This is a genomic window from Ahrensia sp. 13_GOM-1096m (genome assembly GCF_000620605.1).
Taxonomy (GTDB): Bacteria; Pseudomonadota; Alphaproteobacteria; order Rhizobiales; family Rhizobiaceae; genus Ahrensia; species Ahrensia kielensis.
In genome coordinates, this window is the sequence record NZ_JIAX01000009.1 from 401,600 (window position 1) to 458,143 (window position 56,544).

Annotated in this window: 50 protein-coding genes (1 of these 50 running past the window's edge); 26 read left to right on the forward strand and 24 right to left on the reverse strand. The window is 48.9% G+C overall.

Features of this window, described 5'->3' with window-relative positions:
• Both cysS and N530_RS0105945 read right to left on the reverse strand, forming a co-directional pair.
• On the reverse strand, positions 1–266 hold the beginning of the coding sequence (gene cysS, locus N530_RS0105940) for a cysteine--tRNA ligase (protein ID WP_026479945.1). Its footprint begins 1,285 nt before the window's first position; only the first 266 of its 1,551 coding nucleotides appear in the window; its start codon is at positions 264–266; the stop codon falls past the left edge of the window.
• Between the two features lie 364 nt (positions 267–630).
• Positions 631–1,389, reverse strand: a complete 759-nt coding sequence (locus N530_RS0105945) for an SOS response-associated peptidase (RefSeq protein ID WP_026479946.1) — start codon at positions 1,387–1,389, stop codon at positions 631–633.
• A 93-nt stretch (positions 1,390–1,482) separates the two neighbouring features.
• Between N530_RS0105945 and N530_RS0105950 the strand changes: the two genes are divergently transcribed.
• From N530_RS0105950 to N530_RS17495, 9 genes are all read left to right on the forward strand, one after another.
• The gene (locus N530_RS0105950) at positions 1,483–1,704 is read left to right on the forward strand and encodes a hypothetical protein (RefSeq protein WP_026479947.1); all 222 of its coding nucleotides are present in this window, start codon (positions 1,483–1,485) and stop codon (positions 1,702–1,704) included.
• Between the two features lie 195 nt (positions 1,705–1,899).
• Positions 1,900–2,322: an NUDIX hydrolase gene (locus N530_RS0105955; protein ID WP_026479948.1), complete on the forward strand. Its 423-nt coding sequence runs from the start codon at positions 1,900–1,902 to the stop codon at positions 2,320–2,322.
• Positions 2,323–2,480: 158 nt separating this feature from the next.
• Entirely contained in the window at positions 2,481–2,849 is a 369-nt protein-coding gene (locus tag N530_RS0105960) for a TIGR02301 family protein (protein ID WP_026479949.1), read from the forward strand.
• Between the two features lie 111 nt (positions 2,850–2,960).
• Positions 2,961–3,224, forward strand: coding sequence for a hypothetical protein (locus tag N530_RS0105965; RefSeq protein ID WP_018687457.1), 264 nt, complete (start codon positions 2,961–2,963; stop codon positions 3,222–3,224).
• A 150-nt stretch (positions 3,225–3,374) separates the two neighbouring features.
• Entirely contained in the window at positions 3,375–4,091 is a 717-nt protein-coding gene (locus tag N530_RS0105970; RefSeq protein WP_211097845.1) for a hypothetical protein, read from the forward strand.
• Between the two features lie 100 nt (positions 4,092–4,191).
• Complete coding sequence (locus tag N530_RS0105975; protein ID WP_026479951.1) at positions 4,192–5,034, forward strand: folate-binding protein YgfZ; 843 nt, start codon at positions 4,192–4,194, stop codon at positions 5,032–5,034.
• Positions 5,021–5,653 (forward strand): YfbR-like 5'-deoxynucleotidase, encoded by a 633-nt coding sequence (locus N530_RS0105980; RefSeq protein ID WP_371179696.1) that lies wholly within the window; start codon positions 5,021–5,023, stop codon positions 5,651–5,653. The genes N530_RS0105975 and N530_RS0105980 overlap by 14 nt, the downstream gene beginning before the upstream one ends.
• On the forward strand, positions 5,653–6,189 hold the full coding sequence (locus N530_RS0105985; protein ID WP_026479953.1) for a tyrosine phosphatase family protein: 537 nt from the start codon (positions 5,653–5,655) through the stop codon (positions 6,187–6,189). Before N530_RS0105980 ends, N530_RS0105985 begins: the two co-directional genes overlap by 1 nt.
• A gap of 9 nt (positions 6,190–6,198) precedes the next feature.
• Positions 6,199–7,140, forward strand: coding sequence for a mechanosensitive ion channel family protein (locus N530_RS17495; RefSeq protein WP_202899023.1), 942 nt, complete (start codon positions 6,199–6,201; stop codon positions 7,138–7,140).
• 50 nt (positions 7,141–7,190) lie between these two features.
• Here N530_RS17495 and nadC read toward each other — a convergent pair whose 3' ends face one another.
• Genes nadC through nadA form a run of 3 tightly spaced genes read right to left on the reverse strand, consistent with a single transcriptional unit; the run spans position 7,191 to position 10,685 of the window.
• Entirely contained in the window at positions 7,191–8,063 is an 873-nt protein-coding gene (nadC, locus tag N530_RS0105995) for a carboxylating nicotinate-nucleotide diphosphorylase (RefSeq protein WP_026479954.1), read from the reverse strand.
• A 4-nt stretch (positions 8,064–8,067) separates the two neighbouring features.
• On the reverse strand, positions 8,068–9,618 hold the full coding sequence (locus N530_RS0106000; protein ID WP_026479955.1) for an L-aspartate oxidase: 1,551 nt from the start codon (positions 9,616–9,618) through the stop codon (positions 8,068–8,070).
• Positions 9,615–10,685 carry a quinolinate synthase NadA gene (gene nadA, locus N530_RS0106005; protein WP_026479956.1) on the reverse strand — a complete coding sequence of 357 codons (1,071 nt, stop codon included), beginning with the start codon at positions 10,683–10,685 and terminating at the stop codon, positions 9,615–9,617. Before nadA ends, N530_RS0106000 begins: the two co-directional genes overlap by 4 nt.
• Positions 10,686–10,901: 216 nt before the next feature.
• On the opposite strand from nadA, the gene N530_RS0106010 reads away from it, so the two are divergent.
• Together N530_RS0106010 and N530_RS0106015 are read left to right on the forward strand one after the other, a co-directional pair.
• Positions 10,902–12,887, forward strand: coding sequence for a PhoX family phosphatase (locus N530_RS0106010; protein ID WP_026479957.1), 1,986 nt, complete (start codon positions 10,902–10,904; stop codon positions 12,885–12,887).
• 136 nt (positions 12,888–13,023) lie between these two features.
• Positions 13,024–14,259, forward strand: coding sequence for an MFS transporter (locus tag N530_RS0106015; RefSeq protein ID WP_026479958.1), 1,236 nt, complete (start codon positions 13,024–13,026; stop codon positions 14,257–14,259).
• 169 nt (positions 14,260–14,428) lie between these two features.
• On the opposite strand, the gene recO is transcribed toward N530_RS0106015, so the two are convergent.
• The 11 genes from recO to dapA form a co-directional block, all read right to left on the reverse strand.
• Entirely contained in the window at positions 14,429–15,163 is a 735-nt protein-coding gene (gene recO, locus N530_RS0106020; RefSeq protein WP_026479959.1) for a DNA repair protein RecO, read from the reverse strand.
• A gap of 18 nt (positions 15,164–15,181) precedes the next feature.
• Positions 15,182–16,114: a GTPase Era gene (gene era / locus N530_RS0106025; RefSeq protein ID WP_026479960.1), complete on the reverse strand. Its 933-nt coding sequence runs from the start codon at positions 16,112–16,114 to the stop codon at positions 15,182–15,184.
• Positions 16,111–16,845: a ribonuclease III gene (gene rnc / locus N530_RS0106030; RefSeq protein WP_026479961.1), complete on the reverse strand. Its 735-nt coding sequence runs from the start codon at positions 16,843–16,845 to the stop codon at positions 16,111–16,113. Before rnc ends, era begins: the two co-directional genes overlap by 4 nt.
• Positions 16,842–17,585: a signal peptidase I gene (gene lepB / locus N530_RS0106035; protein WP_026479962.1), complete on the reverse strand. Its 744-nt coding sequence runs from the start codon at positions 17,583–17,585 to the stop codon at positions 16,842–16,844. Before lepB ends, rnc begins: the two co-directional genes overlap by 4 nt.
• 96 nt (positions 17,586–17,681) lie before the next feature.
• Complete coding sequence (acpS, locus tag N530_RS0106040; RefSeq protein WP_026479963.1) at positions 17,682–18,086, reverse strand: holo-ACP synthase; 405 nt, start codon at positions 18,084–18,086, stop codon at positions 17,682–17,684.
• Positions 18,083–18,715, reverse strand: coding sequence for a DUF2062 domain-containing protein (locus N530_RS0106045; protein ID WP_026479964.1), 633 nt, complete (start codon positions 18,713–18,715; stop codon positions 18,083–18,085). Before N530_RS0106045 ends, acpS begins: the two co-directional genes overlap by 4 nt.
• A 182-nt stretch (positions 18,716–18,897) precedes the next feature.
• Entirely contained in the window at positions 18,898–21,150 is a 2,253-nt protein-coding gene (locus N530_RS0106050; RefSeq protein ID WP_026479965.1) for a bifunctional (p)ppGpp synthetase/guanosine-3',5'-bis(diphosphate) 3'-pyrophosphohydrolase, read from the reverse strand.
• Between the two features lie 107 nt (positions 21,151–21,257).
• Positions 21,258–21,632 (reverse strand): DNA-directed RNA polymerase subunit omega, encoded by a 375-nt coding sequence (rpoZ, locus tag N530_RS0106055; RefSeq protein WP_018687439.1) that lies wholly within the window; start codon positions 21,630–21,632, stop codon positions 21,258–21,260.
• A 159-nt stretch (positions 21,633–21,791) separates the two neighbouring features.
• A complete protein-coding gene (locus N530_RS0106060) occupies positions 21,792–22,247 on the reverse strand; it encodes a GAF domain-containing protein (protein WP_026479966.1) in 456 nt (151 codons plus the stop codon).
• A complete protein-coding gene (gene smpB / locus N530_RS0106065) occupies positions 22,247–22,726 on the reverse strand; it encodes an SsrA-binding protein SmpB (RefSeq protein WP_018687437.1) in 480 nt (159 codons plus the stop codon). The genes N530_RS0106060 and smpB overlap by 1 nt, the downstream gene beginning before the upstream one ends.
• Before the next feature lie 25 nt (positions 22,727–22,751).
• On the reverse strand, positions 22,752–23,648 hold the full coding sequence (gene dapA, locus N530_RS0106070) for a 4-hydroxy-tetrahydrodipicolinate synthase (RefSeq protein WP_026479967.1): 897 nt from the start codon (positions 23,646–23,648) through the stop codon (positions 22,752–22,754).
• A 218-nt stretch (positions 23,649–23,866) separates the two neighbouring features.
• Here dapA and N530_RS17500 point away from each other — a divergent pair, with 218 nt between their 5' ends.
• Together N530_RS17500 and N530_RS0106080 are read left to right on the forward strand one after the other, a co-directional pair.
• Complete coding sequence (locus N530_RS17500; protein ID WP_162150938.1) at positions 23,867–25,942, forward strand: lytic transglycosylase domain-containing protein; 2,076 nt, start codon at positions 23,867–23,869, stop codon at positions 25,940–25,942.
• 87 nt (positions 25,943–26,029) lie between these two features.
• Positions 26,030–26,926: an alpha/beta fold hydrolase gene (locus tag N530_RS0106080; protein WP_051540786.1), complete on the forward strand. Its 897-nt coding sequence runs from the start codon at positions 26,030–26,032 to the stop codon at positions 26,924–26,926.
• A gap of 176 nt (positions 26,927–27,102) precedes the next feature.
• Here N530_RS0106080 and N530_RS0106085 read toward each other — a convergent pair whose 3' ends face one another.
• A complete protein-coding gene (locus N530_RS0106085) occupies positions 27,103–28,152 on the reverse strand; it encodes a porin (RefSeq protein WP_026479969.1) in 1,050 nt (349 codons plus the stop codon).
• A gap of 374 nt (positions 28,153–28,526) precedes the next feature.
• Positions 28,527–29,942, reverse strand: a complete 1,416-nt coding sequence (locus N530_RS0106090; protein ID WP_026479970.1) for a short-chain fatty acyl-CoA regulator family protein — start codon at positions 29,940–29,942, stop codon at positions 28,527–28,529.
• Between the two features lie 151 nt (positions 29,943–30,093).
• On the opposite strand from N530_RS0106090, the gene N530_RS0106095 reads away from it, so the two are divergent.
• The 4 genes from N530_RS0106095 to N530_RS0106110 are packed head-to-tail and all read left to right on the forward strand — an operon-like array spanning position 30,094 to position 37,735.
• A complete protein-coding gene (locus N530_RS0106095; protein ID WP_026479971.1) occupies positions 30,094–31,632 on the forward strand; it encodes an acyl-CoA carboxylase subunit beta in 1,539 nt (512 codons plus the stop codon).
• Between the two features lie 11 nt (positions 31,633–31,643).
• Complete coding sequence (locus N530_RS0106100; RefSeq protein ID WP_026479972.1) at positions 31,644–33,635, forward strand: acetyl/propionyl/methylcrotonyl-CoA carboxylase subunit alpha; 1,992 nt, start codon at positions 31,644–31,646, stop codon at positions 33,633–33,635.
• Positions 33,632–35,779 carry a methylmalonyl-CoA mutase gene (gene scpA / locus N530_RS0106105; RefSeq protein WP_026479973.1) on the forward strand — a complete coding sequence of 716 codons (2,148 nt, stop codon included), beginning with the start codon at positions 33,632–33,634 and terminating at the stop codon, positions 35,777–35,779. The genes N530_RS0106100 and scpA overlap by 4 nt, the downstream gene beginning before the upstream one ends.
• 36 nt (positions 35,780–35,815) lie before the next feature.
• Positions 35,816–37,735 (forward strand): propionyl-CoA synthetase, encoded by a 1,920-nt coding sequence (locus N530_RS0106110; RefSeq protein ID WP_026479974.1) that lies wholly within the window; start codon positions 35,816–35,818, stop codon positions 37,733–37,735.
• Between the two features lie 26 nt (positions 37,736–37,761).
• Here the strand turns inward: N530_RS0106110 and N530_RS19480 are convergent, their stop codons facing one another.
• Positions 37,762–37,872, reverse strand: coding sequence for a porin (locus N530_RS19480; protein ID WP_371179697.1), 111 nt, complete (start codon positions 37,870–37,872; stop codon positions 37,762–37,764).
• A 509-nt stretch (positions 37,873–38,381) separates the two neighbouring features.
• On the opposite strand from N530_RS19480, the gene N530_RS0106125 reads away from it, so the two are divergent.
• The 8 genes from N530_RS0106125 to fumC all read left to right on the forward strand — a co-directional run bounded on the left by N530_RS0106125 (position 38,382) and on the right by fumC (position 48,640).
• Positions 38,382–39,980 (forward strand): ABC transporter substrate-binding protein, encoded by a 1,599-nt coding sequence (locus tag N530_RS0106125; protein WP_026479976.1) that lies wholly within the window; start codon positions 38,382–38,384, stop codon positions 39,978–39,980.
• Between the two features lie 74 nt (positions 39,981–40,054).
• Positions 40,055–41,065, forward strand: coding sequence for an ABC transporter permease subunit (locus N530_RS0106130; protein ID WP_026479977.1), 1,011 nt, complete (start codon positions 40,055–40,057; stop codon positions 41,063–41,065).
• 2 nt (positions 41,066–41,067) lie between these two features.
• Positions 41,068–41,976: an ABC transporter permease subunit gene (locus tag N530_RS0106135; protein WP_026479978.1), complete on the forward strand. Its 909-nt coding sequence runs from the start codon at positions 41,068–41,070 to the stop codon at positions 41,974–41,976.
• A 2-nt stretch (positions 41,977–41,978) separates the two neighbouring features.
• Positions 41,979–42,968, forward strand: coding sequence for an ABC transporter ATP-binding protein (locus tag N530_RS0106140; RefSeq protein WP_026479979.1), 990 nt, complete (start codon positions 41,979–41,981; stop codon positions 42,966–42,968).
• Complete coding sequence (locus N530_RS0106145) at positions 42,968–43,933, forward strand: ABC transporter ATP-binding protein (protein ID WP_026479980.1); 966 nt, start codon at positions 42,968–42,970, stop codon at positions 43,931–43,933. Before N530_RS0106140 ends, N530_RS0106145 begins: the two co-directional genes overlap by 1 nt.
• Before the next feature lie 315 nt (positions 43,934–44,248).
• On the forward strand, positions 44,249–45,133 hold the full coding sequence (gene purU / locus N530_RS0106150; protein WP_026479981.1) for a formyltetrahydrofolate deformylase: 885 nt from the start codon (positions 44,249–44,251) through the stop codon (positions 45,131–45,133).
• Positions 45,134–45,259: 126 nt separating this feature from the next.
• Entirely contained in the window at positions 45,260–47,089 is a 1,830-nt protein-coding gene (ilvD, locus tag N530_RS0106155) for a dihydroxy-acid dehydratase (RefSeq protein WP_026479982.1), read from the forward strand.
• A 153-nt stretch (positions 47,090–47,242) separates the two neighbouring features.
• A complete protein-coding gene (fumC, locus tag N530_RS0106165; protein ID WP_026479983.1) occupies positions 47,243–48,640 on the forward strand; it encodes a class II fumarate hydratase in 1,398 nt (465 codons plus the stop codon).
• 30 nt (positions 48,641–48,670) lie between these two features.
• On the opposite strand, the gene N530_RS0106170 is transcribed toward fumC, so the two are convergent.
• Positions 48,671–49,564 carry a LysR family transcriptional regulator gene (locus N530_RS0106170; RefSeq protein WP_026479984.1) on the reverse strand — a complete coding sequence of 298 codons (894 nt, stop codon included), beginning with the start codon at positions 49,562–49,564 and terminating at the stop codon, positions 48,671–48,673.
• 98 nt (positions 49,565–49,662) lie between these two features.
• Here N530_RS0106170 and N530_RS0106175 point away from each other — a divergent pair, with 98 nt between their 5' ends.
• Positions 49,663–51,159, forward strand: a complete 1,497-nt coding sequence (locus tag N530_RS0106175) for a CoA-acylating methylmalonate-semialdehyde dehydrogenase (RefSeq protein ID WP_026479985.1) — start codon at positions 49,663–49,665, stop codon at positions 51,157–51,159.
• A 178-nt stretch (positions 51,160–51,337) separates the two neighbouring features.
• Here N530_RS0106175 and N530_RS0106180 read toward each other — a convergent pair whose 3' ends face one another.
• The 4 genes from N530_RS0106180 to N530_RS0106195 form a co-directional block, all read right to left on the reverse strand.
• Entirely contained in the window at positions 51,338–54,406 is a 3,069-nt protein-coding gene (locus N530_RS0106180) for an efflux RND transporter permease subunit (protein ID WP_026479986.1), read from the reverse strand.
• A gap of 11 nt (positions 54,407–54,417) precedes the next feature.
• Entirely contained in the window at positions 54,418–55,461 is a 1,044-nt protein-coding gene (locus N530_RS0106185; RefSeq protein WP_026479987.1) for an efflux RND transporter periplasmic adaptor subunit, read from the reverse strand.
• A complete protein-coding gene (locus N530_RS0106190) occupies positions 55,458–55,925 on the reverse strand; it encodes a MarR family winged helix-turn-helix transcriptional regulator (protein WP_026479988.1) in 468 nt (155 codons plus the stop codon). The genes N530_RS0106185 and N530_RS0106190 overlap by 4 nt, the downstream gene beginning before the upstream one ends.
• A 147-nt stretch (positions 55,926–56,072) precedes the next feature.
• Entirely contained in the window at positions 56,073–56,462 is a 390-nt protein-coding gene (locus N530_RS0106195; protein ID WP_155851932.1) for a hypothetical protein, read from the reverse strand.
• Positions 56,463–56,544 lie beyond the last annotated feature (82 nt).

The following is a 56,544-nucleotide window of genomic DNA, read 5'->3' on the forward strand; positions in this document are numbered from 1 at the left end:
GGCAAATCAGGAAAATCGCGCAGCGCACGCGCGTTAATCTTGTCGTCAACATCGGTGATATTGCGCACATATGTTACGTGCTTCTCGCCGTAAATATGACGCAGCAAACGGTATAGCACATCGAACACGATAACCGGACGCGCATTACCAATATGCGCATAATCATAGACCGTTGGACCACAGACATACATGCGCACATTCTTGGCATCGATTGGCTCAAATGTTTCTTTGCTGCGTGTGAGCGTATTATGTAGGCGCAAGTCCATAAATTGATTCCAGTGTTCTATTGTTCGCGGATGATGCATAGCGAATAAAATGTCAGGCTTTGAATAGCATTGATTGGAAATGCTTCAAGCATCACGCATCAATCAAGCCTATATTCTAGGATAAATATTGCAAAATATGCTTCTCAATTCCAGAATTATTAATTTTTTTATCCGTGTTTACCAATTAACAAAAAAAGTTAACCACCTCCCTAGGCAGTGCGTATTTTTAGGGTTACCAAAGGTCATCCCGCGTAAGCGGGAGCCAGGTATCCAGCGATGAGTTTGCGCCCCATTTTCATCGCTAAGTTATTTTCCCTCGGACCAGGGGAGGTATCAATCGGATACCTGGTCTTTATTCTCATCTTCAAAATAGTGAGCCTTGGGAATCGTCGATTGGCTTGGGCTTTTTCTTTTGTGTAAAATCTTTTGGCGTGACCTGTTTATGGTTTTCAGGGCTGATATTCGAAACTTTATTGACCAAATCTGAAACGGCAATTGCTTCAAAGAAATCTTCATCCGGCGCACGCAATAAATCTGCGATGTGCCGCGGTTCTTGCGTTCGGCAATCAAGCCAGCGCTTAAAGTCTGTCTCTGCTATCGCAATCGGCATACGGTGATGAATGGCTTGGAATTGTTTATTAGAAGGCGCGGTTAAAAACGCAGCCGTATCAATTTCCGCACCGTCTTTATTCATGTAAGTTTCGGCCAATCCGGCAAAGCCAATCAGTTCGCCATTTTTTGGCCGGACCCAATAGGCCTGACTTTGGCCCGTTTCCTTATCGCGTTGCCACTCATAAAATCCTGATGCCGGTATCAATATACGCCGATGCCGCATGGCATTGCGAAAGGATGCTTTTGTTGCAGCCGTTTCACTGCGTGCATTTATAAGCAGCGGAAAGTCGCTTGGATCTTTTACCCAGCTTGGCAAAAGCCCCCACCGCATTAATAGCGCATCTTGCTCTGGTAAATTTGAACCTGCCATGCGTGGCAAGCCTGCCGATATCGTCATGATGGGCTGTGTCGGTGCAATATTATAGCGCGGCGGAAAATCCTCGACGCCCGCCACGGAAAACAAATTTTCCAGCGCGTCAGAGCTATGGATGAGTGAAAAGCGTCCACACATAAGTTTTCAATCCGTAATCATTTGCTACCGCGCCAAGCGCAACCAAAACCAAGCCAAAGCATTTTCACAGTACAGCTACAAAGGAGACGAACCATGAAACGCTTATTACCAACTATGGCAGCTGCCGCTGCAATGCTAGCCGTTGCTGCTTGTTCCGAAGATGGCGTCACGCAAACAGGTGCAGACACAACCAACCCTACGATCGAGCAAGAAAGCACTGGCGCAATCGATAACAACACAGCTGATGACATTCAGATCAAGCCTGCGCCGGATACCGAAGTCGCGCCTGAAGAACCGTCAACGATGCTGCAGTAATCTCATAAACGCCCTAACAGCAAGATATGGCCTCCCCTAGCCATATCCTACTGCCCAAAGCCAATGGTGCTCCCATCACCATTGGCTTTTTATTTGCGCTCATATGCTTGTGACAGACACCCAACATTGGAAAAAAGATTAGCAGGGTATAGAATCTCATAGATTATCAATGTTTCAGATTGTCGGTTCAATTATATGAGTGAAAAAATCCCGCAGCTTGCCGTCTCAATTGCCGTTCGGCATGCCGACAATGGTTCGTTTTTATTGGTGCGCCGTGGACGTGCTCCTTCAAAAAACCAATGGGCATTTGCAGGCGGGCGTGTTGAATTTGGAGAAACCTTAGTGGCGGCAACGGCGCGCGAATTGCATGAAGAAACAGGTTTAACGGCTCAGAACATCGCTTTCTTTGAGCCTGTTGAAATTATCAGCCATGAAGACAGCACCGCATATCATTATGTCTTATGCGTGCACACAGGGTCAGCGCGCGGCACACCGATTGCGGGTGATGACGCTGCTGAAGTGCGCTGGGTACAACTTGAAGATTTTGCCGGACTTGATGTCACGGATTCCACATTAGATTTTGCAAAACGTATCGCGAAACAGCACGCAAGCGATTGAGTTTTAAAGCGTGTAAGCGCAAATATTTGATCTAAAAGTGCAACTATCTCAAAAATAATGCTTTTTTCTGCCTTTATTCCGTGGAACAAGACCCGCACTCAAATTTGGAGGTTTGATCAAAATTGCAACATTTAGTGCATCCAAGCTGGTTTAGGCATATGGCCGCATTTATGTTGGCAATCGCGCTCGGCGTTGCGTCGCCTGTTACGGCCTTGGCGCAAACTGGTGCTGCGCCCTATGACGAGCGTCTATCAAGGCTTTCTGAAGTGCTTGGCTCCATCCATTATTTGCGCAATCTATGCGGTGATGTTTCCAATGATTGGCGCGAACAGATGGAGGCGCTTTTAAAGGTTGAACGCCCTGCCCCGAACCGCCGTGCGCGCTTAATATCAAGCTTTAACAAAGGCTACCGGACTTTCGACAGTGTTTATACGGCCTGTACGCCGCAAGCACTTGAGGCAGTTGACGCTTATATGAGTGAGGGAAAAACACTGGCACTAGAGATTAACAACCGCTATGCGCAGTGACGTTTACCAAGAGTAAATCTAACCGTTCATCGACCGTTACATTAACGTTTTTTGTGTTATTGTGCATTTTAAAGATTAAAGAGTTTGGGCATTTGCCCGTGAGTTAGCGTTATGATTACCGACGAAAAATTAGCAGAACTTGACGAAGTTATCGCCAACGAGAAGCGGGTTGCGGCCCGTGAAGTGCATAATGAAGCTTGGGCGGACGGCATTGTCGAAGGTATTGACGCTGCTATTCTTGCCGAGACAGCGATTGCAACGGCACTCGAAGAAATGATCCGCACTGAAGGCGAAGAAGCGGCTCTGGAATTGGCTGACACGCTTAGAGACCGGATTTTGTCAGGTGAATTTTTGCCATATCGCACGATCCAGTAAATCGAGCGCTCTTTTCTTGCTGCCTGTGTTATCTATTTGCAATGATATAAAATTTTGAGCGACAACACTGAGTGATCACAGTGCGTTTTGAATGAAACTCGGCTACAATTACTTTTCGGCGATATCTACGATTCTCGAACTGGCAAGAATGTGCAAAACACTCTGAAAACCCAAACGATCATTATTCTTATCATCAGTGCGGCTTTATCATTGTCCGCCCTTGGAGCTTTTGCGCAAGAAGGCAGCGGCAAAGCGCCCCCTTCTTTAATGATCCCCCTGCCTGATCCTATTCCAAGAAGTTTCGACCCCAATAATCCTTTGAATTTTGAGCCTGCAGCGGATGAAAACCCTGTCCGCAATCCGGCGCAATCTCAAACAGGTTTTGGCGACGCCGATCAAAAGATTGAAATTCTGTACGACGTTGAAGAATTGCCATTCGCCGTTCGCCGCATGCGCGAATTAATTATGGATGCAGCGCGCTCGGGCGATCCCGAAAGACTTAGAACCTTGATTGGCAATGGCGCCAACATTACCCGCCTATCGCTCACCGATATTGAAGGCGACCCAATCACTTATCTTCAATCGGTTTCTGGCGATAAAGAAGGCCATGAAATTTTAGCCATATTGCTTGAAGTTATGGAAGCTGGTTTTACGCGGCTTGATGGCGACACGGATAATGAATTGTATGTCTGGCCTTATTTCTACGCTATTCCGCTGCAAGATTTAACACCGCCGCAGCGCGTTGAACTGTTCAAGCTGGTGACTGCCGGAGACTATGAAGACATGGTGTCCTTTGGGGCATATATCTTTTTTCGTGTCGGCATTACACCAGAAGGCCGCTGGCTCTTTTTTGTAGCGGGCGATTAAATCTAATTGCGAAACGCCGCGCTTAATCAGGCCTTTTACCTTGCCGATGTGCGGCGCGCGCCTTAACTAAAAGCCACCTGATTTGCTTAAGGATAATACTGTGCCGAATGTTGTTTTAGACGAACGAACACTCATCACTTTTGATGGCTCCGATGCCACTCATCTTTTGCACAATGTGCTGACCTGCAACATCGAGAGTTTAAATCCAGGCATTGCCCAGATTGGTGCGCTTTTGACACCGCAGGGCAAAATTATGTTTGATTTTCTCATCAGTAAGACTGGCGACAATGTCTATTTAGTTGACATTGAGACAGGCAGCGCCGCGGCATTTATCCAGCGTATGAAAATGTTTCGGCTTCGCTCTAAAGTGGAAATTACTGAATCAACTGAATCACTTGTGAGCATTTCATGGGATGATGATTCAAGCGCCTCAAGTGACGCTTTACGCGACACACGGTTTGCTGACATGGCTGTTTACCGCTCTTATAAATCGGGCATCACCGCAACTGATCGCACTGAGTGGGATGCGCTGCGCATAGAGCAAGGCGTGGCTGAAAGTGGGCTCGACTTTCAATTAGGCGATGCATTTCCGCATGATGTTTCACTGGATCAAAACGGCGGCGTGGATTTTAAAAAAGGCTGTTATATCGGCCAAGAAGTGATCAGCCGCATGCATCACAGAAAGACCGCACGCAGGCGCATACTCATTGCTAAAACAGACACGGATTATGGTGAGGCGACCGATTTGGTTGCGAACGATAAGCCAGTTGGTTCACTGGGTACAAAAATCGGCCAAAGCGCGCTTGCCTTGTGCCGTATTGACCGTGTTAAAGACGCAATCGACAACGGTCATATGATCAAAGCTGGCGATGCAAATGTTGAGCTTTCGATCCCGCCATCCGTCTCTTATTCATGGCCAAGCGAAAGCGATAAAGATGCCTGACCAACAAACGGCACCCAAGCGTGCGTGGCAACGTATGCTCTCAGGCCGCAGGCTTGATCTGCTTGATCCATCGCCAATGGATGTTGAGATTGCCGACATAGCACATGGTCTTGCACGTGTTGCGCGGTGGAATGGACAGACATATGGCAGCCATGCCTTTTCTGTTGCGCAACATTCGCTGCTGGTAGAGCAGATCGTTGAGCGAACAGCTAAGGATGCGACGCCTGCATTATTGCTAACGGCCTTACTGCACGATGCGCCAGAATATGTGATTGGCGACATGATTTCACCGTTCAAACAAGCAATTGGTGCTGGTGGATATCGGGCCGTTGAAAACCGCCTCCAAGCGGCAATAAATTTGCGCTTTGGGTTGGCTGGAAACACACCCGCCAAAACCAAGAAAATAATCAAGCGTGCTGATTATATAGCTGCCTTTTACGAGGCGACACGGCTTGCAGGTTTTGACACGGATGAAGCTGCGACCTATTTTGGCAGACCGGAAAATGTAACGCCAGACGGCCTTGTGCTTGACCCTATGCCAACGGACGAAGCGCAAGCTGCATTTTTGGCCCGCTTTGAAATTTTAGCTGCACAATTTACCCCTAAGAGAAAAAGCTAATGTCTTATTTTGCGGTATGCCCCCTATCCAAGGTCAAGCAAACGGTTGAGGCACATAAAGCAAGCCACGTCTTGACGGTATTGTCGGATGAGCAAGACGTGCCGAAACTGAAGAATATCGCATCTGGCAATCATAAAGCGCTCGGTTTTAATGACATTGCATCACCGCTTGCAGGCCACATCATGCCAGAGGAACAAGATGTGCGCGAAATTATGATGTTCATGCATGGGTGGGATCAAAAAGCGCCAATGTGTATCCATTGCTGGATGGGCGTTTCGCGCGCGACAGCGTCGGCATATATCGGCGTTTTAACGCTGAACCCTGATGTTGATGAAGTAGAGCTTGCCAATGCACTGCGCTGGGCTGCCCCTTTTGCAACGCCCAATCCTGCTATGATTAAGATTGCCGATGACATTATGGGGCGCTCAGGCCGTATGGTCGATGCAATTCGTACAATTGGACGGGGCGCAAATGCCTATGAAGGCACACCTTTTGTCTTTCCTCTTGAGCCAGCTGACCTATATCCAACTCCATAACGGGTATGCATGGCACAATGGAACTTATCCTTTTGTCACCCCGTTGCCGTATGGCAGATTACAAAAAAGAACATTGAGGGCCCAAACGACATGGACGAATTAACGAATAACTTTGCAGAACTCAGCACAGGCATGGAAGCTTTGGTTGCGACTGTCGGCGGTCTGGTCGTCAAATATACCTTTTCCGTTATTGGTGCCATTTTACTATTACTTGTTGGCTTCTTTATTGCTGGTCAGGTTCGAAAAGCTGTCTATTCCGGTATTAAGCGCACAAAAAATGCCGATGAGACACTTGCGCGTTTTATTTCAAAAGTTGCGCGCTATGCCATTCTAGCAATCGTCATCATTATGGTTCTGTCGCAATTTGGTGTGCAGACAGCCTCGATAATCGCTGCACTTGGTGCAGCTGGCCTTGCGATAGGTTTGGCCTTGCAGGGCACGTTGCAGAATGTTGCTGCAGGATTAGTTTTGCTATTTCTGCGCCCTTTCCGCGTGGGTGATTACATCGACTGCGGAAGCTTTGACGGTATTGTTGAAGAAATCGGATTGTTTGCCACTGAATTTAGAACACTGGACGGGCTCTACCGCTTAGCGCCAAATTCCGAGGTATGGGGATCACCGATCACCAATTTCTCACGCTTGCCAATTCGCCGTTTCGACCTTTCTATTGGTATCGGCTATGACGATGACATTGATTTAGCGATGAAAACAATGCGGGACATTATCGACAATAATGCGGACGTATTGACCGATCCTGAACCGTTCTTGTTTGTTGATTCACTTGGTGACAGCGCAGTTGGTGTAACCTGCCGCGTTTGGATAAAAACACCTGTTTGGTATCCAACAACACGTCAGCTCACCAAGGATGCAAAACAGGCATTCGACAAGGCTGGTCTATCAATTCCGTTCCCGCAGCGTGATGTCCATCTTTACAAAGAAGATGCAGCTTAACGGCGGCGACTTAGAACCTAAAAAGAAAGGCACCATATGGTGCCTTTTTATTAGCTTAAAATAATATCGAGCCCGATATCCATCGTCGGCGCAGCCATCGTAATTTTCGAAGTTGAAATGTAATCAACGCCAGTTTCTGCAATCGCTTTGATGGTGTTGATATTCACATTGCCCGATGCTTCGAGCTTTACTGTGCCATTATTATCTTTGCGGTTAATCGCAACTGCTTGCCGCAATTGATCATTCGACATATTGTCGAGCAGAATTACATCCGGCTTTGCTTTTAACGCATCCACCATTTGGTCCAAAGTATCGACTTCGATTTCGATTTTGACCATATGGCCGACATAGGCACGCGCATTTTCTACAGCTTTTGCTACACCGCCGGAGACAGCAATGTGATTGTCTTTAATCAAGATTGCATCGTCGAGGCCATAACGGTGGTTAATGCCGCCGCCGCAGCGAACCGCATATTTTTCAAAACTACGCATACCGGGGATCGTTTTGCGTGTGTCAGCGACCTTCGCGTTGGTGTGTGCAATCTGTGCTGCAAATTTTGATGTGTAAGTTGCAATGCCGCACATATGCATAAGAAAATTAAGCGCCACGCGCTCTGCCGATAGGATCGCACGCGCATTACCGCTGATTGTCGCCAGCGCATCGCCCGGTTTTACAGCATCGCCATCTTTGGCCACAACGTCAAATTTCAGCTCATCATCCATCATGCGAAACGCTGTTTTGGCAAACAGAATACCAGAGACAAACCCATGATCGCGGCTTGCCATGACAGCTGTTGCGCTCGCGCTTGATGCAATCGTCGCATTGGTCGTGATATCACCGGCACGCCCTAAATCTTCTAACAAAGCTGCGCGCACGGCTTCTTCTACCATCAATCTTGGCAGGTGCGGAGAAATGACATGCATCGTATCAGTCCTTATAAAATTCGGTGATGATGGCTTGGGCTTGTTCGAGTTTGAGCAATGTACGCCGTTTCCAGCTTTCGTTTTCGCTTGGAAAATCTGTGCGCGCATGGCCGCCGCGACTTTCTTCGCGGTTTAGCGCTGCTATGCACATGAGTTTTGCCGTTGTCACAACATTGCTAAAGCGCAGCGAATGGCTATCTGATTCAAGCTCCAAAAGCCGCACAAGTGCTTCTTTCATGCCTTCTTTATTGCGCAAAACGCCCATATTGGCGCTCATGGTTTCACGCAATGCGGCCATATTGGGATGTTCAGCTTCTGTCAGATGTTCATCAGTTTCAACTGAACCTTCTTGCCAGTTAGACGGTGCATCAAACCTCGCCTCTGCCTTTAACGCATCGGCAATACGTGCAGAAAAAACGACAGCTTCCAGCAGTGAATTTGATGCAAGACGGTTCGCACCATGCGCGCCAGTGGACGTACATTCACCGCAAGCCCAAAAGCCTGGCAGTGATGAGCGTCCATCCATATCTGTCCAAATGCCACCCATGAAATAATGGGCTGCGGGCACGACCGGTATCAACTCTTTGGATGGGTCAATGCCCGCGTCGCGGCAATAATTCCAAACTGTCGGAAACTCATTTTCAAAATCATGGATCGCTGTGCGGCAATCAAGATAAGCGCCGCGCCCAGCCTGCACTTCCGCAAAGATGCCGCGTGCCACCACATCACGTGGTGCAAGTTCTGCATCTTCGTGCAGAGGCAGCATGAAGCGTTCGCCATTGCCATTTAGCAGGTGAGCGCCGTGTCCGCGCAATGCTTCGGTTGCAAGCGGTGCTGGATCTTTGCCCACATCAATGGCCGTTGGGTGAAACTGGACAAACTCCATATCAGCCAATAACGCACCAGCGCGTGCTGCCATGCCGATGCCGCCGCCGCGCGCTTCCGTTGGGTTTGTTGTTACTTGATAAAGGTGCCCAACGCCGCCCGTTGCCATGACCACATTCGAGCCTTCAATGACAATGGGGTCGCCCGCACCTGCCGCATCACGTGCAACAACGCCCGTAACCACATCATCTTCGACGGTAAGGTCTTCGACGACATAGCCTTCAAGCACGCGAATAGATGGTGTTTTCTCCACAGTCTGAACCAAAGCTTGCATGATCGCACGTCCAGCACGGTCACCCGACACGCGCACGATACGGCTTTCGGAATGCGCAGCTTCACGGCTAACCTGTAACTTGCCTTCCAAATCACGGTCAAATGGCACACCGAATTCCAACAGATCGTGAATGCGGTCTGCCGCTTCGCTTGCCATCATCCGCGCGACTTTTTCGTCGACGATGCCATCGCCAGCGATCAAGGTGTCTTCGACATGTTTGTCTATGGTATCGCCCTGCCCGACGGCGGCGGCGATGCCCGCTTGCGCCCAAGCAGATGAAGCGCCCATACCAATTGGCGCAGCAGCAAGCACAGTTACAGCGCGTGGCGCTAATTTGAGTGCACAGAAAAGGCCAGCTAACCCGCCGCCAATGATAAGGATGGGTTTATCGGTCACTGATTTAAATTCACCATACGTTCAACGGCTTGGCGCGCACGGTCTGCCGTTAAAGGATCAACATGAATTTCTTCTTTCATCTCCAGCAGCGCATCCAAAATTTTCGGCAGCGTGATACGCTTCATATGCGGGCAAAGATTGCATGGCTTGATGAATTGCACATCCGGCGCGGAGCTTTCGATATTGGATGCCATGGAGCACTCTGTCACCAGCAGCACTTTTGGTGGGCGCTTATCACGCACATAATTAATCATGCCCGATGTTGAGCCTGCATAATCGGCAATGGCGACAACAGAAGGTGAGCATTCTGGGTGCGCAATAATCTGAATTTCAGGATCAGCTTCTTTATAGGCAAGCAATTCTTCAGCGGTAAAACGCTCATGCACTTCGCAGTGCCCTTTCCAAGTCAGAATTTTGACTTTGGTTTGCGCCGCCACATTGAGCGCAAGAAACTCATCTGGAATACACAGAACACGGTCAACGCCAAAGCTTTCGACAACGGCAACAGCGTTTGATGATGTGCAGCAAATATCGCTTTCCGCTTTCACATCGGCAGACGTGTTCACATAAGTGACAATCGGCACGCCGGGGTAGCGTTCGCGCAGCTGGCGCACATCAGCGCCTGTGATTGATTCTGCCAGCGAACAACCGGCCCTCATATCTGGGATAAGCACAGTTTTATCAGGATTCAGCAGCTTAGAGGTTTCGGCCATGAAGTGAACGCCGCACTGCACGATGATATCTGCATCGACCATCGTTGCTTCTTTTGCCAATTGCAGACTGTCGCCGACAATATCAGCAACACAGTGGAAAATATCCGGTGTCTGGTAATTATGGGCTAAAATGGCCGCATTACGCTCTTTTTTCAGCTTATTGATCGCATAGACGTAAGGCGCATAAACAGGCCACTCAATGGCCGGAATGTGCTCTTTTACCAATTCATAAAGATGCGCGGTTTCGCGCTCAACCTCTGCATTCCACTCCAAATTAGGCCGTGGTAGAACGCCGTAACGCTCAGCTGCTGTCTTACCGCCAGTGCTGGCATTCGATGTTGAAACAGAGGTCATCGCCTACTCCCTTAATCGCGCATTTTGCGCTCTGTATAGGACATATCCACTGATATGGGGCTCTGCAAGGTATGAGCGGTAATATTCAACCTTATGCGCGATAAGAATCGCTATCTTTTACCCACTATATTCATCACTTTTCGGCCTGTCATGAAACTGATGTATATCCCGTCTTAAGCTGCGGCCCTTCCTTTCACATAATTTATAGGTGCCGCTATGAATAAATATATCAAGCTTGATGACGAGATTAAAACGCCAACAGACATTCGCGAAGAAAGCGAAGATGTGGGCCGCAACACTTCCGATAACCCGACCATGGGAGATATTATCAATCGCCGTCTTTCACGTCGCGGATTTTTGAGTGGTTCACTTGCTGTTGCCGCCATTAGTACAACAGTTTCGCCGATTGCATTACTTGCTGCATCAGAAGCGCGCGCGGCCACAACATCATTCGACTTTGAAGAGATCATGGCTGGTGTTGATGAAAAGCACTATGTTGCAAAGGGCTACGATGCTGACGTGTTGCTGCGCTGGGGCGATAAAATATTCGCCGATTCTCCTGAATTTGACCCAATGAACCAAAGCGCGGAATCTCAAGCGAAGCAATTTGGCTATAATAATGATTATGTTGGCTTTATTCCACTTGAAGGTAGCAGCGATCACGGCATTTTGGTGGTCAATCATGAATATACAAATGCTGAATTGATGTTCCCGAACTGGGCAACAATTGGCAAGGACGGCGAAGGCAAAGATAAAGTGAACAATGGTGCGTTCACGAAGGAAATTGTCGACATTGAAATGGCCGCACATGGTGGCACGGTCATCGAGATCAAAAAGACAGATGGCAAATGGGCACCCGTGCTCGACAGCAAGTATAATCGCCGCATTACTGCGACAACCGAAATGTTGATTTCTGGTCCTGCGGCAGGCCACGAACGCCTGCAAACAAATGCTGATGCAAGCGGCACAAAAGTGTTCGGCACACTCAACAATTGTGCGGGCGGTGTGACGCCTTGGGGCACATATATTATGGCTGAGGAAAACTTCCACGGTTACTTTGGCGGCAGCTTGCCAGAAGGCCACCGCGAAGCTGCTAATTACGAACGCCTTGGCGCTCCTGCTGGCTGGTATAGCTGGGCCGAACACCATGAGCGTTTTGACGTATCAAAAGAGCCAAATGAAGCAAACCGTTTCGGCTGGATCGTTGAAGTAGACCCAATGGACCCAACTTCTATGCCGGTAAAGCGCACGGCGCTTGGTCGTTTTAAGCACGAAGGCTGCGAAACAATTGTCAATCCGGTTGATAACCGCGTTGTTTCATATTCCGGTGATGATGAGCGTTTTGATTACACATATAAATTTGTCTCTAACGCAAAATTCAATGCCGAGGACCGCGCAGCCAACAAAGATATTTTAGATGATGGCGTTCTCCATGTCGCCAAATTTAATGAAGATGGAACCGTTGACTGGATGCCGATGATATTCGGTGAAGGCCCTTTAACGGCGCAAAACGGCTTTGAAAGCCAAGCCGATGTGCTGATTGAAACGCGCCGTGCAGCCGACCTTCTTGGCGCAACGAAAATGGACCGTCCTGAAGATGTTCAGCCAAATCTGACCAAAGGCACGGTCTATGTGATGTTGACCAACAACACACGCCGCAAGGTGGGCGATGAGAATGCTGCCAACCCACGTGCAAATAATGCTTTTGGTCACATTATCGAAATCACGGAAACAGGTGGCGACTTTGCCTCAACCAAATCCACATGGGAAATCTTGCTCAAATGCGGCGACCCAAAAGTGGCTGAAGTTGGCGCTTCATTCCACCCCTCGACAACCGATAATGGCTGGTTTGGCATGCCAGACAATTGCGCGGTTGATGCTGAAGGCCGTTTGTGGGTTTCTACAGATGGAAATGACAAAGAAAAAACCGGACGTACGGATGGCCTTTGGGCGGTTGAAACAGAAGGCGAGCTGCGCGGTGCATCAAAGCTGTTTTTCCGCGTGCCTATTGGCGCTGAAATGTGCGGTCCAGTGTTTACACCCGATGATGAAACACTGTTTCTTGCAGTGCAACACCCGGGCGATGACGGGCTTGCAACCTTTGAAAACCCTGCAACACGCTGGCCAGATTTTAAAGACAACTTGCCAACACGGCCATCGGTAGTCGTTGTCACCAAACAAGGCGGCGGTAAAATCGCTTAATTGAGTATAATGTGCTTTAAAGGCGGCTCTTATTGGGGCCGCCTTTTATAAATAAAAAATTCTCACCTGAGCTAACAATTTTATTGAATTGCGTCTTGCACGGGAAAAGTACAATTTCGCCGCTCAGGAGATTCCCATGCATTCATCAACCACGCCTGCTAAATCCGATTACCCTTGGCTCATTATTGCATCTGGCTGTCTTATTGCGGCTATGACCTTCGGGCCGCGCTCAGCAATGGGGTTCTTTCAGCTGCCTATGCTTGCCGACACTGGTTGGAGCCGCTCTGATTTTGGCCTCGCCATGGCCCTGCAAAACCTCATCTGGGGCGTTGGTCAGCCGTTTTTTGGTGCAATTGCAGATAAATTCGGCACATGGCGCGTTTTGGCACTTTCCGGCTTCATCTATGCAGCAGGTTTGTTGCTGATGGCTTCGCCCGAAAGCCTTTGGTACTTGCATTTGGGCGGCGGCGTTATGGTGGGGCTTGGCATTGCATCTGGCTCATTTGGTATCGTGCTGGCTGCCTTTGCGCGCAATGTTACGGCTGAACAGCGCAGCTTTACGTTCGGACTAGGCACTGCGGCAGGTTCTGCGGGCATGTTCATTTTTGCGCCCTACTCACAGGCACTGATCAATCATTTTGGCTGGTCAGACTCTTTGCTTATTTTATCAGCAATGATGCTCGTCATCCCGATACTCGCCATACCGCTACGCGGTAATTCATCTTCTGGCACACAGAAACAAACGGATGTGGCACAATCAATCGGTGCGGCACTGCGCGAAGCATTTTCGCATCAATCATATATTTTGCTTGCAGTAGGCTTTTTTGTCTGTGGTTTCCAAGTGGCGTTTATTACGGCCCATTTTCCCGCTTACATTGGCGATATTGGTATTGAAGCAAAGTTTGCGGTGCTCGGCCTCGCCTTAATCGGGTTCTTCAATATTATTGGCTCTTTAGCATCGGGAATTATCGGGCAAAAATATTCCAAGCCGATTTTTCTTGCCTTGATTTATATCGGACGCTCAATCGCTGTGACGGCATTTTTACTGCTGCCGCAAACAGGCACGTCTGTTGTTATTTTTGCCAGCGTTATGGGGCTGTTGTGGCTTTCCACTGTGCCGCCGACCAACGCACTCGTCGCGATTATGTTCGGAACGCGGTATCTTGGCATGCTGGGCGGTATTGTCTTTTTCTCACACCAAATCGGATCATTCCTTGGCGTTTGGCTCGGCGGTTATCTTTACGACATTTATGGTTCATATGATCCCGTTTGGTGGCTGGGCGTTATACTTGGACTTTTTGCAGCACTTATACATTGGCCAATCAAAGAAACTGCTATCGAAAGAGAAAATATAGTTATCCCAGCAGAATAAATTAATTTTCGTCATAAAGTTGCCATATAATATTCTTACACTATATTTAAGTTGGATGATGGCAGCCCCTATATTTGTCAAAGGCACTTAACCCCAAGGTGCCTCTAGCGCAGCCCTCGCGCTTTATCATCCCAATTCGGCGGCCAAGTTGGTCGCCTTTTTTTTAAGTTTAAGCAGCTGGCCATCTTTTGGATGCTGCATTCAAAAAGCCAATGCGCGATTCCGGTGGCTTTACCCCTCTTGGATAATAAATATCGCGGTCAAAGAAGTAGCCCAACATATGAAAAGCATCCGCCAAGTCACTCATTGAGCATTCACGCTCACTGCTTTTCATCAAAAACTGCGGCAAAGGAAGCAGCTTATCTTTCCAAGGCGCGCCCGCCTCTGCGCTCACCGCCTGCCCACTTTTAGGCGAAATATAGATCAGATTTTCGCGCACACCGCTGCCCGCACACCGCGACAGATCAAGCCCAAAGCCAAGCTCATCCAGCAAACGCATTTCGAATTTGACCATCAAGGGGCCTGCAATTTCCGGCTTATCTAAATGTTCCAGAAGCACTTCGAGCGCGCCATACATCGCCTCATGCGGATCACGCTCAGGCAGCAGCCGCAAATGGCTGCCCAGCAATTGTATGGCGTTGACGCCCAAAGCACTTTCCATCAGCCGTGCGGCGGTCATTTGCAGCGGTTCAATTTGATAAGTGCCAAGATGCTCATCAATGCGAGCACGCCATACCGCTTCAACTCTATTTCCAGGCTGAAGAAAAGGCTGCATTCTGCGGGACCTACCGCCGCGCACAAGGCCCAAATGGCGGCCATGTTTAGGCGTCATAAGTTCAACAATGAGACTTGTCTCACCGTGTTTTTTACACCCTATGATAATGCCTTCGCCGCGCCATTCCATCCGGCTTAACCTATAGCATTAATCGTGGAAATCGAGCCCCATTTCGCGGTAACGCGCAGGGTCGTCGCCCCAGTTTTTGCGTACTTTGACAAATAGGAACAGATGAACTTTCTGCTCCGTTAGCTCGGTAATTTCTTTACGGGCTTGCATGGAGATATTTTTAATCGCCTCGCCCTTATGGCCCAGCACAATCTTCTTTTGGCTGTCGCGCTCAACATAGATCGTTTGTTCAACCCTTACAGAACCATCGGGCTTTTCTTCCCAAGCTTCGGTTTCAACTGTTGTTGCATAGGGTAATTCCTGATGCAGACGATCATAGATTTTCTCGCGTGTGATTTCAGACGCAAGAATACGCATCGGCAAATCAGACACCTGATCTTCAGGATAATACCAAGGGCCTTCCGGCAATGCTTTTGCGAGTGCATCCAGTACAGTTTTACAACCATGGCCTTTGAGCGCTGAAACCATGAATGTTTGATCGAACGAAACACGTTTATTCAATTCGGTTGTCAGCGCCAACAAATCCGGCGGATCGATCATGTCAATTTTGTTTAAAATCAGCCACTTAGGTTGGCGAACTTCTGAAAGTGATTCAATGATACGCTCTTCATCATCACGGATACCTTTGCGGGCATCAATCATCACAAGGACGATATCGGCATCATGCGCACCAGTCCAAGCCGTTGACACCATTGCGCGGTCTAGCCGGCGCTTAGGCTGAAAAATACCCGGCGTGTCCATGAAAACAATCTGCGTATTTTCATGCATGGCAATGCCGCGAATAAGCGTACGTGTTGTTTGAACCTTGTGGGAGACAATCGAAACTTTGGAGCCGACTAAGCGGTTCAACAAAGTTGATTTACCTGCATTGGGCGAGCCTATAAATGCAGCAAAGCCTGACCTGGTTGCGGGCTTATCTTCGCTCATTGTTACGGGTTGATCTTCAATCATTTTGAAACGCCTTTGGTTTCAGGTTTCCATACCGCTTCGCGGCGAAGTAATTTTTCAGCTGCAGCTTGTTCAGCAAGGCGCTTAGAGCGCCCTTCGGCCCGTTCAGCTTTCAGCTTACCAACCTTCACTTCAATCACAAATACCGGTTCATGATCCGGTCCTTCGCGAGAAATCTCACTATAGGCTGGCACTGTCTCGTGGTATTTGTGTGACCACTCTTGCAATTCCGTTTTAGCATCGCGCCGTGCTGCGGCAACATGCGCGGCACGTGGCTCCCAATAGCGATTAATAAACTGCCGTGCCGCAGGTATACCACCATCAAGATAAATTGTTGCGATCAGCGATTCGACCACATCTGCACGCATGTTTTTCTGGCGCTCAGACTGTAGATCACGCACATCAGCGCCAGTGCGAATAACTTCGTGCAATTTCAGCTCGTCAGCGATCTCTGCTAAGGTTTCAGCATTGACTAGCGCGTTAAGACGCACTGAAAGTTCGCCTTCATTGGCCTCGGCAAAACGCGCAAACAGCATTTCGGCAATACAAAGCCCCAGCACACGGTCGCCTAAGAACTCCAGACGCTCATAATCCTTGCCGGTGCGATGCTGCGCACTGGAATGCGTCAGTGCACGATCAAGACGCACGATGTCTTTAAACTTATGGCCCGTTAGCTCTTCAAGCTTTTCAAGCTTTTGAGACGATACAGTTCCTGCAGGTGCGTTATTCGTCATTCTGCCGCCGACTTAAACAAACGATCGCCTCGTACAGATGACGGCCAGCGCCAAATCTCTAATGGCGAAGCGCCATCAGCAATCGAGAAGAAGATATAGTTGGCGCGGCCAACCAAATTTTCCATTGGTACGAAACCAACGCTGAAACGGCTGTCAGATGAATTATCGCGGTTATCGCCCATTGCGAAGAAATGGTCTTCCGGCACGGTAAATTCGCGCGTGCTATCGCCTGCGGCACCTTGTGTAAGGTCTAGCGTGGTATAGGTCACACCATTGGGCAAAGTCTCACGGTATACATCAACCGCACGGTCTTCCTCGGTAATATCGACATCTTCGATTGTGCCGATTTTCTCGCGCTCAACAGCTGTACCATTTATGAAAAGTACGCCGTCTTTCATTTGCACTTTATCGCCAGGCAAGCCGATGACGCGTTTAATATAATCCAAGCTTGGATCAGGCGGGAACTTGAAAACAGCGACATCGCCGCGTTTCGGCTCACTGCCCCAGATACGGCCCTCAAAAAGATCAGGGCTAAATGGTAATGAATGTTTTGAATATCCATATGCCCATTTGGTCACGAACAGATAATCGCCTTCCAATAAGGTTGGCCGCATAGAGCCCGACGGAATTGAAAACGGTTGAAACAATAACGAGCGGATCACAACCGCCAAAAGAAGGGCCTGAACGATAACGGAAATTGTTTCGCCAATACCGCCCGGTTTTTTCTCAGTTTTTGCCAATTTTATATTCCGATTCTTAGATCATAGCGTCATATTTATGATGCGCGTCATAGACCTATCGCGGCTTGCTCGCAATCCCAAGATGACAAACCGTCATTATGACGCTGCAGGAAGCGCCTCGATGATCACAAATGCCTGTGCAAGTGGATAATCATCAGTGATTGTGATGTGGATATGAGGCACATGCCCATCCGGTATCAAGCGCAAAAGTTGCGCTTGAGCGCCATTGGTCAGTTTCATTGTTGGCTTACCGCTTGGCAAGTTCGCAACGCCCATATCGCGCCAAAACACGCCTCTTGAGATCCCCGTGCCCAGCGCTTTTGACATTGCTTCTTTTGCGGCGAACCTTTTGGCATAAGAAGCTGCGCGCTGTTGGCGTTTGTCAGATTTTTTCTGCTCAATTTCCGTAAAAACACGCATGGTGAAGCGCTCACCATGTTTTTCAAGGGTTTTCTCAATCCGGCGAATATCAATTAAGTCACTGCCAAGCCCGACAATCATGATGAAGCCTCAGCATTTGCCGAGTGAGCCGCATTTTGTTTCGACTTTTCGTCTGCGCACTTTGCAAGCTCTTGCGTTTTTGCCTGCGCTTTAACTATTTTCTTTGAAAGGCGGCGCTGCTGAAAAGCGGCCGTTGCCTTGCGAAGCGGAAAATAAAACAACGCGCCAGCGACGATACCCATCGGCACACCACCAACAATCATTGGCAAAATATAAGGATCCCAAACAGCTTTAAAGCCATATGCTTTTAACGTGTGGAGAAAGCCCTCTGCGCCAGAGGAAACCTCAATTGACCGGCCCAAAATCATACGGCCGAGCTCTAGTGTTGCAGCCCATATAAATGGAAATGTAATCGGATTACCGACAGCGGTTCCAAGTCCTGCCGCTATAAAAGATGCGCGCAGCAACCAAGCCAGCGCAAACGACAAGACGAAATGAAAACCCATGAACGGCGTAAAGGACGCAAACACACCTATCGCAAATCCAAGCCCGATAGCATGTGGTGTCGCGCGGATTCGCAAAACACGCTTCCAAACATACCGGCTGGAACGCGCATGGTTACGGCGCGGCCAGAGATAGACGCGCAACCGCGTCCAAAACCCGTCCTGTTTTCGCCGTTTGAACAGCATGAAAGTCCTACCAATGCATTTTGGGCAACGCAGCCAACAAAAACCACCTGTTGCCGCCCCTCACTCTTGGGCTAGCACAAAGTCGTTTAATATGTGTTGCAGATCGATCTTATATTGACCTTATCCTATGAAATTCGGGCGGCATTTTGTCCTGCCTAAATACTATAAGCTCTATACGAAGTTTAAGAATGTCGACGTTCTGCCGTACTAACGGCAGGTGACGCTCTTAGCTGCGATAATAAACGGTTCAAATGTTTGACATCCCAAACTTCCAGATCAAACAACATCTCTGTAAAATCGGGTGCCGTGCGGGCCATCGACATTGTGTGAATATTTGCATCATTATCAGCAATAACTTTGGAAATTTCAGCCAATGAACCAGGTGCATTGATCGCAGTTACAGCCGTCTGAACTGGGAAACGCTTACGGTTGGTCTGATCAATGTCCCACCGCACATCAATCCAGCGTTCCGGCTGGTCATCATAGGCAGCCAAGGCAGAGGACTGAATCGGGAAAATCGTTATGCCTTTTCCTGGTGTTGCGATGCCGATAATTCTATCGCCTGGAACAGCACCTTCAGCCGTAAAGCTGACAGGCAAGTCGCCTGCTGCACCACGAATAGCCAATGTGCGATCTTTAGATGCATTCTCATCTTCTGGATCGGCGGCCTCAGGGAACTTGAACATCATGCCATTGGCATCAGACAAGTTGAACCAGCCTTCACCCAACAATTCAGCATTGGGCGCTGCATCATCATCGGATTGGAAGTCACGGAAAACGGCTTTTAACACCTTGGTGGAGGATAGCTCACCCCGCCCGACCGCTGCCAGCAAATCATCAACTTCGCTAAAGCCAAGCGCTTCAATACCGTCCTTAACGATCTCGCGTGAATATGGCTTTGCAGCACGCTCAAATGAACGGTCGAGAATTCGGTTGCCTAACCCAGCATATTGCTTGCGCACGGCCATGCGGGTTGCACGGCGAATGGCAGAACGAGCCTTTCCTGTGACAACGATGCTTTCCCATGCCGCTGGCGGTGCAGCCGCCGCTGACCGGATAATATCAACTTCATCACCGCTTTGCAGCTGTGTGACCAATGGCATAATGCGCCCGTTGATCTTTGCGCCAACGCAGGAATTACCCACATCAGTATGCACCGCATAAGCAAAATCAACAGAAATAGCGCCGCGCGGCAATGCAATTAAGCGGCCTTTTGGCGTGAAGCAAAAAACCTGATCGTGAAAGAGCTCAAGCTTCGTATTTTCCAGAAATTCTTCTGGGTTATCACCTTCAGAAAGCGCCTCAATCGTATGGCGAAGCCAGGAATAAGAATTAGTATCTTTAAAGGCAGAAAGCTCTTTCTTCGATTGAGTTTCGCCTTTTGCGTTTTCTGCGCCCAAGGGCTGATCTTTGTAAATTGCGTGGGTAGCAACACCAAATTCAGCAACTTCGTTCATCGCGACAGAACGTATTTGCAATTCAACACGCTGTTTTGAAGGACCAACAATCGTTGTGTGTAATGAACGATAATCGTTGGATTTCGGTGTTGAAATATAATCCTTGAAACGGCCCGGCACCATTTTCCATTTGCGATGCACGATGCCCAGCGCTCGATAGCAATCGTCTTCATTCTCAACAATGATGCGAAAACCGAAGATGTCAGAAAGCTGTTCAAACGAAAGGCCTTTGGCCTCCATCTTTCTAAACACGGACCAAGCTTTTTTCTGGCGGCTTTTAACAGAAGCATGAATGCCATTATCTGCGAGCAAGTTTTTGAGCGTTGAAGAAATTTCAGCCAGTGTTTCCTTATTAAACTCAGCAAGCTGCGTTAGGCGCTGGCCCACAGTGCTGTAACCATCTGGATTAATATGCTGGAACGCAAGGCTCTCAAGCTCTTCGCGCATATCCTGCATACCCATGCGGCCAGCAAGCGGCGCGTAGATATCCATTGTTTCTTCTGCAATGCGCAACCGTTTGTCAGGGCGCATATGATCAAGCGTGCGCATATTATGAAGTCTGTCGGCCAATTTGACCAACAGCACACGCACATCATCTGAAATTGCGAGCAGTAATTTGCGTAGATTTTCGGCTTGAGCTGCCTTTTTAGACATCAAATCAAGACGGCCAATTTTGGTAAGGCCTTCGACAAGACGCGCAGTATCTTCGCCGAACATCTCCTCAATCTCAACGCGCGTTGCGCTGGTATCCTCGATTGTGTCGTGCAGCAGCGCGACTGCAATCGTGCTTTCATCCATATTCATGTCGGTCAAAATGGCCGCAACTTCGAGTGGATGAGAGAAATATGGATCGCCAGAAGCCCTCGTCTGGCCACCATGTTTGTTCATGGCGTAGACATAAGCCTTGTTGAGCAGTGCTTCGTTCACATCGGGCTTGTATCGCTGCACGCGTTCGACAAGCTCGTATTGACGCATCATAGGGTAGTATTGCTCCAACAAAAATACGCGGTGCCTAATGGTCACCGCGTATAGTATATAAGCCTCTAATTAACAGGCTATAAAGAGCTAATTTCAGATAATCAGAATTAGTTGTCGTCAGATTTTTCTGGCGGCACAAGACCTTCAATACCTGCAAGCAATTCTTCTTCACTCATGGAGTTAAAAGTAATCTGCTCGAGCGGTTCACCATCACCAGATGGTTGATCCACGACTTCTGCTTCTGGCTCATCAACTTCAACATGTTTTTGAAGCGAATGAATCAGATCTTCTTCAAGATCACCAGGGGACAATGTTTCATCTGCAATTTCGCGCAGAGCAACAACTGGGTTTTTATCATTATCGCGGTCGATAGTGATTGAAGCACCTTGAGAAACCTGACGTGCACGATGTGCAGCAAGCAGGACGAGATCAAAGCGATTTTCAACTTTATCGACGCAATCTTCGACGGTCACGCGGGCCATTTAGCGTTCCTTTTCGTCGTTTGAACGGGAAATTAGTTGCCCCGCTATACAGAACTCACAATACAAACGCAAGAATTAGAAACATCGCAAACACAGAAAAGCAGTCTTTGCGCGTCAAACACCTGAATTGCATGTCATCTTAGCGATTTTATGCGGCGCTTAAGCTTCAAAAACGCTTTTTAGAATCGCTTCCAATGCGTGCTGATCATTTTTATTAAATGCAGCAGGCTGATTGCTGTCGATATCAAGAACACCAATCAGTTTTTTGTTTTTATCAAAAACGGGCAGCACGATCTCGGATTTCGTTGCTGATGAACAGGCAATATGCCCTGAGAATGCTTCAACATCATCCACAAGCTGCGTTGTTTGCGTTTTGGCAGCTGCGCCACAAACGCCTTTATCAAAAGGGATCACAAGGCAGCCGTGACCGCCTTGATAGGGTCCAATCTTCAACAGATTAGGTTCAACAACGCGGTAAAATCCCGTCCAGTCAAAACGATCATCAGAATGATGCAGCTCACACGCAAGTGTCGCCATCAACGCCACTTCATCTGTTTCGCCATGTGTCAGGCTTTCAATAACTTTGGCTAGATAATCGTAATCGACAGCCGCCATTAGTTATTCTCTTTCAGAATGCGTGACTTTTCACGATTCCAATCGCGCTTTTTCGCGGTTTCGCGCTTATCTGCAACGTTTTTACCTTTTGCCAAAGCTATTTCCAGCTTGGCGCGGCCGCGATCATTAAAATATAATTTTAACGGCACAATCGTCATGCCTTGACGATCAACACCATTTGCCAGTTTGACAATTTCTTTTTGATGCAGCAGCAATTTGCGGCGGCGGCGCGGTTCGTGGTTGAACTTATTGGCCTCTAAATATTCAGGCACATGCGCATTAATGAGCCACATCTCACCATTTTCGTAAGACGCGTAACTCTCGGCGATGTTTGCCTCGCCGTTTCTCAAGCTCTTTACCTCTGTGCCATGCAACATAATGCCGGCTTCAAAAGTTTCATCAATCGCAAAATCGAACCGCGCTCTGCGGTTCTCAGCGATAAATTTGCCTGACGATTTTTTCTTTTTTGAATTGCCCATGATGATTAAATGCGAACGATTGTTCTCAATTCAAGAGACCAGCATGACGCATCGCATCATCAATTGCCATTTGTGTCGATTTTTCAACCGCTAGCATTGGTGAACGCAAATGGTTTTCGACTTTGCCAAGCTTTGACAGAGCATATTTTGTGCCTGCAACACCCGGTTCAATAAACAATGCCTTGTGCAAAGGCATCAAGCGATCTTGGTACTCAAGCGCTTTTACATAATCACCCGCAAGCGTTGCCTCTTGAAACTCGCAACATAGGCGCGGCGCAACATTGGCCGTTACAGAAATAGCGCCAACACCGCCATGTGCATTATAGCCAAGGGATGTCGCATCTTCTGCTGAAAGCTGAATGAAATCCTTGCCGCAGACCATGCGCTGCACCGAAGCGCGCTCCATTGAGCCGACAGCATCTTTAACACCCCAAATATTGGCAAAATCATGCGCCAGACGGCCCATTGTTTCTGGCGTCATATCAACCACAGAACGCGCTGGAATATTATAGATGAAAATCGGGATCTTCACTGCCTCTGCCATCGCAGCAAAATGTGCGTATAGGCCACGCTGAGTGGGACGATTATAATAAGGTGTTACAGCAAGAATGCTGTCTGCCCCAGCTTTTTCGGCGTGAACAGCAAGTTCTACAGCCTCAACAGTGTTGTTTGAGCCAGCACCTGCCATTACGGGCACGCGGCCTGCAACATGCGCGACAACCAGTTCTGTGACACGTTTGTGCTCATCATGGGAAAGCGTTGCGCTCTCACCAGTTGTGCCAACAGGCACGATTACCTTCGTGCCCTCTTCGATCTGCCAATCAATAAAGGCGCGAAGCGCTGTTTCATCCACGGCACCTGATGCATCAAAAGGTGTCACTATAGCTGTCATTGAGCCACGATAGCTTTGACGGTCAGTCATTCTAGTCTCCCAGCGTTATGCTGATTGTTTATGTTGCGCTTTTGGACCTAGAATTAGCGTAACGCAAGTATCTGCAACGTGCTCCATAGATTTTTCCAGTCGAGGCACTTTTTACGCCACATTATCGTTACCAAATATTAACCATAGATTTACGCGAATCTTCGAGTTTTGGGATGTTGCGCCCAATTGCTGACACTGTGCTTTGCTCCAAGGACAAAATGAACCGTCAATTAAATTCGTCAAAAATTATACACGGCGCGCTGATGAGCAGCGGCGCGGTCGCTATGCTTGTTTTCGGCGTATATATGTTTTTGCCCTCCGATGCGCCCATTGATCAAGGCAACACAGGCGCAGTAATCTCTACAGGCTTAGAAGAAGACAAAGTCGCATTGATCACCAAGCCTGATGCACCGGCCATAATTAATAGCTCAACTGTGCAGCTTAAAACCGGACTAGATGCATTAAAATCGGGCGATATTCTTGCGGCAATAAAAACGCGCGATAAACTGCCTGAAGCAGATATTGACCGTGCTTTACTGAGTTGGCTAATCGCAACATCAGGCCACAGAGACGTGCCTGCCAGTGAAATTCGAAACACACTGGAAAAGCTCAATGATTGGCCAAGCCAGACGACAATCAAGAGCAATCTAGAACGCGCAATGGCGCAGGACCCGCTGTCTCTCGTGCGGCTTCGCTTAACGATTGGCGATGAAGCCCCCCTTACCTTTCAAGGGGCTTATGCATTAGCAAAAACATATCAAGCCACTGGCAATATTGAAAAAGCAAGGACGCTGCTGCTGCCATTTTGGCATGACACTGTTTTAAGCTCCGGCGATGAAAGCCGCATATTGGAAACATTTGGCGATGTACTCACAAAGCGTGATCACGAGATTCGCTATTTTAATATGATGGTTCGTGACCGCATTAGCTCAGGCGGGCGCATTGCACCATTTTTGGATTATGGCGATATTCACGACGCATGGACTGCGGTTATCCGGCGGCAAAAAGCCGCCCGTGCTAAAATTGATAAAATCACTGAAAACAAACAAAAAACAGTTGCTTACACTTATCTTAAAACAGAGTTTTTAAGACGCTCGGATGAGAATAAAAAAGCGATTGAGCTTTTAAAATCCATGCCGAAAACGGCAGAATTTACCATTAATGCTGATGCTTGGTGGGATGAGCGGCGCATAATATCGCGGCAAACGCTCGAAGATGGCGACCCGCAAACGGCTTATGACCTAGCATCGCAGCATGAGGGCGGCGCTGAAACGACGCAAGTTGATGCTGCTTTTCACGCGGGTTGGTACGCGCTGCGCGGTCTCAATAAACCCGAACTTGCTGTTTCTCATTTTGAGAAAATAATCGAAATTGCACAGGGCAATATTTCGAAAGCCCGAGGCTATTATTGGCTGGCAAGATCTTTGACAGATCAAGAAAAATCCATACAAGCCTACCAAAAGGCGGCAACATACAACACTACGTTCTACGGACAGTTGGCAGCCGACCATTTGGGGCAACCTTCGGCGCTTTCTGGGCGCCCTGTTACACGCAATAAAACCGTTGATGTTCAGATACTTAAAGCCATTGACCGCCTCATTGAGCTTGGTGAAACAAACCTCGCACGCAAAACCTATGTCGCGCTTGGCTGGTCCGCTGACGACACCTCGCTTCTTGCTCTGGCAGCAGCACATGCCTCTGACAATCAAGATTATTATGCAGCCTTAAAATTGGCCAAAGCAGCTGACTGGCGCGGGCTAGACATGGGCTCTTTAACCCATCCGCTTGGCGCAATTTCTGATGCAACAGGACTTGATGCAAAGGATCACGCCCTTGCCTATGCGGTTGCGCGGCAAGAAAGCGAATTTAACATAGGTGCGGTTTCTAGCGCCAATGCGCGGGGCTTATTGCAAGTGCTTCCTGGCACAGCAAAACAAATGGCTGCGGCAGAAAAGATGGCTTATGCGCCTGAAAAATTGACGCAAGATGCAAATTATAATGCGCGGCTTGGTGTTGCCTATCTCAATAGCCAATTCCAAAAATTTGATGGCTCGTACATTCTCACCTTTGCCGCCTATAATGCGGGACCGCGCAGGGCCGAAGAATGGATGAAGCGTTTTGGTGATCCGCGCGGCAAACCTTTATATGAGGTGATCGACTGGATTGAGGCCATTTCCTATCCAGAGACACGCAATTATGTTCAGCGCTTGATGGAAAATTTGCAAGTTTATAAAATGCAGCTCGGACAGAAGACGTCTATCGCACACGATTTGCGTTTTGGTACAAATCCATAAGAATATGTGCTCAATCGCTGCATAGACCTACAATTTGCAAGATATTCGACCTATGGTCGCATCAAATTCTCATTAGGACACTTTCGGATGACCAATTCTGCCGTTCAATGCCACATTGAAAGCCGTTTTTACACGAGTCGCGACGGCTTGCGGCTTCATGCGTGTGATTATGTGCCATTTGATGCGGCGCATGAGCAAAATCTTCCGGTTATTTGTATGCATGGCCTGAGCAGAAATGCGCGGGATTTCGATCTTTTGGCCAAGTACCTCGCCTCACATCCGCAAACACCGCGCCGCGTTATTGCTTTTGATTATCGAGGCCGCGGCCTATCAGAATATGACAAGAACTGGTCAAAGTATAATGTGCTGACGGAGGCCGAAGATATTGTTAGCGGCTTAAATGCGCTGGGTATCGAGCATGGAATTTTTATAGGCACATCGCGCGGCGGTCTTATCACTTTTGTTCTGGCCGGCATGCGCCCAACGGCGCTTAAAGGCATCGTGCTTAATGATATTGGCCCAGTCATTGATGGGGCTGGTTTGATGCAAATCCGAAGCTATCTTCAACAGGCGCCCCGCCCCAAAAATTGGAGTGAAGCAATAGAGGCGCAAAGGAAGATTATGGGCAAAAGCTTCCCTGCCCTGACAGACGAAGATTGGCTGTTTGAAGTAGAATGCCGCTATTCGCAAAAGGATGGGATTTTATCGGCAGATTATGACCCGCATCTTGCAGATACGATGAAAGGCCTTAATGCCGGTGATCGCTTGCCGACAGCTTGGCCGCAATTTATTGGGCTTCGCCATTTGCCTACCTTGGTCATACGCGGCGAAAACTCAAATATTTTGTCCAAAGAGACGTTTGAGCAAATGAGTGCTGTTCATCCAAAGATGCAGCAGCTTCACGTTGAAGGCCAAGGCCATGCACCCATGCTGCATACGAGTGGTCTTGATGATGCCATCGCACAGTTTTGCGCAAAAATCTGATCTCAGCGCGTTTTAGCTAAGCGACTTATCACGCTCTATTGTTTCATTAGGGCTTTGATTGCGGCTGCGATGCATTCTCTACCGAGTAAATTCAGCTTTTCACTTTTCTAAAGTACAACACACAAAAAACCCGGCAGTTGCCTGCCGGGTTTTTCGTTCAAATCTGAAAGGTCAGATTAGAATGAACGTGTGAAGCGAACACGACCGCCCCATACGCCATCGCCATTTGCGTCTTCAAGAGCGTCGCCGCCTGAGTAGTTTACGCGAGCATCGATATCGAAGCCAGAAACAACTTTGTAGTTAACGCCAGCGCCAACTGTGTAGCCGTCTAGGCCAGCAGTGTTATCAAGACCGTAGTTGAAGCCTGCACGTGCTGCCAATTTCTCTGTCAAGTCTGCAGAAATGTCTGCACCAAGAACATGTTCGAAAGCAGCAAGGTATTCAGTACCGAGTTTGCTGTCGTCAGAGTACTGGTAACCAAGACCAAGTGTTGCTGCACCGAAGTTGTAAGAAGCATAGATTTTAGCAGTCAAAGCTTCTTCAGATTCGTTGTATGCAAGACCTGCATGCAAGCCGATTTCGCCGATAGAACCGTTAACGTCAAGAAGAACGTCTGGTACGTAGTCGCCATCTTCGTCTTCTTCAAGAGCAAGCGTAATGCCGAAGCCGCCAGCGTTTGCTGTGTATGCAACCATACCAACTTCGCCTGGGCCAAAGTTTACGATACCATCGCCATCAGCACCGAAACCCCAGTCCCACCAAGAAGCGTTCTTACCGATTGTAAGACCTGCAAGCTGGATAACAGCGTGGTCGATTGAAAGACCAGAGTCATCGTTGTCGCCATCCTGAGATGGAGTGCTGTCGTAACCAAGACGGATACGTGAGTAAAGTGGGCCGAGCTCTGTGTCGTTCCATGCTTCAACGTTCAAACGAACTTCAGATTTTTTACCCCAGTCGCCAGCACCATCGTTAGTACCACGAGCATCAACACCGCGAGCAGCGTCGTCGTCTTTTTTAGCGAAGTTCATTTCGTAACGAACATAACCTGAAATTTTCAAGCAAGTTTCGCCACCAGGAATGTAGAAGTAACCAGCGCCAGCTGCATCACATACGCGTACGTATTCAACAGCTTCTGGCTCAGGAATTACAACTGCGTCAGCAGCACGTGCGCCTGATACAGCTACGAGAGCTGCTGCAGAACCGAGTAGTAGGCTCTTAATGTTCATAATTGACCTCCAGTCAAATTAGTTAAAACGGGTCTGGTATATCACAAGGACGTTTGTCCCATCCCCAATGTGTAAGAAACAAACGTCTGCCCGTTTCTTGATGTTGAACATACTCATGGTTTGGCGCAGAGCAATATCGTTTGTCGTTCCAGTAGGCCTTCACGGTGTGTTCAATTATCCTTGTTGCAAAAAAGACACGATTTCGTCAACGAACTGTTCACGAAGATTTACAATACGTTAACAAAGGGCCACTTCCGTGTAAATCAGAGCGAATCTGTATGAGAATCGCTAAGATTTTGGCCCATTCACTAAAACAAAGATCAAACTGTAATAATTCAGGCGCGTTCCAAGGCCGCGAGCGCACCAGCAAGCCGTTAGAATGTATAGGGTATTGTTACACGCTCGTTTAAATCCACACTGAGCGGATGCTGCAAAGGCGGCACGGCGCGCTGATGACAATCTGAGCGCGGACATATGCGGCAAGATATTCCAATGGGGTCAAAGGCCGATTCTTTGCCCACCTCCAAACCATCTGCATAAACCAGTTGAGCGGCATGTTTGATCTCGCACCCCAGTGCTAAGGCGTAGCGCGGCGCAGGAACATTAAAGCCAGCGCCCAGATTGGTCACTTCTGTTGCAAGACATAAATAGCGCACACCATCGGGCGTTTCAGCCTTTTGCCGCAATATACGGCCCGGTGCTTCAAAGGCTGCATGGGCATTCCACAAAGGACATGTCGAGCCAAAACGCGCAAACTGCAATTTGGTCGCGCTATGGCGCTTTGTAATATTGCCGGCTTGGTCCACGCGGGCAAAGAAAAACGGCACACCTTTGCGCCCAGATCTTTGCAATGTGCTGAGGCGGTGCGCGACCTGCTCTATGCTTGCACCAAAGTGACGCGCCATAATGTGTAAATCGTGACGAACATCGACAGCAAAGCCTGCAAAGCGCTCATACGGTAATAAAGTCGCGCCAGAGAAATAATTGGCCAAGCCGATGCGGCATATATCGGCGGCTTCCGGCGACCTGAAATTGGCCTGCTGGGCAATGCGATCGAGATTTGGCGCTTGCTCAAAGAAAGCGATCTGGTGCGCCATCTGAAAAATCCGCGATGACTGGCTTTGCACATTACTTAATGTCAGCAGTTTTTGCGCGGGGTCATAACGACGGATTGGTGCGTTATGGCTCACATCCTCACTTATATATACACGCACTTGATGTTGATCGAACAAATATTGAGTGAGCGCCTGATGCATATCGCGGTCAATTTTGGATAGCGTCTCAGCCAGCGCCTCACCTGCCCGATCAAGACTGTCTATATAATTGTCATTATAATGGAAGAAATCGCGCACTTCTTCATAGGGCGTTAATTCGCTCAAAGCGCCTGAGCGCTCCAATGAATCATCAATTTGCGCAAGCCGTTCGCCAGCACGCCGCAAAGCCTGATGCATATTAAGGAATGCACGGGCCACAATGGGCGATGTTTGCGAAAAGGTTTTCAAGTCACGCGAAGATAATTGCTCTGCTTTGAAAAGCGGGTCGGCCAGCGCTTCAAGCAGATCAGCCAGTAGGCGGTCACTGTCATTGTCTGACAAGGATGCAATATCAATGGAGAACACTTCTGCCAAACTGAGCAGCACAGAGGCCGTGACATGGCGCTGGTTGTTCTCAATCTGATTGAGATAGCTTGTCGAAATCGACAGCCTTGCCGCCATTTCAGCCTGTGTGTGCCCATGCTTGTCGCGCAGAGACCGAATGTTTTGACCGATAAAGAGTTTACGTTCGCGCATTATACTTTTTTACTTTTGAAAGTTGCAACTTTGATAAATTATATTCTTACACTAATTTACTCCTTACAATCTGACAAGCTTGCCTTACTGATAGTGAAAATCGAAATGGCGCTGATGTCTAAACACGCGTCTTTATAGCCGGAGCAACCTGATGATCTCAGATACAACGCTAGACCAATTGGAAGCAAAACGTGCAGAAGCGCGTCTTGGCGGCGGGCAGCGGCGCATTGATGCACAGCACGCCAAAGGCAAGCTAACGGCACGCGAACGGCTCGATGTGCTTTTCGATGAAGGCTCGTTTGAGGAATACGACACTTTAAAGTCTCATCGCTGCACAGACTTCGGCATGCAAGAGCAGCAAATTCCAGGTGACGGCGTTATCACGGGATGGGGCAAGATCAATGGCCGCCCCTGCTATGTGTTCAGCCAAGACTTTACAGTGTTCGGCGGCTCCTTATCTGAAACCCACGCAGAAAAAATCTGTAAGGTCATGGATCTTGCGGTTCAAAACCGCGTGCCAATCATTGGCCTTAATGATTCTGGCGGTGCGCGCATTCAAGAAGGTGTGGCTTCGCTTGGCGGCTATGCGGAAGTGTTCTGGCGCAACGCACAGGCCTCCGGTGTTATTCCGCAAATCTCGGTCATCATGGGGCCATGTGCAGGCGGCGCGGTCTATTCCCCAGCCATGACTGACTTTATATTTATGGTCAGAGATACAAGCTATATGTTTGTTACAGGACCAGATGTGGTCAAAACCGTCACCAATGAAATTGTGAGCGCCGAAGAACTGGGCGGCGCATCGACACATACGAAGAAGTCATCTGTCGCCGATGGTGCCTTTGACAATGATGTGGAAGCGCTTTTGGAAGTGCGCCGTCTGTTTGATATGTTGCCGCAATCATTTGACAGCGCCCTGCCCGTTTTGCCGACCACAGACAGTGAAACCCGCATTGAGGCAAGCCTCGACACGCTGATACCGGAAAATCCGAACCAGCCTTATGATATGCACGAAGTTATTCGCAAAGTGGCTGACGAAGGTTCGTTCTTTGAGATTCAAAAAGATCACGCTGGTAATATATTGTGTGGGTTCGTTCGCATTAACGGCTCAACGGTTGGCGTAGTTGCCAATCAGCCAATGGTGCTGGCCGGTTGTCTGGACATTAACAGCTCTAAGAAAGCAGCGCGGTTTGTGCGTTTTTGCGATGCGTTCAACATTCCGATTTTGACACTTGTTGATGTGCCGGGCTTTTTGCCAGGTGTTGGACAAGAACATAGCGGCATTATTAAACATGGCGCAAAGCTGCTGTTTGCCTATGCGCAGGCAACGGTGCCTCTGGTCACGGTCATCACCCGCAAAGCCTATGGCGGTGCTTATGATGTGATGGCCTCAAAACATATTCGCGCGGACATAAACTATGCTTGGCCAACGGCTGAAATTGCCGTGATGGGCGCAAAAGGTGCATCGGAAATTATTCACCGCGCTGACCTTAAAGATGCCGATAAAATGGCGGCGCACACCAAGGAATATGAAGATCGCTTTGCCAATCCGTTCATAGCCGCACAGCGCGGTTTTATTGACGAAGTTATTATGCCGCATTCGACGCGCCGCCGCGTTGCCCGCGCCTTTGAAATTCTCAAAGGCAAGAAGGTGACTGGCCCCGCTAAAAAACACGATAATATTCCGCTCTAAGGGTACGACACATGTTCACCAAAATTCTCGTTGCCAATAGAGGCGAAATTGCCTGCCGCGTTTTCAAAACTGCGAAAGCCATGGGCATTAAAACTGTCGCCGTTTATTCAGACGCCGATAAAAACGCGCTGCATGTGCAAATGGCGGATGAAGCCGTGCATATTGGTGCCGCGCCTGCATCGCAGAGCTATCTCATCATTGATAAGATTATTGAGGCCTGCAAACAGACGGGCGCAGAGGCTGTTCATCCAGGCTATGGCTTTTTGTCCGAACGCGCTGAATTTGCCGAGCGCTTGAAAGCTGAAAACATTGCCTTTATCGGCCCACCTGTGAACGCGATTGAAGCCATGGGTGACAAGATCACCTCTAAAAAACTGGCGCAAGAAGCAGGCGTTTCTACTGTTCCGGGCCATATGGGCCTGATTGACGATGCTGACCACGCGGCAAAGATTGCTAGCCAAATCGGTTATCCGGTTATGATTAAGGCTTCTGCTGGCGGCGGCGGCAAAGGCATGCGCATCGCATGGAATGATGCTGAAGCGCGTGAAGGTTTTGACCGTTCAAAATCAGAGGCTGCCTCCTCATTTGGCGATGATCGCATTTTCATTGAAAAGTTCGTTGTTCAGCCGCGCCACATTGAAATTCAGGTTTTGGCCGATACGCACGGCAATTGTATTTATTTGGGCGAACGCGAATGTTCTATTCAGCGCCGCAACCAAAAGGTCATTGAAGAAGCGCCTTCACCGTTTTTGGATGAAGCCACACGCAAGGCCATGGGCGAGCAATCTGTCGCGCTTGCTCAAGCTGTTGGCTATGCCAGCGCTGGAACGGTGGAATTCATCGTCGATAAGGATCGCAATTTCTATTTCCTCGAAATGAATACGCGGCTGCAAGTCGAGCATCCGGTCACAGAACTTATCACCGGCGTTGACTTGGTGGAGCAGATGATCCGCGTTGCCAATGGCGAAGAGCTCGCCCTTGCCCAAGAGGACGTGAAGCTTAACGGGTGGGCAATTGAAAGCCGCCTTTACGCCGAAGACCCTTACCGCAACTTTTTGCCTTCTATCGGCCGCCTGACGCGCTACCGCCCGCCTTTGAGTTCTTCCGCTGGTGTAGATACCATCGTGCGCAACGATACGGGCGTTTATGAAGGCGGTGAGATTTCCATGTTTTACGATCCGATGATCGCAAAGCTTTGCACATGGGGTAAAAACCGAGAAGCCGCCGTTACCGCCATGTCTCACGCGCTTGACGCATTCGAAGTCGAAGGCATTGGCCACAATCTGCCGTTCTGCGCCGCCGTGATGAAACATGAACGCTTTAAGAGCGGCAACATCACCACCGCCTTTATTGAAGAAGAATATCCTGATGGGTTTGAAGGCGTAACACCCAATGACACTGAATTAAAAGCGTTAGCCAGCATTGCTGCCGCCATGAAATTGAGCGATGAGCGCCGCATTGGCACGCCTATCAAGGCGAGCGGAGACAATGATTATGTTGCTGTTATTGATGGTCAGCACATCAAGCTCGCGGTACAAGCAATCGACACGCATTTCGAAATTGCTTTGTCTGAGGATGGCACCAAGTGCCAAGTTCACATTGATTATACGCCCGGCATTCCACTGGTCAGAGCCAAGGTTGATGCAACGGACTATATAATAAAGACAACCCCGATTACGGGCGGCTACAGATTGCGGGTGCAAGGCCTTGACTTGAATGTCAAAATTTACACGCCGCGCATTGCGGAACTTGCATCCCTAATGCTGGAAAAACTGCCGCCGGACACGTCCAAATTGCTACTCTGTCCTATGCCCGGTTTGATCGTAAAATTGAACGTTCAAGAAGGCGACAAAATCGAAGAAGGTCAAGCATTGGCCATCGTTGAAGCAATGAAAATGGAAAATGTTCTGCGCGCTGAAAAAGCCGGAACGGTTTCAAAAATTCCTGTGGCCGTTGGCGACAGTCTTGCAGTTGATGAAGTGATCATGGAGTTCGAAGGATGAGCGATAAAACCAAGGTCGACGATCAATATTGGAATGCAATTGCGGAAAAAGAGTTGAAGGGCAAAAGCCCAACATCGCTTAACAAAAGAACGCCTGAAGGCATCACGATCAAACCGCTTTATCTGCCGTCTGACGTGCCGGAACAGGCCGCCCGCGACTTACCGGGTTTTGAGCCCTACACACGCGGCGTCAAAGCCACCATGTATGCGGGCCGCCCGTGGACCATTCGTCAATATGCAGGATTTTCAACGGCCGAAGAATCCAATGCTTTTTACCGCAAGAACTTAGCGGCAGGGCAAAAGGGTTTGTCGGTTGCGTTCGATCTTGCAACGCACCGCGGCTATGATTCAGATCATCCGCGTGTTTCTGGTGATGTTGGCAAGGCTGGCGTTGCGATCGATTCTGTCGAGGACATGAAAATCCTTTTCGACCAGATTCCGCTGGATGAAATGTCTGTCTCCATGACGATGAACGGCGCGATCATTCCGGTGCTGGCGATGTTCATTGTTGCAGGCGAAGAACAAGGCGTTGATAAAGCCGTCCTGTCGGGCACTGTGCAGAATGATATTTTAAAAGAATTCATGGTGCGCAACACATATATATATCCGCCAGAACCATCGATGCGGATTGTTGCCGATATTATTGAATATACGGCCAATGAAATGCCAAAGTTCAATTCGATTTCAATTTCCGGCTATCACATGCAAGAAGCCGGTGCGACCTTGGCGCAAGAGCTTGCCTATACGCTGGCCGACGGCATGGAATATGTGCGCGCAGCAACGAATAAGGGCTTGGATGTTGACCGCTTTGCGGGCCGTCTCTCCTTCTTTTTCTGCATCGGTATGGATTTCTTTATGGAAGTCGCAAAGCTGCGTGCTGCACGCATGCTGTGGTCGCGCATCATGACTGATTTTGGCGCGCAAGATCAGCGCTCCAAGCTTCTGCGCACGCATTGCCAAACATCTGGCGTATCGCTCACCGAGCAATCACCGCATAATAATATTATCCGTACAACGATTGAGGCGATGGCCGCAACTCTGGGCGGCACGCAAAGTCTGCACACCAACTCGTTTGATGAGGCGATGGCGCTGCCCACAGAAGCCTCGGCGCGTATTGCACGCAATACGCAGCTTATTTTACAGCATGAAACCCGCATGACGGATGTGGTCGATCCGCTCGGTGGCTCTTATTATGTTGAGGCGCTGACCAAACAGCTTGCTGATGAAGCGTGGAAACTCATCGAAGAAGTCGAAGAACTTGGCGGCATGACCAAAGCTGTCGAGCAAGGTCTGCCTAAGATGCGCATTGAAGAGGCTGCAGCACGGCGCCAAGCGCGTGTGGACCAAGGCGAAGACGTTATTGTTGGCGTCAATAAATATGTCGTAGAAGACGAAGAACCAATCGACATATTGCAAATTGATAATACCAAGGTGCGCGATTCACAAATTAAGCGCCTTGCCCAAGTAAGAAAGTCACGCAATCCGAAAGCGCTGGAAAGCGCAATCCAGAACCTAGAAGACGTTGCGAAATCTGGCAGAGGCAATTTGCTGGAAGCTGCCGTTGAAGCTGCACGCGCACGGGCAACACTTGGCGAAATTTCTGATGCGATGGAACGTGCATTTGACCGCCATAAGGCCACAACGCGTATCATCGCTGGCATTTATGCCGATGCCTATAAGGACGATGCCGAATATAAAGCAATCCAAAGCCGCATCAAAGATGTGGCAGATGACAAAGGCCATGTACCGCATATTCTTGTCTCCAAAATGGGACAAGACGGGCATGACCGCGGTGCAAAAATTATTGCCACAGCATTTGCCGATATGGGCTTTAAGGTTGATCTTTCAGACATGTTCGAAACGCCGCAAGAAATTTGCGACAAAGCCATTGCCTCTAACGTTGATGTGATTGGTGTTTCGTCTTTGGCAGCAGGCCATATGACGCTTATTCCTGAGCTCATTGAACTGCTTAAAGCCAAGGGCCGCGACGACATCATGGTCATTTGCGGCGGTGTTATTCCAGAGCAGGATTACGCATTTTTGCGCGAATCTGGTGTGGCTGAAATCTTTGGCCCCGGCTCCAATGTTTTGGATGCGGCCAATGCTCTGCTTTCGCAATTAGTCGGATTGCGGCGCAACCGCTGATCTGACAATCTTAGACGATGCCTTGGGAGGGGTAATATGAGCGCGACATCAAAATATGCCGAGATTTACAGCGCGTGGCAAAAAGATCCGCACGAATTTTGGAAGCAAGCCGCCGCTGGCATTGATTGGTTTAAACCTGCCGACAAAGTGTTTGATCCTGATTTGGATATTTATGGCCGCTGGTATGTCGGCGCGACATGCAACACTTGTTACAATGCTGTTGACCGTCATGTTGATAATGGACGCGCTGATCAAGCTGCACTGATCCATGAAAGTGCCTATAGCGGCAAAAAGACAGTTTGGACCTATGCACAATTGTGCGATGAAGTGCGTGCGCTGGCGGCAACATATCGTGATTTGGGTGTCACCAAAGGCGACCGCGTTCTCATCTATATGCCTATGGTGCCAGAGGCCGTTGCTGCGATGCTTGCGTCGGCACGGCTTGGCGCTATTCACACCGTTGTTTTTGGCGGCTTTGCGGCCAATGAACTGGCAACCCGCATCAATGATTGTGAGCCCAAGATTATTGTTGCCGCATCCTGCGGTGTCGAGCCGAACCGTATCGTCGAGTATAAACCGCTTGTCGATAAAGCAATTGAGATTTCCGATCATAAACCGGACCACTGCCTCTATTTGCAACGCGATGAACATGTCTGCGATCTAACGTCAGAGCGCGATTTAGATTATAGCACATTGGTGAGCGCGCACCGCGAAGCACAAACGCCAATCCCTTGTGAAGAAGTGGCAGCGACTGACCCGCTTTATATTCTTTATACATCAGGCACCACAGGCCAGCCCAAAGGTGTCGTGCGTGATAATGGCGGCCACATGGTTGCGATGAAATGGTCAATGGATGCCGTTTACGGCATTAAACCTGGCGAAGTCTTTTGGGCAGCTTCTGATGTGGGCTGGGTCGTTGGCCATTCTTATATTTGCTACGCACCGCTCCTACATGGCGCGACAACATTGATGTTTGAGGGCAAGCCCGTCGGCACACCCGATGCCGGTGCTTTTTGGCGTGTTATACAAGATTATAAAGTCGCCGCCTTGTTCACAGCCCCAACCGCCATTCGTGCAGTTAAAAAGGAAGATTCAAAAGGCGAGTTTATCAAGAACTATGATATTTCGTCGCTTCGCACTTTGTTCTTAGCGGGTGAACGCGCCGATTCTGATACGATCGAATGGGCTGAAAAAGCACTTGGCGTTCCAGTGATCGACCATTGGTGGCAGACAGAAACAGGCTGGGCAATGGTAAGCAACCCCATTGGTTTAGGCGCCCTGCCCGTCAAAATAGGTTCTCCAACAGTCACAATGCCGGGTTATGACATTCGCGTATTGGATGATGCGGGGCATGAAGTTAGTCATGGAACACTTGGTAATATCGTTGTGAAACTGCCCTTGCCACCGGGGTGCATGCCATCCTTATGGAATGGAGAGCAGCGTTTCCGCGAGGCTTATCTTAATGAGTTTCCGGGCTTTTATAAAACATCTGATGCCGGATATATGGATGAAGATGGGTATTTGTTCATCATGGCGCGTACCGATGACATTATCAATGTGGCCGGACATCGCCTATCGACGGGCGCGATGGAAGAGATCATTGCCAAACATCCTGATGTTGCCGAATGCGCGGTCATTGGTATCGCAGACACGCTCAAAGGTCAGGCTGCTGTGGGCTTTTTAATCACCAACACTGGCACTGAGCGCTCTGAAAGTGAAATTGAAGCCGATGTTATCAAAATGGTGCGCGACGAGATTGGTCCGGTTGCTGCGTTTAAAATTGCACTAACAGTGCCGCGTTTGCCGAAAACACGCTCTGGAAAGATATTGCGCGCAACCATTCAAAAGATTGCCGATGGCGAAACATGGAAAATGCCTGCGACGATTGAAGACCCAACAGTTTTAGATGAAATAACTGCCATTTTGAAATCACGAAGAATCGGCAGCTTTGGTTAAGTGATAAAAGCTAAACGGAATTTTCGTTACTTGTTTTTGACGTTAATTTCATACTGAACATGGCCTGAAATACGAATACATGTCTGGGTTCCGGGGATAAATTTGAACCCGGGACCAGCCATTTCACAGCTCTGCACGTCATCATTCTCAAGTTTAGGATCAGCAATTATTTGGCTTTTCAAGTCAATTGGCTCGCCTGCATGAGCAACGCTTACCAAAACGCATAATATTGAAGTAATTATACTGATCTGTTTCAAAACTTTATTCTCACCATCATTACATCACTCCACCAATATACCAATTTATACAACACGACATTCACTTTGAAACAATGATGCACTTTAATGCTCATTATTATTGCATTCCTCGCAATCACTAAGCAGCATGAAAACTTGTCTAAAATACGATACAAAACGTATTTTCATCGTTTGATCGCCAAGTTTAGACAGAAACGAATCTGGGTAAATATACTCAATAAAAGCGAACAATCAGAACAAACGACCTAATACCAAGCGCAATATAGAAATTTAATTGTGTGAAAGTTCAAAAAAAGACAATTGCTATAAGACAGATGAGGTGCTTACATAGCCTCTTCATGACTGGAGTATAACCAGATCAGAAATTTAATTGGAAGGAATTAAATAGTATGAAACGTTCAAATTTGCTGTTGCCAGCGCTCTTGGCCACGACAATGCTTATGGCAGGTGCCGCACAAGCCAAAACTTTGGTTTATTGCTCGGAAGGTTCGCCAGAGGGTTTTGACCCTGCGCCATACACTGCCGGCACGACATTCGACGCATCTTCAAAACCGGTTTATAACCGTCTTGTTGAATTCAAGCCTGGTACTTCTGAAGTACAGCCTGGTCTTGCAGAAAGCTGGGAAGTTTCTGAAGATGGCATGACTTACACATTCAAACTTCGTCAGGGTGTTAAGTTCCACACAACAGAATTCTTCACACCGACACGTGATTTCAATGCTGATGATGTGTTGTTCTCATTCAATCGCCAGCTACAAAGCGATCATTCTTTTAACCAGTATACTGCTGGCATCTCTTGGGAATACTCCAACAGCATGTCCATGCCGGATTTGGTAAAATCAATTGAAAAAGTTGATGACTATACAGTTCGTTTCAACCTGAGCCGTCCTGAAGCGCCTATGATTGCAAACTTGGCAATGGATTTTGCGTCGATCTTGTCTGCTGAATATGCTGACCAGTTGGAAGCCAGCGATACAAAAGATATGCTTAACCAGCAGCCGATCGGCACTGGGCCGTTCCATTTTGTTGCTTACCAAAAAGATGCTGTCATCCGTTATGGTTCACATGACGAATATTGGGCAGGCAAGCAGCCAATCGACGATTTGGTTTTTGCCATCACAACAGACGCTTCTGTTCGCCAGCAAAAACTGCTCGCAGGCGAATGTCATGTTGCTCCATATCCAAATCCAGCGGATATTGAAGCGCTCAAAGCAGCCGAAAACATCAAGATTGAAGAGCAAGAAGGCCTAAACGTTGGCTACCTCGCCTACAACGCTTTGGTAGAGCCATTTGACAATCCAAAGGTTCGCAAAGCGCTTAACAAAGCGATCAACAAGCAAGCAATTCTTGACGCCGTATTCCAAGGCGCTGGTAAAGCTGCGAAGAACCCACTGCCACCAACCATGTGGTCATATAATGATGCAGTCGAAGACGACAGCTTTGATCTTGAAGCATCAAAAGCTATGTTGGAAGCTGAAGGTGTTAAAGACCTGAAGATGAAAATCTGGGCTATGCCTGTTCAGCGTCCATACAACCCGAATGCACGCCGTATGGCTGAAGTCATGCAAGAAGATTTTGCTAAGGTTGGCGTTGAAGTCGAGATCGTTTCTTATGAATGGGGCGAATATCTCGATCTTTCAAAAGACAAAGACCGTGATGGCGCAGTTCTTCTTGGTTGGACAGGTGACAATGGTGACCCAGACAACTTCCTAGCCGTTCTTCTTGGCTGTGATGGTGTTGGCGGTGCGAACCGTGCGCAATGGTGTAACGATGAATTTGAAGCTTTGATCCAAAAAGCGAAAATTGTATCGGACAAAGCTGAGCGTACAAAACTCTACGAAGAGGCACAGGTTGTATTCAAACGTGAAGCACCGTGGGCGACAATTGCGCACTCAGTGGTCTTCATGCCTATGTCAACAAAAGTAAGCGGCTACGTGATGGACCCATTGGGTGGTCACTCGTTTACGAACGTTGATATCGCTGAATAATCACCCTTTCCTTTCGTTATAGGATTGAACCGCGCTTTATCTTTTAGATAAGGCGCGGTTCAAATTAGCTGCTCATGTTTGGTTTCTTACTAAAACGCATCGGCTTGCTCATCCCCACTTTTTTGGGTGTGACCTTGGCCGCCTTCTCATTTGTTCGTATTTTGCCCGGTGACCCAGTCTTACTGATGGCCGGCGAGCGCGGTGTCTCTCCTGAGCGCCATGCCCAGCTGCTTGAGCAGTTCGGCTTTGATAGACCGCTCTACGTACAATATTTCGATTATCTTTTCTCCGCTCTTAGCGGCGATTTGGGCCAGTCTCTGGTGACGAAAAAGCCCGTATGGGACGAGTTTTTTACGCTTTTCCCCGCAACCTTCGAATTATCCATTTGCGCGATTATATTCGCTCTCGTGATTGGACTGCCGATTGGTATGCTCGCTGCAATTAAGCGCGGCACATGGTTCGACCAGTCCTTGATGGGCGCTGCCCTAGTTGGCTATTCAATGCCGATTTTCTGGTGGGGCTTGCTGCTGATCATTCTATTCTCCGGCACACTTGGCTGGACACCGGTATCAGGGCGTATTTCACTGCTTTACTATTTCCCGAATGTGACGGGATTCATGCTGGTTGACTCGTTTTTATCGGGCCAAAAAGGTGCGTTCAGCTCTGCCCTATCCCATCTCATTTTGCCAACGATTGTGCTTGGAACAATACCGCTAGCGGTTATTGCACGCCAAACACGCTCTGCCATGCTTGAGGTGCTTAATGAGGATTATGTCCGCACCGCGCGCGCCAAAGGCTTATCGGCAGCCCGTGTTGTGGGTGTGCATGCTCTGCGCAATGCCATGATCCCCGTGATCACAACAATCGGCCTGCAGGTTGGTGTTTTGATGGCTGGTGCCATTTTGACCGAAACAATCTTTTCTTGGCCAGGCATTGGAAAATGGTTGATCGATTCTATTTCGCGACGCGATTACCCTTCTGTGCAAGGGGGACTTTTGATGATCGCTGTCATTATTATGTTCGTAAACCTCGTTGTTGATCTACTCTACGGTCTGATCAACCCACGTATTCGGCATAAGGGTTAATCATGACAGATCAAGCTATAACCACAGATCCTGAGCTGGACGACAACCATCAATCCGGGTTGGCCAGCTTCTGGTTTTATTTCAAAGAAAACAAGGGTGCCGTAGTTGGCCTCTGCTTCTTCTTGGCAATTTGTTTTATTGCTCTTTTTGCAGATTTCATTGCGCCGCATGCACCCAATCAACAATATCGCGAATTCTTCCTTGTGCCGCCTGTTTGGCAAGAAGGTGGAACGTGGCAGTTTTTACTCGGCACAGATGCCGTTGGCCGCGATATGTTATCACGGCTTATTCACGGTAGCCGTTATTCGCTATTCGTTGGCATAATTGTTGTTGTCGGCGCGGTTTCGGTTGGCGTTACAACGGGCCTTGTCGTTGGCTATGTTGGCGGCGCACTTGATACACTTGTTATGCGCTTGATGGATATCATCCTCGCATTTCCAAGCCTCTTACTGGCGCTTGTTCTTGTTGCCGTATTAGGGCCAAGCCTGACCAATGCGATCATTGCAATCGCGATCATTCAGCAGCCACATTATGTGCGCTTGACCAGAGCAGCGGTGCTTGGGGAACGTGAAAAAGATTATGTAACGGCGGCGCGTCTAGCCGGTGTTGGCCCAATCAGACTTATGTTCCGCACTATTTTGCCAAACTGTATGGCCCCGCTTATTGTTCAGGCAGCGTTGTCATTCTCGACAGCAATTCTTGATGCTGCGGCACTGGGCTTTCTTGGCATGGGCGCACAGCCGCCAACGCCAGAATGGGGTACTATGCTTGCTGAATCGCGCGAATTTATCTTGCGTGCATGGTGGGTTGTAACCCTGCCCGGTCTTGCCATTCTTATGACAGTGCTTGCTATCAACCTGATGGGTGACGGTCTTCGCGACGCACTTGATCCAAAATTGAAGAGGTCCTGATTATGGCACTTCTTATAATAGAAAATCTAAGCGTGGAATTTGCCACATCTGGTGGAACATTCCGTGCCGTTGATAGATTGTCGTTGTCAGTACAATCAAATGACATTCTGGCAATTGTTGGCGAATCCGGCTCCGGAAAATCCGTTGCTATGATGGCGGTCATGGGCCTTTTGCCCTGGACTGCCAAAGTAACCGCTGACAAACTGGACTTTAACGGTATCGACCTGCTCAATTTGAGTGCGCGCATGCGTAAAAAGGTTATTGGCAAAGACATTGCTATGATCTTTCAAGAGCCTATGTCGAGCCTCAACCCCTGCTTCACTGTCGGGTTTCAGCTCGCCGAGTCGTTACGCATTCATATGGGCATGAACCGTTCAGAACGCAAAAAACGCTCAATCGAATTGCTTGAACTCGTCGGTATTCCTGCCCCTGAAAAGCGGCTATCTGCATTCCCGCACCAGCTTTCAGGCGGTATGAGCCAACGCGTCATGATCGCAATGGCAATTTCGTGTAATCCCAAACTTCTGATTGCCGATGAGCCAACGACAGCGCTTGATGTAACAATTCAAGCGCAAATTTTGGACTTGCTGGTTTCATTGCAATCCGAGACCGATATGGGGTTGGTCCTTATCACCCATGATATGGGCGTTGTTGCAGAAACCGCAGACCGTGTTGTTGTTCAATATGCTGGCCAAAAGGCTGAAGAGCAGCCGGTGAAAAAATTGTTTGCAGAACCTCACCATCCTTATACATCGGCGTTGCTTGCAGCGCTGCCGGAACGAGCAACCTCGCGGCTTTTGCCATCTATTCCCGGCGTTGTACCGGGGCAGTTTGACCGCCCGAAAGGCTGCCTGTTCTCACCACGTTGTGCATTTGCAACTGATCTGTGCCGTACCGTTGAACCAAAGCGTGCAAGTGCCGATCTCGGCCACGCTCTTTGTCATTACCCATTGGTCAATGGCGAACCTACTAAAAATCAAAAGGTATCGTGATGAGTGATGTTGTTCTACGCGCACGCGACTTGAAAAAGCACTATAGTGTTGGCGGCGGTCTGTTTAAATCGCCAAACGTCGTCAAAGCGCTTGATGGTGTTTCGTTCGAATTAAAACGCAACAAAACACTGGCCGTCGTCGGTGAATCCGGCTGCGGAAAATCCACCTTAGCCCGCTTAGTAACAATGATTGAAGAACCAACAGAAGGTTCACTTCAAATCAAAGATACCGAGCTTGCGGGTGCTTCTGCCGAAGCTCGAAAAGCATTGCGCCCTAAAGTTCAGATCGTGTTTCAGAACCCTTATGGTTCGCTCAACCCACGGCAAAAAATTGGTGACGCTCTAACAGAGCCGCTCTCCATGAACACGGATTTGCCGAAAGCTGAGAAGCGCGACCGTGCAAAAGATATGATGGCAGCGGTAGGTTTGCGGCCTGAACATTATGATCGCTACCCGCATATGTTTTCGGGCGGCCAACGCCAGCGCATCGCGATTGCACGCGCATTGATGCTTGATCCTGAAATCTTGGTGCTTGATGAGCCGGTTTCGGCATTGGATGTCTCAATTCAGGCGCAAGTGCTCAACGTTTTGAGCGAGCTGCAAGAAAAGTTGAACCTTGCCTATCTGTTTATCTCGCATGATTTGTCAGTGGTAAAGCACATTGCAGACGATGTGATGGTTATGTATCTGGGCAAGCCAGTGGAAAAAGCATCACGCGAGGAATTGTTTTCTGATCCGCGTCACCCCTACACACGGGCGCTTTTGTCAGCCACCCCAATTCCTGATCCAACGCGCGAGAAAACACGTGAGGTGCTGAAAGGCGAGCTACCCTCACCGATCAACCCGCCAACAGGCTGCGCTTTTCATCCGCGCTGTCCGAAAGTTTTTGATCCTTGCGCAGGCAAAACACCGCTGCTGGTCGGCCCAGACAGCCGTAAGGTCGCTTGTCATTTGTACAATGACTAAAGATTAAATCACTGCGGCACCGGCTGACATCATAGCGATTAAATTGGTGCCGCACTGAACACGCCTCAATAACATCTGTACAAAATGCGTTTTATGGCCAGCACATGACGTAATCGAGCATGCTTGGATTACGAAATCTGCACACCAATAGTTTGAGAAAATGGCCCTATCGTTCGTTTAGTTTTTGCTCAAACATTAAGACCAATAAATTCATAAGAATCTTGAATTTGCTTTTGCAGGAAGTAAACAACGATAACCGATTTCTAAATAAGACAACCACCGCGCTGCATAACGCCAGACTCAGGATGACCTTTAATGAAAAATCTAATTTTAACTGTTCGCTGTGAAAGCAAGCGCGGAATCGTGAGTGCTACTGCTAGTTTTTTAGCAGATATGGGCTGCAACATTGTTGATAGTTCGCAATTCGACGATCTTTCGACGAAAGCCTTTTTCATGCGTACATCATTTATTCCTGAAACCGGAGCGACGCTTGAAAAGCTCGAAGAGGCTTTTAAAGCCGTTGCCGACGAACACGGCATGGAATTTGAGTTCTTCGATCCTGCAAACAAAGTCAAAACCGTCATTATGGTTTCGCGCTTTGGGCATTGCTTGAATGATATTTTATATCGCTGGCGCATTGGCGCTCTACCGATTGACATTGTTGCCGTCGTTTCCAACCATCGCGACTATGAAAAGCTCGTAATGGATAATGATCTGCCGTTTCATCACATCTCCATCAAAGATGGCGACAAGAAAGCTGCTGAAGACGAGCTGATGGACCTTGTTGAGAGCACGGGCGCTGAACTCATCGTTCTTGCGCGCTATATGCAGGTGCTTTCCGATACGCTTTGCCAAAAGATGTCTGGTAGAATTATCAACATTCACCACTCCTTTTTGCCAAGCTTTAAAGGTGCTAATCCCTATAAGCAGGCTTTCCAACGCGGCGTGAAGCTGATTGGCGCAACAGCGCATTATGTAACAGCTGATCTGGATGAAGGTCCGATTATTGAACAGGACACTGCGCGCGTAACACATGCGCAAAGTGCGCCGGATTATGTTGCCATTGGGCGCGATGTTGAATGTCAGGTGCTTTCACGCGCGATCCATGCTCATGTACAACAACGTACATGTTTAACTGGAAACCGTGTTATTGTGTTCCCTGCAAGCCCGGGCGCATATGCATCTGAACGCATGGGATAATGATCAAAGCGGCATTGGAAACAATGCCGCATCCTGACTTGCAACAAAGCGAACACTTGTGAGCAAAAGCTGTCTTGCGCTGGCCTTTGCCTTGTGGTTTTTGTGTTTGCAATAAGGAGATTTAAAATGCCCGCTTACAAATCCAGAACCTCGACGCATGGCCGCAATATGGCTGGGGCGCGTGCTCTATGGCGCGCAACAGGCATGGGCGATGATGATTTCGGCAAACCAATCATTGCAATCTGTAACTCTTTCACTCAATTCGTGCCTGGGCACGTTCATCTGAAAGACCTTGGCCAGTTGGTCGCCCGCGAAGTGGAAAAAGCTGGCGGCGTTGCCAAAGAGTTCAACACGATTGCTGTTGATGATGGAATCGCCATGGGACATGACGGCATGCTTTATTCGCTGCCTTCACGCGAAATCATTGCCGACTCTATCGAATATATGGTCAATGGCCATTGCGCTGATGCCATGGTTTGTATTTCCAACTGTGACAAGATCACGCCGGGCATGTTGATGGCAGCATTGCGCCTTAACATCCCCGTTGTGTTTGTTTCTGGCGGCCCAATGGAAGCTGGTAAAGTTGTGCTTGGCGACGGCGAACATTCGCTTGATTTGGTTGACGCTATGGTTGCTGCAGCCGACGACAATGTTTCGCAGGAAGATCTTGATAAGATCGAGCGTTCGGCCTGCCCGACATGTGGTTCTTGCTCTGGCATGTTTACAGCCAACTCGATGAACTGCCTGACAGAAGCACTTGGCCTGTCACTACCAGGCAATGGCTCCACATTGGCAACGCACGCGGACCGCGAACAGCTGTTTTTAGAAGCTGGACGCCTCGTGGTCGACCTCGCACGGCGTTATTATGAAAAAGACGAAGAGCAAGTTCTTCCAAGAAACATTGCAACATTTGAAGCTTTTCAAAATGCGATGACGCTTGATATCGCAATGGGCGGTTCGACCAACACTGTGCTTCACCTACTTGCGGCGGCCCATGAAGGCGAAATCGATTTCAAAATGTCGGATATTGATGCCCTATCGCGCAAGGTTCCGGTTCTTTGTAAAGTTGCACCGGCAAAGGCTGATGTTCACATGGAAGACGTGCACCGCGCTGGTGGTATCATGTCAATTCTGGGCGAGCTTGAACGTGCAGGACTGCTTGACACTACGGTGGGATCTATTCACTCCGCCAACTTAGGTGAAGCAATTGAAAAATGGGATGTTACGCGCAACAAAGACAAACGCGTTGATGAGTTTTTCCGTGCTGCGCCGGGCGGTATACCGACCCAAACTGCCTTCTCACAGTCTCGGCGTTACACAGAGCTTGATACAGACCGCGAAGGCGGCGTTATCCGCAATGCTGAACATGCGTTTTCACAAGATGGCGGCCTTGCCGTTCTATTTGGTAATTTGGCCGAAGAAGGCTGTATCGTCAAAACAGCCGGTGTTGATGATTCAATCCTAAAATTCTCTGGCCCTGCTCACATTTTTGAAAGCCAAGATGATTCCGTTTCAGCCATTTTGACTGGTAAAGTCAAAGAAGGTGAAGTTGTGCTGATCCGTTATGAGGGACCGCGCGGCGGCCCCGGCATGCAGGAAATGCTGTATCCAACATCATATCTTAAATCAAAAGGTCTTGGAAAAGCCTGTGCGCTCGTCACCGATGGTCGCTTCTCTGGTGGCTCATCAGGCTTGTCTATTGGCCATGTTTCTCCAGAAGCTGCCGAAGGCGGATTGATTGGACTTGTCGAACAGGGCGATCTGATTGAAATTGATATTCCGAACCGGACAATCAATCTTGCGGTTGATGATGCTATTCTTGCTGAAAGACGCATTGCGCGTGAAAAAGAAGGCTGGAAACCCGTTAAGCCACGCAAGCGCAAAATCACGACAGCGCTTAAAGCTTACGCCGCTTTGACGACATCTGCTGCTAAAGGCGCTGTGCGACAAGTATAATATAGGCAGGCGCCGTAAAGCGCTGCGAGCAAACACTGACCTTGCCCTTATGGGGCAAGGTTTTCTTTTTCATGCATTTTGCCAACGAAAAAATCTCTTATCTGCCACATTGCTTCTGTTAGGATGATGCCTGTGACTACAAAGGAGATCATCATGCAGAAAGAAACCCGCACCGAAACAGATTCTTTCGGCTCCTTAGAAATCCCCCATTACAAATATTACGGTGCGCAAACGGCCCGCTCCTTGCGCAATTTTCCTATTGGCACGGAAAAAATGCCCCGCCCGATCATTCATGCTCTTGGCATTATCAAACAGGCAGCAGCCCGCGTTAACACCGCGCAAGGCAAGCTAAAGCCAGAGATTGCCAATGCGATTGTAGAAGCATCAAGCGAAGTTATCGACGGTGTGCTTGATGATCATTTTCCGCTGGTTGTCTGGCAGACCGGTTCTGGCACGCAAACAAATATGAATGCCAATGAGGTGATTGCAAACCGCGCCATTGAGATTCTTGGCGGCAAAATTGGCTCCAAAGATCCGGTTCATCCCAACGATCATTGTAATATGAGCCAATCTTCTAACGATACTTTTCCGACAGCGATGCACATAGCCGCTGCGCGCGAGATCAACGCTGCGCTCATTCCTGCACTTTCACACCTGCATTCAGCGCTGGAGATAAAAGCGCAAGAGTGGTCTGACATCGTGAAGATTGGCCGCACACATACGCAGGATGCAACGCCGTTGACGCTTGGCCAAGAGTTTGGCGGTTATGCAGCGCAGGTCAAAGCTGGCATTAAGCGCATAGAGCAAACGATGGGCGGCCTTTATGAACTCGCACAAGGTGGCACCGCTGTTGGCACTGGCCTTAATACAACCGAAGGCTTTGCAGAAGCATTTGCTATGGAAGTCGCGACTATCACCGACTTGCCGTTTATAACAGCACCCAACAAATTTGAAGCATTGGCGGCGCATGATGCCTATGTTTTCACCCATGGCGCACTCAACAGCGTTGCCATGTCCTTGTTTAAAATCGCCAATGATATTCGTTTTTTAGGGTCCGGTCCGCGTTCAGGTCTGGGTGAATTATCCTTGCCAGAAAATGAGCCCGGTTCGTCAATCATGCCCGGCAAGGTAAACCCCACGCAGTGCGAAGCATTAACGATGGTTTGCGTGCAAGTTCATGGCAACAACGCGACGATGTCTTTTGCTGGCAGTCAGGGACATTTTGAGCTTAATGTTTATAAACCGCTCATGGCCAACACCATGCTGCAATCTATTGCGCTGCTTGCCGATGCATCACGCAGCTTCACCGATCGCTGCGTCATTGGCATTGAGCCAAACCGTGAGAACATTGAAAATCTCATGCAGCGCTCTTTAATGCTTGTCACTGCACTCGCGCCGCAAATTGGTTATGACAAAGCCACGGAAGTCGCAAAGAGTGCGCACAAGAATGGCACCACCCTAAAAGAAGAGGCCGTGCGGCTGGGCTACGTTACCCAGGAAGAATTCGACACTTTGGTAAAGCCTGAAAAGATGATTAGCCCGTCACCTTAGGTGGCGGCCTGTTCAGATTTCGCGCCTATTTTAAAGCTTGGGACGCTCAAATGGTATTGAGCTTTGCTCAATCGCATTTCTTAGAAATGTAGTCCCCGCTTTAATACGCGCGATACCATGCAAATCTTCGTGGTGCGCCATCCAATAGGAGCGCGTCACGCGCAGTGCTGGCAAGACTGGCACCAAATCCGTATCGCAGGCCGCCAGATAATCGTGCAAAATACCAATGCCTGCCCCTGCCCTTACAGCCTCCATCTGCCCTGTGGCGCTGGATATTTCCAAAGATGATTTCCACTTGCTTGAAAATTCATTTTCAAATGCCAGTTCGGGCGAATAAACCAAATCAGCCACATAGCCGATCAAGCGGTGATCTAATAAATCAGCGGCACTTTCAGGTCGTGCAAATTCATTCAAGTAATCTTTGCTTGCATAAAGGCTAAGGGAATAGTCCGTTAGTTTTTGCGCAATCAATCGGCCAGTTTTGGGCTGCCCGATAACGATTGCAATATCGGCTTCACGCTGCGAAAGCGAAAACATGCGCGGTACTGGAACAAGCTGCACGTTCAATTGTGGATGTTCGCGGATCAAGCCATAAATGCGCGGCGCGAGAAATGACACACCAAAACCATCAGGCGTTCCAATGCGTAATGTGCCCGATATTTGCGGCGAATCCACTTTTAAATCTGCTTGAGCTTGCAGATAGCCCGCCTCAATGATTTCCAGCGAGCGCAAAAGCTTCTCGCCTTCATGGGTCAATTGGCAGCCATTCGTGCGCCGGATCAAAAGACTAACCCCCAGCGATTTCTCAAAGCTAGCCATACGGCGGCTCAAAGTGGCCTGATTGATGCCAAGCGCTTTTGACGCGGCAAGCATTTGCCCTGCTCTGGCAATTGCCAGAAATAACCGTCCATCATCCCAGTTCATGCGCCACCTCTTATGCGTTTTTGCATAACGAGTTTGATTATTATCAAATTTCAATGAAATTTTCTACATGCAATAACAAGTTCAAAGGAGAATTACCCATGAAAACGATTTCGCATTATACTGACGGAAAACCCTATGCTGGTAACTCAGAACGCACGCAACCTGTGTTCAACCCAGCAACAGGCCAAGTTGGCTCACATGTAACACTTGGCACACCGCAGGACATCGACACAGCAGTTGCAGCGGCAAAACGTGAATTCCCAGCTTGGTCAAAAATGCCAGCGCTACGCCGTGCACGTATTCTCGACAAGTTCAAAAACATTCTTTGGGAACGCATGGATGAAATGGCAGAAGCCATTACATTGGAACACGGCAAGACATTTGACGATGCTAAAGGCGAAGTCACACGCGGACTAGAAGTCGTTGAATATGCGACCGCTGCGCCGACACTTCTAAAAGGCGACTTTTCTGAAAATGTCGGCTCTGGCGTTGATAGCTATAACGCACGCCAAGCACTCGGCGTCGTGGCTGGCATTACACCGTTTAACTTTCCGGCAATGGTGCCAATGTGGATGTTCCCCGTTGCACTTGCTTGCGGCAACACATTCATCTTGAAGCCATCAGAACGCGATCCTTCTGCGTCATTATTGATGGCACAATGGCTGTCAGAAGCTGGTCTTCCAGACGGCGTATTCAACGTTGTTCAAGGCGACAAAGAGGTTGTGGACGCGATCCTTGCGCATCCTGATGTGAAAGCGATTTCATTTGTTGGTTCAACGCCAATTGCGAAATATATCTACATCACGGGCATCACAAACGGCAAACGGGTACAAGCGCTTGGCGGTGCAAAGAACCACGCAATCATTATGCCTGACGCCGATATGGATATGGCCGCAAATGCGATCATGGGCGCAGCCTATGGTTCTGCTGGCGAACGCTGCATGGCAATCTCGGTCATCGTTCCCGTTGGTGAAGGCACAGGCGACAGGATCGTTGCTGCGCTCAAGCCAAAAGTTGAAGCGTTGCAAGTTGGCCCTGGCCTTGATTCAGAAAGCGAAATGGGCCCGCTTGTCACAAAACAACATCAAGAAAAGGTTCTATCTTATATTGATGCGGGCGAAGCTGAAGGTGCAAACCTTGTTGTTGACGGACGCGGTTTCAAACAAACGAAACAAGGCTATGAAGACGGCTACTATGTCGGCGGCACACTGCTTGATAATGTAACAAGCGACATGTCTGTCTACCGCGATGAAATCTTCGGTCCTGTTCTTTCAGTTGTGCGCAAAGATACTTTTGCAGACGCGGTCGATCTTATTCATGGTCACGAATATGCAAACGGCACTTCGATCTTCACACGTGATGGTGAAGCTGCTCGTAACTTCGCACAGAACATTGAGGTCGGTATGGTTGGTATCAATGTACCTATTCCAGTACCAATGGCATTCCACTCATTTGGTGGTTGGAAAGCGTCAATTTTCGGCGATCATGCGATGCATGGCGCAGAAGGCGTGCGGTTCTACACACGCATCAAAACAACGACATTGCGCTGGCCAAAAACACTTGATGCCGAGTTTAAAATGCCAACACTTGGCTAAACTTACATCATTGTGAATTACTAATCGCACCGCTTAAATTGAGCGGTGCGATTTTTTTATATTAAGATGGCGCAGTTTTTAGAGCCAACTTCACATTGAAATAATGATGCAGATGAAACCCTCAAAGAAAGCGACAACAATCAAATTGCTTCGCGTCACTTTCAAAGTCTAGCTTTCATCAAGCCGGTACTGCGTCCTCGTTCATATTCGCCTTGGCTATTTTCCTCGCCTCAGACCGTGCGAAGAACAGATAATAGAAGACTGGCGCTGCAATCAGCGTCAACACGCTGGCAAAAGCAAGTCCGCCCATAATTGTTACCGCCATCGACACAAAGAATGCGTCACTGAGAAGTGGCAACATGCCTAGGATTGTCGTCGCTGCCGCCAGAACAACAGGCCGCAAACGCGAGACACAAGCCGTGACAATTGCTTCACGCAGTTCCACGCCTTCTGCCCTCACAAGATCGATCTCTTCCACCAAGACGATACCATTTTTAATAAGCATGCCTGACAATGATAGAAGCCCGAGAAGTGCCGTAAAGGTGAATGGCAAACCAGTGCCCAAGAGACCCAAGGCAACGCCGTTTACTGACATAGGCACCAACAACCAAATGATAACGGGCTGTTTGATGGCGTTAAACAATAGAACCGATATGAGCACCATAATCAAAAGGCTGAGCGGCAATTGCTTGCCAAGACTTTGTTGCGCATCGGTTGAGCTTTCATATTCGCCGCCCCATTCGAGTGAATAGCCGGCAGGCACATCAATCGCTTCAACCGCCGAACGGATGGTGGCAAACACTTCTGCTGCTGTGCGTTCAGTGGGAATATCTGCGCCAACCGTGAGCGTTTCCACACGGTCGCGGCGATGCACGAGCGTATTTTGCACTTCATATCCCAAACCATCGATTACTTGTTCGATGGGTAGAAAATGCTTGCCAGTTTCAGACCAAACAGGTTGATCTCGCAAATGGCTGTTTGCTTCGCGCGGCAGTCTTACAGTGATTGGGATCAACCTTTCCCCCTCGCGGTAAACGCCGCCTTCAGTACCTTTGGTTGCAAAGCGAAGAGCGCCCGCAACATCGTCGCGGCTAATGCCTGCACTTTGCGCACGATCGGTCGCATAGATTGGGCGCACCACAAGTTCTGGCTCACGCCAATTCGTACGGGCATCCAAAATATCAGGTGATGTGGCTTCCATGACCTCGATCACCTGTTGACCTAAATCACGCAATATTGCCGGATCTGAGCCAGATACACGGACTTCAATAGGATCTCCGCCGCCTGGGCCAAAGACAAGTCTGCGCGTGCGGAATTCACCCTGAGGCAAGTTCTCGCGGCCAAAATGTTCCAAATCAGCGCTTAGAGCTGGAATTGTAGTAATGTCATGGGTGCGAATGATCATATGCCCATAACTAGGATTGGGCTTTTCAGCCGAATAGGTCAGCATGAAACGGGTCGCACCTTGGCCCGCATAAGTGGTGTAGGAGACCACCTCATCTCGCTGCGCTAACCACTTTTCAATGACAGCCAAATCGCGTGACGTCTCGTGTACCGTGCTGCCTTGAGGCAATTTATAATGCACAAAGAACAGCGGTGTGTTGGAGTTAGGGAAAAACTGCTGCTTGATCTGACCAAAGCCTGCAAAACAGACAACGGTAATGCCGATCAATCCAACAACCACAAGCCAACGCGCTTTGATTGCAGCGTGCAACGTCGTAGCATAGGCACGAAAGAGTGGACCATCATAAGCCCCCGCGCCTCCTGCCGTGCCGCGCTTGAATAGATAGTGCCCCAAAAGCGGTGTCACTGTGATTGCCAACACCCAGCTCAATAAGAGTGAAATGCCAATGACAGCAAACAGCGAGAACATGAATTCACCCGTTGCATCAGGGCTAAGGCCAATACCGGCAAAGGCCATGATACCAATTACCGTCGCGCCGAGCAGTGGAATCTGTGTCTTTCCAGCCGTTTCATCGGCCGCTTGCTTGGAGGACTGGCCGCCCAGCATGGCAATTTGCATGCCTTCGGCAACAACAATCGCATTGTCGACCAACATGCCCATGGCAATGATAAGTGCGCCCAGCGATATGCGCTCCATTTCAATAGCAAAGACCGCCATGAAGAATAGCGTGCCAACCACGGTTAGCAGCAATGTTGCGCCAACAACAATTGATGCGCGCCACCCCATAAACAGTGCAAGTACAGCAACCACGATAGCCACAGACATGGCTAGATTGATAAGAAATGCGTTCGATGCTTCCTCAACAACAACATGTTGCTGATAGATTGGTCTTAGCTCAACGCCCGCCGGAATTTCATCAAAAAGAACGTTCAGCCTTGCATCGACACGGTGGCCGACTTCGACAATATTTTCGGTCGAAAGACCTGCTACGCCGAAACTAAAGGCTTCTTGGCCATTATGGCGCAAAATCATTGAGGGTTGCTCAACGCGGCCACGGTGAACCTGCGCGACATCATAAAGATTGAGAATATCTCCGCCAACACCGATCGATAGGCCTGAGATTTCAGACACAGTGCCAGAACCATCTGGCGCTTCAATCAGCGTGCGATGTCCGTCTTCGTCAACAGACCCTGCCGGTGCTACAGAATCGGCTTGCGCAACCGCGCCAACCACAGCCTGTGGCGGCACGTTTTTTGTCGACAAAAGTGCGAGGTCAGGCTCAATAAAAATCGCCTCTTGCGGCAAGCCAGCCAGATCAACGTCCGCGACACCTTCGACGGCCAGCAATTCACGCCGCAACCATGTTGCGAGGCGGTAAATTTCGGCATCTGAATATCCGGGCGCTGTGACAGCATAATAAAGCCCGAAAACATCACCAAAACCATCATTGACACGCGGCTCACCAACGCCAGATGGCAAATCTCGGGCAGCATCGCTCACTTTAGCTCTTAGCTTGGTCCATATACCGGGTAGTTCCTCACCATCATAAATCGATTTCACCTCGACTTCGATAATCGAACTGCTCGGTTGATTGACCGATTTTATCGTTTTAACCTCGCCCATCTTCTGAATTGCTGATTCAAGCGGCTCAGAAACTTCACGCGCGACTTGTTCAGCCGATGCGCCGGGGTAACTCGTTGAAATTACGGCTTGTTTAATGGTGAAGGCCGGATCTTCAAGACGACCCAGTGATGCAAATCCCCAAAGCCCCCCAAACAAACAGCCAAGGATAACGAGCCATGTAAGGATCGGTTTTTCTATTGATGCGCGCGCGATGTTCATACTCGTATTCCTTAATTCGGAAAGCCGGTGAAACGGCGAACCGCTTGCCCGTCATCCAACATGCTCGCACCAGCAGCAACGATTTCTTCGCCTTCTGATAATCCGGCTGTGACAAGGAATTTTCCATCATCAGCAACTTCAATCTCTACGGCACGCGCAACGACGCGCGCGCCAGCTTCCGTTTCTTCAAAGACCATAACTGAAACAGAACCATCCGGCGCAGACACAAGGGCAGCGGTTGGCACAGCAAGGCTAGTCCCCTTACGCTTCTCGCGAGCCGAGACCGTGACCGATGAACCCGGCATTACTTTCGGCGTATTTTCAGTATCGAAAGAGAGCGTTATTTTGAAGCTTTGACCAACAGCGGTTGCGTCGGTTGCAAATTCGCGAAGTTTAAGCGGATATGTTGTTGAGTTGCCTGGAAAACTTGCATGAATTTCCAAGTCCTTATCATTGCCGCTACGCTGGAACAAAATTTCAGGCACTTCCACTTCAACACGCAACTCTGACATATCATGCAGCCGCACAACCGGCGTTCCAGCAGCAACGGTGGTATAATTAGCAACAAGCCGTTCGGCGACCAAAGCATCAAAAGGTGCGTTTAACGTCGCTTTCGACAATGCTCGTTCTGCATCTTTTAGCGCGACAGCCGCGAGGCCCGCAGCAGTGGTCGCATCATCCTGTGTGGCTTGGCTCACCGTTGAACGGCTAAGTCGTTTCAATCTATCAAGGTCGCGCTTTGCTTGCACATCGCGAAGGCGCGCTTGTTCTAGCGCCAACTCCAATGGCTCTGGGTCGAGCCGTGCGACAAGCTCTCCAGCTGAAATGGTTTGCCCTTCAAGAATGGAAAACTCGACCAATTGACCTGCCGTTTGAAAAGCAAGATCAACGGTTTGAAGCGCCACAACCTGCCCGTAAAATTCACGTGTGCGGCCTTGCTCAGGCTGCGAAACGCTGATGAGTTTAACAGGCCGTCCTGAGGGTTCTTGTGCCTGTGCGGACACAGGCAGCGTCGTAATAGCAAGGAGTAATGCAAAGGTTGATAAAATTTTCAAAAGGGTAATCCTTTAGGTCGGCCTTCGGCCATGATGTGGTTGCGGACTCGGAGCAATAATTCTCCAAAAATTTTAAGATCTTCTTCAGGCAAGCCAGTTGCTTCTCGAAGCGCTGTCTCGACCCGATCAAGCAATTCAGCCCGCGTCTTATGACCGAGCTTCGTCAACTCTAATAACCATGCACGGCGATCATCAGGATCACGGTGACGCTCTATAAAGCCACGCTTTTCAAGATCGTCAGCTAATGCCGTTAAAGTTGAAGGAAGGACCTGAAGATTTTTTGCCATGTCGCCAATACGCAGTGGCTTGGAAAGCTTCACCAGAAACATACGCTCTAGTTTAGACAGTTCAGGACAACCGCCATCTAAACGTTCATCCAGCGACCAATAAAGGGTTGCGACGCTGAGAATCATTTCACCGCGCGCTGTATCTGTATTGCTCTCGTCCGACATGGCCAAATTCATTTTCACTATAAGTTGCGCCGCCTATATAATTCATAAAATGAAACATTCAACCCATGAAATAAGATGAAATCACTTTGTAATGTGCAGAGCCTGTATGATGTGTCTGCGGATAGATTAAAGTGCGGGGTTCCCTTCCCCGCATCTTGCTTATGCCTGCAATTCAGCAGCCTTATTATGCGTATTAATGAGTTCAGCGAAGGCGTCACGCTCATCAAGGTAAGCTCTATAGGCAATCAGTCCTGACAGATAATGTTCTACGTCATCAATCCGCACTCTGAACCCATGGTGGCGGATGAAAAAGCTTCCGGTAATGCGTTCAGGATTGCGGAAATGCATCGCAACTTCTGGAAAGAAAACGCCATTTGCTAAATATTGCGCACGTTTTTCCATCGCATCGACGAAGCCATGAAGATCAAGCCCATCTAATGTTTGGCTCAAAGAAGGATCGCTCAGCGCCTGACGAATTAACAATCGTGTCGCGCAACATAGCTCAAGCAGTGTCGGGAATGTCGTTATACGATCTGTGTTGAATGTCACTCAGATCTGACCCGGTAGAGGTCAGGATTGTCACTGAGAAATGCCCCATGTGCAACCTTGCCCTTGACCAGATTTGTCGGGG

Coding starts and splice junctions, on each gene's coding strand:
- N530_RS17500 (WP_162150938.1), top strand. CDS start 23,867: ATGAACCGTCAATTAAATTCGTCAAAAATTATACACGGCGCGCTGATG.
- scpA (WP_026479973.1), top strand. CDS start 33,632: ATGAGCGATAAAACCAAGGTCGACGATCAATATTGGAATGCAATTGCG.
- rpoZ (WP_018687439.1), bottom strand. CDS start 21,632: ATGGCCCGCGTGACCGTCGAAGATTGCGTCGATAAAGTTGAAAATCGC.
- N530_RS0105945 (WP_026479946.1), bottom strand. CDS start 1,389: ATGTGTGGACGCTTTTCACTCATCCATAGCTCTGACGCGCTGGAAAAT.
- ilvD (WP_026479982.1), top strand. CDS start 45,260: ATGCCCGCTTACAAATCCAGAACCTCGACGCATGGCCGCAATATGGCT.
- N530_RS0106010 (WP_026479957.1), top strand. CDS start 10,902: ATGAATAAATATATCAAGCTTGATGACGAGATTAAAACGCCAACAGAC.
- N530_RS0105950 (WP_026479947.1), top strand. CDS start 1,483: ATGAAACGCTTATTACCAACTATGGCAGCTGCCGCTGCAATGCTAGCC.
- fumC (WP_026479983.1), top strand. CDS start 47,243: ATGCAGAAAGAAACCCGCACCGAAACAGATTCTTTCGGCTCCTTAGAA.
- N530_RS0106145 (WP_026479980.1), top strand. CDS start 42,968: ATGAGTGATGTTGTTCTACGCGCACGCGACTTGAAAAAGCACTATAGT.
- N530_RS0106095 (WP_026479971.1), top strand. CDS start 30,094: ATGATCTCAGATACAACGCTAGACCAATTGGAAGCAAAACGTGCAGAA.
- N530_RS0106175 (WP_026479985.1), top strand. CDS start 49,663: ATGAAAACGATTTCGCATTATACTGACGGAAAACCCTATGCTGGTAAC.
- N530_RS0106085 (WP_026479969.1), bottom strand. CDS start 28,152: ATGAACATTAAGAGCCTACTACTCGGTTCTGCAGCAGCTCTCGTAGCT.
- N530_RS0106100 (WP_026479972.1), top strand. CDS start 31,644: ATGTTCACCAAAATTCTCGTTGCCAATAGAGGCGAAATTGCCTGCCGC.
- N530_RS0106060 (WP_026479966.1), bottom strand. CDS start 22,247: ATGGCGGCTGTCGATTACGATTATCTAGCCAAAGTTATTGAAAGCCTG.
- N530_RS0106050 (WP_026479965.1), bottom strand. CDS start 21,150: ATGATGCGTCAATACGAGCTTGTCGAACGCGTGCAGCGATACAAGCCC.
- dapA (WP_026479967.1), bottom strand. CDS start 23,648: ATGACTGACCGTCAAAGCTATCGTGGCTCAATGACAGCTATAGTGACA.
- N530_RS0105960 (WP_026479949.1), top strand. CDS start 2,481: ATGGCCGCATTTATGTTGGCAATCGCGCTCGGCGTTGCGTCGCCTGTT.
- N530_RS0106135 (WP_026479978.1), top strand. CDS start 41,068: ATGACAGATCAAGCTATAACCACAGATCCTGAGCTGGACGACAACCAT.
- smpB (WP_018687437.1), bottom strand. CDS start 22,726: ATGGGCAATTCAAAAAAGAAAAAATCGTCAGGCAAATTTATCGCTGAG.
- N530_RS0106090 (WP_026479970.1), bottom strand. CDS start 29,942: ATGCGCGAACGTAAACTCTTTATCGGTCAAAACATTCGGTCTCTGCGC.
- nadA (WP_026479956.1), bottom strand. CDS start 10,685: ATGACCTCTGTTTCAACATCGAATGCCAGCACTGGCGGTAAGACAGCA.
- N530_RS0106015 (WP_026479958.1), top strand. CDS start 13,024: ATGCATTCATCAACCACGCCTGCTAAATCCGATTACCCTTGGCTCATT.
- N530_RS0106190 (WP_026479988.1), bottom strand. CDS start 55,925: ATGAATTTGGCCATGTCGGACGAGAGCAATACAGATACAGCGCGCGGT.
- nadC (WP_026479954.1), bottom strand. CDS start 8,063: ATGCATGTCATTTCTCCGCACCTGCCAAGATTGATGGTAGAAGAAGCC.
- N530_RS0106045 (WP_026479964.1), bottom strand. CDS start 18,715: ATGCTGTTCAAACGGCGAAAACAGGACGGGTTTTGGACGCGGTTGCGC.
- N530_RS0106110 (WP_026479974.1), top strand. CDS start 35,816: ATGAGCGCGACATCAAAATATGCCGAGATTTACAGCGCGTGGCAAAAA.
- N530_RS0105965 (WP_018687457.1), top strand. CDS start 2,961: ATGATTACCGACGAAAAATTAGCAGAACTTGACGAAGTTATCGCCAAC.
- N530_RS0106130 (WP_026479977.1), top strand. CDS start 40,055: ATGTTTGGTTTCTTACTAAAACGCATCGGCTTGCTCATCCCCACTTTT.
- N530_RS0106080 (WP_051540786.1), top strand. CDS start 26,030: ATGACCAATTCTGCCGTTCAATGCCACATTGAAAGCCGTTTTTACACG.
- N530_RS0106180 (WP_026479986.1), bottom strand. CDS start 54,406: ATGAACATCGCGCGCGCATCAATAGAAAAACCGATCCTTACATGGCTC.
- era (WP_026479960.1), bottom strand. CDS start 16,114: ATGATTGAAGATCAACCCGTAACAATGAGCGAAGATAAGCCCGCAACC.
- N530_RS0106170 (WP_026479984.1), bottom strand. CDS start 49,564: ATGAACTGGGATGATGGACGGTTATTTCTGGCAATTGCCAGAGCAGGG.
- N530_RS0106140 (WP_026479979.1), top strand. CDS start 41,979: ATGGCACTTCTTATAATAGAAAATCTAAGCGTGGAATTTGCCACATCT.
- rnc (WP_026479961.1), bottom strand. CDS start 16,845: ATGACGAATAACGCACCTGCAGGAACTGTATCGTCTCAAAAGCTTGAA.
- acpS (WP_026479963.1), bottom strand. CDS start 18,086: ATGATTGTCGGGCTTGGCAGTGACTTAATTGATATTCGCCGGATTGAG.
- N530_RS17495 (WP_202899023.1), top strand. CDS start 6,199: ATGGCACAATGGAACTTATCCTTTTGTCACCCCGTTGCCGTATGGCAG.
- N530_RS0105955 (WP_026479948.1), top strand. CDS start 1,900: ATGAGTGAAAAAATCCCGCAGCTTGCCGTCTCAATTGCCGTTCGGCAT.
- recO (WP_026479959.1), bottom strand. CDS start 15,163: ATGGAATGGCGCGGCGAAGGCATTATCATAGGGTGTAAAAAACACGGT.
- N530_RS0105985 (WP_026479953.1), top strand. CDS start 5,653: ATGTCTTATTTTGCGGTATGCCCCCTATCCAAGGTCAAGCAAACGGTT.
- N530_RS0106125 (WP_026479976.1), top strand. CDS start 38,382: ATGAAACGTTCAAATTTGCTGTTGCCAGCGCTCTTGGCCACGACAATG.
- purU (WP_026479981.1), top strand. CDS start 44,249: ATGAAAAATCTAATTTTAACTGTTCGCTGTGAAAGCAAGCGCGGAATC.